Source organism: Vibrio sp. 10N.286.51.B11 (assembly GCF_041469245.1).
Taxonomy (GTDB): domain Bacteria; phylum Pseudomonadota; class Gammaproteobacteria; order Enterobacterales; family Vibrionaceae; genus Vibrio; species Vibrio crassostreae_C.
In genome coordinates, this window is the sequence record NZ_JBFRKI010000026.1 from 57,672 (window position 1) to 115,342 (window position 57,671).

Here is a 57,671-nt window from a genome sequence, read left to right on the forward strand (position 1 = left end):
CTTGGAGGTCTTCATTGACTATAGCTTTTCTGCGATTCGTAATACTGAGCTACGTGAACGAGTGTTCTCATCCACTTCGCCTTTCGATGGTTTTATCGCTTTGCCTACCGGCTTAAGATCAGCACTGCCTAGTGCTTTGATCTGCTCTTCAGTTAAAGGGAGACCGTGAGGCACTTGTGGGCCTTGGCTCTCTTTACGAATAAAGCGCTTCACCATGCGGTCTTCAAGTGAGTGGAAGCTGATAACAGACAGGCGACCTTCTGGAGCAAGAATGCTTGCTGCGCCTTTTAGTGCCGTATCGATCTCTTCCAGTTCACTGTTAATGTAGATACGGAAGGCTTGGAAAGCACGTGTTGCTGGGTGCTTTTTCTCTTTGAAACTTTTTGGTGCGACATCAGAGATAAGCTTAGCCAACTGACCAGTACGAGTTAATGGCTCATTCTCTTCGTTTTCTTGATAAGCAATGATGCCTTTTGCGATACGACGGGCGTGCTTGTCTTCACCAAACTCACGAATCACCCAAGTGATGTCATCAAGATCCGCTTCTAGTAGCCACTGAGATACAGGGATACCCGAAGTTGGGTCCATACGCATATCTAGTGGGCCATCTTTCATGAAACTGAAGCCACGTTCAGCGTCATCAAGTTGTGGTGAAGAAACACCTAAATCCAGAAGAACGCCGTCTACTTTACCCACTAAATCATAACGCTCTGCGTATTCAGCCATGCCTGAGAAAGGACCGTGGATGATAGTAAAGCGAGGGTCATCAATTTTTTGCGCTTCTGCAATCGCTTGTGGATCGCGGTCGATACTAAATAGTCGTCCATTCTCGCCCAGTTTAGACAGGATTGTACGGCTGTGACCACCACGGCCAAAAGTACCATCGATGTAGGTACCGTCAGGTTTGATCGCAAGTCCGTCAATAGATTCGTTAAGCAATACTGAAATATGTTTGAATGCTTCTGTCATAGTCTTCTCAGTGAGTGGATTGAGCCATTAGTTCGGCAATAATTTGTTCTGTTAACGTTTTAGTGTACTGATTTCACGCTGTATCTCCACCATATTGTGTACAGGCTTTGGGAATTTTTGACCCAAGCTCATACCAAGGTGACGGATTTTAAGGAAATCTAAATAATTTACGTCAATATAAAGCAAAAAACCCATCACTACCGTTAAGTAATGATGGGTTCTTTATATAGGTGGAGTTGACACATACGCCGGGTTCTGTTCCGCTTGCGCGGCGGTAACCATTCGTCTAGGCCTGCAATCGCTCACAGGCTCAAGCAATCTACCCGCCCCCATACGCGAGCAACGCAATGTGAGGGCCTATTTGATCTTGCTCCGGGTGGAGTTTACCTTGCTACGAACTGTTACCAGTCGCACGGTGCGCTCTTACCGCACCCTTTCAGCCTTACCTGTGCCCCTTCCGAAGAAATGAGGCCATCGGCGGTCTTCTCTCTGCTGCACTTGTCGTGGGCTCGCGCCCCCCAGACGTTATCTGGCACCCTGCTCTATGGAGCCCGGACGTTCCTCCCCTCTGCCAGTCTCCCGAAGGACTTCAACGTCAGTTTCCCGAAGGACCTCAACGTCAGTCTCCCGAAGGACATCAGCAAAGCAGCGATTACCCGTTCAACTCCGAGGGCGGATTGTATAGAGATTAGAGTGCAGTGTCTAGCGAGATCACAAATATGCTGCAAACCGCTAAGTAAACGCATGAATTTCACACAATCCAGACAAAAAAAGAGGAATGAAGGGACGACCTTCATTCCTCACAAGCTTTAAAATAGCACTCTAGCGACTTATACACTGAGCAGCTATTTATCTATTCAGCGTTAACCATCTAGGTGCTCAAGGCCCCACTTGTACAGCGCGTTCTTTTTCAGATTGTAGATTTCAGCTGTCATTGCCGCCGCTTTTTTAAGAGGTAACTCTTTAGTTAGGATACCCAGAGTACGAGTCGCTTCGTCTGGCAGTTCTGTGCTCGCTTCTTCACGATGACCATGAATCAGTAACACCATCTCACCGCGCTTACGGTTCGCGTCTTCTTCAATCCACTCAATAAGTTCACCAAGTGGCAGCCCTTGGATGGTTTCGAAGGTTTTGGTTAGCTCACGCGCCAATACAACCTCACGGTCAGGGCCAAGAATCTCGAGCATATCTTGTAGAGAATCTGAAATACGGTGTGGTGATTCATAGAAGATGCATGTGCGCTCTGCCTTTGCGATCTCTAAGAACTTGTCTTTACGACCTTTGCTCTTTGGTGGCAAGAAGCCCTCAAAACTGAAACGATCTGACGGTAAACCAGACGCACTCAACGCGGTAATCACAGCACAAGCACCAGGAAGTGGCACAACTCTCACACCCGCTTGACGACATTGTGAGACAAGATGGTAACCTGGGTCACTAATTAAAGGAGTACCCGCATCAGAGACTAATGCGATAGACTGACCTTCTAATAACCTTTCGACTAGAACTTGCGCTTTAGTTTGTTCATTATGATCATGTAAAGCGAACGTTCTGGTTGATATATTGAAGTGAGCAAGCAGCTTACCCGTGTGGCGTGTGTCTTCGGCTGCAATAACATCGACACTTGATAAAATTTCAATTGCTCTTTGAGTGATATCTCCCAAATTTCCGATTGGGGTTGGCACAATGTAGAGAGTTGGGCTCTCTGTGAGCAAGGTTTTGTTATCTGTCATTTGTTTACCATCACTTCAACGATTAATATAGATACAAATTTATACGGAATTTAAAGAACTCATGGCAACGATGAACCATAAGAGACTCAGTGTACCACGCTTACTAACTCCAATTGCATTAGCAATTACATTGGCGGCTTGTTCTTCAGGTCCTCAAGCACCAACGAGCGTTGATATTACACTAGATCCAGCGCAATCAACTGAAAGTTACATGATGCAAGCGGATAGTAGCAAAGGAAGTCTACAAAACGACTGGTTAATCATGGCGCTTAAGGCTTCTGTGCAAGCTGGAAAAACCGATCAAGCAACTCTGCTTATTAAACGCTTAGCAAAACAAGAGCTGAGCGAAACGCAACAAGCGGAATGGCAATTAGCTCGCGCTCAACTGTTGGTGAATAACTCGCAGCCTGAACAAGCTTATAGCCAACTGAACTTCCAGCCTTGGTGGAAACTTCCGAACGAGCAGTGGAAAGATTATCACGAGCTACGCGCGAACATTTCTGAAATGCAAAGCGAGTATTTTGAAGCAAGCCGTGAGTTAGTTCTTTATTCAGAATATCTAGACGCTGACGACGAGCTCCAACAACAAGCTGCTGACCGTATTTGGCAGAACCTAAATAGCTACTCTCAATATGAGATTCTAGAGCTTAAGACGTCGCCTACAGAAGACGTTCTTGCAGGTTGGTTACAGCTGGCGATTTACATGAAGACGCTGAATTCAAACCTTCCAAACCTGCAGGAAACCCTGTCTGATTGGCTAGCAGAGAATTCTCAGCACCCAGCAGCGACATACACACCTCAGGCGATCACTGACGTCTTGGCACTAGAGATCAGCAAGCCAACCAGCACTGCACTATTACTGCCTCTAACCGGTAAGTACGGCAAGCAAGCACAACTTGTGCGTGACGGTTTCATCTTTGCGATGATGAACGACAAAGAACGCGAAGAAGATGCAACGCTGACAGTAATGGATACCAACGTGCAAAGTGCTGCTGAGATTAAAGCGACACTGGAAGAGAACAACGTTGATTTCATTGTGGGTCCGCTGATCAAGAGCAACATTACTAAGCTTCAGCAAGCGCAGAAAAACCACGAGAATTCGATTCCAGCTTTAGCTCTGAACATTCCAACGCAACTAGAACCTGATACCAATATTTGCTATCTCGCTCTATCGCCTGAACAAGAAGTTGCTCAGGCAGCGAAACACCTATTTGCTCAAGGCTACAAGTATCCGCTTATCCTTGCGCCAAGAGGACGTTTAGGTGAGCGTGTTGAGCAAGCGTTTAAAGAAGAGTGGAAAAAATACAGCAGCAACGATGTGGCTATCAGCTTGTTCTCTGACAAACGCCAACTGCAACGTAATGTGAATCAGGTATTTGGCTTGCAAGAGAGCCAACAACGTATCGCTCAAATGGATGGGTTACTGAACCTAGACCTAGAAACAGAGCCACGCAGCCGTCGTGATATCGATTCTGTCTACATTGTGGCTAAGAACTCAGAGCTAACGCTAATCAAACCCTTCATTGAAGTTGCAATTAACCCTGATGCTAGCCAGCCCGCTCTTTTCTCAAACTCACGCAGCAACAGCGGTGATAAGCAGTATGAAGACCTAACCGGCGTGTTCTACAGCGACATCCCACTATTGGTTGAGAACAAAAACGAGCTTAATAAAGAGCTAAACGACCTATGGCCTGCACACTCAAACGGCCAAAAGCGTCTGCAAGCACTGGGAATGGATGCATACTACCTAATGGATGCACTGCCACAGATGAAAGCCGTACAGGGTTACAGCATTCCAGGTGAAACGGGTGTGCTAACCATCGATAACAACTGTGTGGTTCAACGTGAAATCAGCTGGGCAGAGCATGGGGCTTTTTAGCCGAAAGTTCCTATCCAAACCAACCATCACCCACAAACAAGTGGGTGATAAATACGAGGCCGTGGCAAAATCTTATCTGATTAACCACGGTTTATCGTTAATAGAAGAAAACTTCATAGCAAAATGTGGCGAGATTGATCTTATAATGCGCCATAACAATACGGTTGTGTTTGCTGAGGTAAAATACCGCAAGCAAACCCGCTACGGACATGCCGCTGAAATGGTGACTGCCAAGAAGTCACAGAAACTGCTCAAAACAGCCAATGTTTGGCTTATGCAGCAAGGCTTGTCGGTGCACTCTACAGATTTCAGGTTTGATATTGTTGCCATTGAAGGGCCGAATGACACTATCGACTGGATTCAAAACGCGATTACCCAAGGATAAACATGCTAGACAGCATTAAAGAAAGTTTCACAGAAAGTATTCAAATCCAAATTGCGGCTGCAGAAGCTCTGCCTGACGCAATCACGCATGCCGCTCAAGCAATGGTTGCGACCTTGCTTAACGGAAACAAAATTCTTTGTTGTGGTAATGGTGGTTCGGCGTCGAATGCTCAGCAATTTGTATCGTGCCTACTCAACCGGTTTGAAACAGAGCGCCCTAGCCTTCCAGCAATGGCACTCACAGCAGACAACACCACGCTAACGGCTGTGGCTAACGACTACCACTATGAAGAGATCTTCTCTAAGCAGGTGCGTGCATTCGGTCAAACTGGCGATATTCTGTTGGCTATCTCGACTAGCGGTAACAGCAAGAACATCATCAAGGCAATGGAAGCGGCGGTAACTCGCGACATGACCATCATCGCCTTTACCGGTAAAGATGGTGGTGAGATGGCAGGTTTGCTTGGTGAACACGATGTAGAGATTCGTATCCCGTCACACCGTACAGCGCGCATTCATGAAGTACACATGGTGACACTGCACTGCCTATGTGACCTAATCGATCAAGTACTCTTCCCTGCCCACGAAGAGTGATATACGGAGCATCACAATGAAATCATTAACCTCTATGAGGCTGTTTAAGCTGATTAATGTTTCGCTACTTACACTGTCTCTGTCTGGTTGTGCTGGCATTTTCATTGCTGGTGCTGCAACTACTGCAAACCTAGTCACAGATACGCGAACAACCAAAGAGATTTGGAACGACAACAACATCGAATTTGAAGTTGCAGCGATTACCAATAAACAACCATTCCGTGGCAATGTACGTGTCACCGCAAGCTCATACCGAGGTTCAGTGGTGTTGATGGGGCAAGCAACCACAGATTCAGAACGTCGCGCTTTTGAAAACCAAGCCAAAGAAGTGGCTGGCGTTGAGAGCATCCACAATCAAGTTCGAGTGAAAGAACCTTTGTCTGTAAGTGCTATCAGTAAAGACAGCTGGATTACCACTAAGGTGAAATCAGCTCTGCTTGCGAATGCTGAGCTTAACGGCATCAAAGTAAAAGTGATTACTGAGGATTCAGAAGTATTCCTACTTGGACTCGTGACTCGAGAGCATGCCGATATCGCGACAGAAGTTGCGCGTAACATATCTGGCGTAAAACAGGTTATTCGAGCGTTTGAATACGGTGAAGAAGAGACGGCTGTTAACTAGCCGTAAGCCAGTCAACTAAATGCGATATAGCAGAAAAGAAAAAGCAGCGACGAGTCGCTGCTTTTTTATTTGGTTCGTTATCTAATACCAATCGTAGTAAATAATCTATCATTCTAGCTTGTTAAAAATTTCGATAACTGCGTTAGAATTTTTGATTGTAGAATAACTACTTATCAAAAAATTCCGCCTTGCTCTCAAGCTTTTTTCCTGCGCTATTTCTGATCACTTACTTACTGTGATTGGTATAACTAACGTTATTTGATAACACGAAGGCTTGGGCGACCTTTCGCTGGACGAGGTGGCTCAGGATCTGAGTCAGGCTCTTCAGCATCTACGTCTGCCGTTGCAACGCTCAAAGATGGGCCTTTTTCTGGTTCTTCAAAAGGACTTTCTTCAATCCCTTCTTCAAACGCTTCCATGTAAGCCTCTTCAGGTTCAAACATGGTACCAGCACCATTTTCACGAGCATAAATCGCTTGTACTGCGTAAAGCGGAACGATCACAGAGTGTGGACGACCACTAAAGCGAGCACTAAACGTCACAGCTTCGTTACCCAGTTCAAGTTGTCCAACCGCACGAGGCGCGATGTTCAGAATGATCTGACCATCTTGAACAAACTCTTCTGGAACTCGCACACCCGATAATGTTGCTTCAACAACAAGGTGTGGAGTTAGTTCGTTATCAACCAGCCACTCATAAAATGCACGAAGCATGTATGGTCGGCGTGGAGTCATATTAGAAATATCCATAAACGCTTAGCGAACGAGTCGCATCTCACGCTCAGCTTCAGTTAGAGAAGCTAGGAATGAATCACGTTCGAATACGCGGTTCATGTAAATCTTAAGCTCTTTAGAACCAGGACCAATTAGTTCGATACCAAGCTCAGGTAAACGCCATAATAGCGGAGCTAGGTAACAATCAATTAGGCTAAACTCTTCGCTCATGAAGTATTCATACTCAGCGAAGATAGGAGCAAGAGTCAGTAGGTCGTTGCGCAGTTTAACGCGAGCTGCTTCAGATTCTTCAGCGTTGCCTTTAACGATCTTCTCTGCAACTGAATACCAGTTACGCTCAATGCGGTACATCATTAGACGGCTGTTACCACGAGCAACCGGGTATACAGGCATCAACGGTGGGTGAGGGAAACGCTCATCTAGGTATTCCATGATGATCTTCGAGTCATATAGAGCAAGCTCACGATCAACAAGAGTAGGTACTGATTTGTACGGGTTCAGTTCAACAAGCTCTGCTGGTAGATTTTTTTCATCAACCAACTCAACTTCAACACTTACGCCTTTTTCAGCAAGAACGATGCGCACCTGATGGCTATACATATCAGAAGCACTTGAGAAAAGAGTCATTACAGAACGTTTATTGGCAGCTACAGCCATGGAGCCCTCCAGTACACTTTAAATAAAAACAATGGAGGCCTAAAGCCTCCATTGAACATTAACATAATTTGGGAATTAGCACGGTATTATAGCACAATTAGTGCACATCACGCCAATACTCTTTCTTCAGCAAAATCACGATGATAGTGAAGATTACTAAGAAGGCCATTACCCACCAACCCATAGCGTGACGCTCAAGTTGAACTGGGTCGCCCGAGTAAACCAAAAAGTTAACAAGGTCACGAACTGCTTCGTCGTATTCACCAGCACTTAATTCGCCAGAGCCGTCAGTCTCAGTGCCAACAACAACCGTCACTTCCTCGCCATCTACCATATGAGTATCGTAGATTGGTGTTGGGATACCTTGCAGTTCTTCAAGAACGTGCGGCATACCAACGCTTGGGAAAACAATGTTGTTCACGCCAAATGGACGAGACGGATCTTCATAGAAAGTACGAAGGTAAGTGTACAGCCAGTCTGCGCCACGAACACGAGCAACCAATGTTAGGTCTGGTGGCGGAGCACCAAACCAACTTGCCGCTTGATCAGAAGGCATAGCATTAACCATCAAGTCACCGATTTTCGCTTCAGGGTCGAAAATCAGATTTTCCTTCATAAGATCAACGGGGATCTCTAAATCATTCGCAACACGTTCATAGCGCTGGTACTGCGTTGAGTGACAAGCGAAACAGTAGTTCATGAACATCTTAGCGCCATTTTGCAATGAAGCTTTGTCTGTTAAATCATTGTTCGCTTTGTCTAATGGTACGTTTGCACCCGCTGCCATCACCAGTGACGGCAACATAGCAAATAAAATTACAATCCACTTTTTCATTTGAATGTCACCCTTTCTGGTAATGGTTTCGTCGCTTCATTTTTACTGTAGAACCACAGTAGAACGAAGAACATGAAGTAACCTAAGCTAAAGATTTGAGCCAGTAGCGTGTATGTTGGCGTTGCTGGAAGCGCACCAAGTACACCAAGCGCAATAAAGCTTATTGTGAATTGGATGATGTTAATCAAATGCAGTTTGCTACGGTAACGGTAAGAACGCACTTTACAACGGTCGAACCATGGTAGTAGGAATAGCACAACAATAGATGCGCCCATTGCTACAACACCTAGCAACTTATCAGGAACAGCACGCAGAATTGCGTAAAACGGCGTGAAGTACCATACCGGAGCGATGTGCTCTGGTGTTTTCAGTGGGTTAGCAGCTTCAAAGTTTGGCGGCTCAAGGAAGAATCCACCCATCTCTGGGTTAAAGAACAGCACATAACAGAAGAAGAATAGGAAACCGGCCACACCAACCATATCTTTCACGGTCCCGTATGGGTGGAAAGGAATAGAGTCAATGATGTCGTATTTCTTAGTGTAATCCTTGTGGAATGGGAACTGCGTTTTGTAGTCGTCGCCCATTGTGCCTTTAGGAAGTTTCGTCTCAATACCGTCTGGGTTGTTCGAACCCACTTCGTGCAGTGCTAGTACGTGAAGTACGATAAGCAGCAGAAGTACAATTGGTAGAGCGATAACGTGCAGTGCGAAGAAACGGTTCAGCGTTGCACCAGAGATGATGTAGTCACCACGGATCCAAAGCGTTAGGTCATCACCGATAACAGGGATCGCACCAAACAGAGAAATGATTACCTGAGCACCCCAGTAAGACATTTGACCCCATGGTAGTAGGTAACCCATGAAAGCCTCAGCCATAAGCACTAAGAAGATCAACATACCGAAGATCCAAAGTAGCTCACGAGGCTTTTGGTAAGAACCATAGATTAGGCCACGGAACATGTGCAGGTAGATAACAACGAAGAATGCCGAAGCACCTGTTGAGTGCATGTAACGTAGTAGCCAACCGTATTCCACATCACGCATGATGTATTCAACAGAAGCAAATGCACCCTCACCTGACGGTACGTAGTTCATTGTTAGCCAAATACCCGTAAGGATTTGGTTAACCAATACCAACATTGCCAAAGAACCGAAAAGGTACCAAAAGTTAAAGTTCTTAGGCATTGGGTATTCAGATAAATGCTTTTTATACGCATTCATCGCGGGTAGACGTTTCTCTACCCAATCAAGCAATCCTTGCATTACGCGTCTCCCTCGTCCACACCGATCATGATCTTAGTGTCACTCAAATACATATGCTTTGGTACAACAAGATTCAATGGAGCTGGTACGCCTTGGAATACTCGACCTGCCATATCAAACTTTGAACCATGACAAGGACAGAAGAAACCAGACTTAACACCCTGAACTTGTTCTGCAAAAGAATCCGGCAGGTAAGTTGGAGAACAACCTAAGTGCGTACAGAAACCAACAGCAACGAAGAATTCCGGCTTAATTGAACGGAACTCGTTCTGTGCGTATTCTGGTTGTTGTTCAGCTTCAGATTGAGGGTCACGAAGTTGACCACCGATCGATTTTAGGTTTTCTAGTACCGACTCAGCACGGCGTACAACCCATACAGGTTTACCTTGCCACTCGACACGAACCATTTGTCCCGGTTCTAACTTACTGACTTCCACTTCCACCGGCGCGCCCGCAGCTTTCGCCTTGGCACTCGGATTCCATGATTTAATAAAAGGCACGGCTACAGCAGCTGCTCCTAAACCACCAACAACGGCTGTTGTTGCGGTTAAGAAACGCCTGCGACCGTTATTTAAAGGCGCGTTGCTCATCCAAACATTCTCCCATTTGCTCCTTGTGGATTGAAATAATTCCGATTAAAGAGCATGGCTAACAAAATATGTATTTAGTTCTATTTATTGACGGCAAATGATAAATAAAACCCTACTTTTTGACAAGATAAAGCTACCTTTTTGTAACAATCATGAGGCAAAGCGCACATTGGGTTACAAAAGCTTTCAAAATATAAGAATTTGGAAATAAAACGAGGAAGGGAAAGCGTTTAGAGGGGGTATAAAAACAAAAAGCCCGGCATATAGCCGAGCTTTGAACCACAATTCCAGTCGTAAAACTGGGGGCGTGTACTTTTTCGTAAAGAAAAATTAACGCTTAGAGAATTGAGGTTTACGACGTGCTTTACGTAGACCAACTTTCTTACGTTCAACGCAACGAGCGTCACGAGTAACGTAGCCAGCTGCACGTAGAGCAGGACGTAGAGTTTCATCGTACTCCATAAGAGCGCGAGTGATACCGTGGCGGATTGCGCCAGCTTGACCAGAAATACCACCACCAGAAACAGTGATGTAAAGGTCAAGTTTCTCAGTTAGTTCAACTAGCTCAAGAGGTTGCTTAACAACCATACGAGAAGTTGGACGACCGAAGTAAACATCAAGGCTACGCTTGTTGATTACGATCTCACCAGAGCCTGGTTTGATGAAAACACGAGCTGCTGAGCTTTTGCGACGACCAGTGCCGTAGTATTGATTCTCTGCCATTTTCATAATCCCCTTAGATGTCTAGTACTTGTGGCTGTTGAGCAACATGGTTGTGCTCAGTACCAGCGTACACTTTAAGCTTACGGTACATCGCGCGGCCTAGAGGACCACGTGGAAGCATACCTTTAACTGCTAGTTCTAGAACCATTTCTGGTTTCTTAGCAATTAGCTTTTCAAAAGTGATAGTTTTAAGACCACCTGGGAACTCTGAGTGACGGTAGTAAACCTTACCCTTAGCTTTGTTACCAGTTACAGCAACTTTCTCAGCGTTAACAACGATGATGTAATCACCAGTGTCTACGTGAGGAGTGTATTCTGCTTTGTGCTTGCCGCGTAGGCGAGAAGCGATTTCACTTGCTAGACGGCCAAGAGTTTTGCCTTCAGCGTCTACAACATACCAGTCGCGTTTTACAGTTTCTGGTTTAGCAACGAAAGTTTTCATGCTAATAATTACCTATTTAAAAAATTTACACTTAAGGAATACTCGCGTATTCCCACTGTCTAAGAGTTACCATTCATCACCCCTTCGAGTGTTGGAAAACTCTTGGCATAACGTGATTTTACTCATCGCTAGAGGCCCGCAGTAACGGTAGGTCGCAGGATTATAGAGAAGAGCGAAGAAAAAATCACCTCTTTTTGAACAAAATCACGATTTTTTTAATTCTATTTCTTATTCGAGATAATCAAAGCTAACTTAAGTGTTCTTTTGCCAAATATTCATGGCTCTGCATTTCAATTAAACGCGACTGACAACGTTTAAATTCAAACTCTAGCTGACCATGGGTGTATAGCTTTTCTAGCTCCACTTCCGCTGAAATAATCAGCTTCACATTGCGCTCGTAGAACTCATCAACTAATGCAATGAAGCGCCTCGCAGCGTCATCTGAAGTCGCGCCCATTTGCAATACATCCGCCAATAGAACTGTGTGATAAACCCGAGACAACTCAATATAGTCGTTCTGGCTACGAGCCGACTGACAAAGCTGAGCAAAGGTACCATGCAGTACGCCATCACTCGCTTCGACTACATCTAATTGACGGTGGTTAACCTCTATCTGCTTAAGCTTCTCTTTATCTTCACCAACGAGCTGAGCGTAATACTTTTCGAGATTAATATTCGCTTGGCTATCTAGCGGGTAATGGTAAATCTCAGCCTGTTCTAAGGTACGTAGACGATAGTCAATACCACTATCGACATTAAGGATATGACAGTTGTCTTGAATGAGCTTGATGGCAGGTAAGAAACGCGCTCGCTGTAACCCGTTGCGATACAGATCCGCAGGTGGAATATTAGAGGTCGCAACCAAGATAGCGTTTCGAGCGAATAACTCTTGGAACAAGGTTCCTAGGATCATCGCATCGGTGATGTCTGAAACAAAGAATTCGTCGAAACAGATAATGTCCGCTTCTTCCTTCAACTTGTCTGCGACTAAAGGCAATGGATCACTCACATTACCTAGCGCCTTTAGCTCATCATGAACTCGATACATAAAGCGGTGAAAGTGAACACGCATTTTTTTAGTGGTCGGTAAGGCATCATAGAACGTATCCATTAGGTACGTTTTTCCTCGCCCTACGCCACCCCAAAAATAGAGACCTTTCGGTGGTTGTGGCAGTTCTGGCTTTTTGCCTAGTAATTTCTGGAAGCGAGTCAGTTGAGGAATGGGCGTATTCATGTAATCTTGAAATTGATGAAAGAGTTCATCTAAAGATTTTACGGCTTGCTCTTGTGCTGGATCTCTTTGAAATCCATGTTCTTTTATATCTTGTTCGTATTTTTTAATGGGATTCATGACGACATTTCCACAATGAAAGCAATATCAGACAACAACTAAAAATGAGCCCAAACAGTACGAGGAATAACGTGATGTGGTGAATAATGCAGCATCAAACTGCTAACTAGCGCACACGCATTTCTCTTTATACTGCGGCTTTCTCATAGTACCATGGAGCCGTATCACGTGTAACTAAGTAGTAACAAACATGTTAAAAAACAATAATAAGGAGCTGTTATGCCTTGGATGTATGCCGTTGCCGGTTTACTAGTCGGAGTTATTTTAGGGGTCGCTATTTCTCGTCTCATGACACCTGAATACAAAAAACAAAAGAACGTACAGAAAGAATTGGATAGCGCAAAGTTTGCCCTTGAGCAGCAGCGACAAGAGCTGGCTGATCACTTTGCGAAATCAGCAGAAATGTTGGACACATTAGGTAAAGACTACACAAAACTGTACCAACACATGGAAAAAACAAGCTCAGAGCTGATTCCTAACCTGCCAGAGCAAGATAACCCGTTTGTGAAAACAGCCGCTGCCCATTCGGACAAGCCACAAGAGAAGCCTTCAGTAAAAGAGGCGACACTTGAGGAACAACCGAAAGATTACGCTAATGGCGCAACCGGTTTATTTACAGAGCAGAAGAAAGAAATCATGAATGCTCCCGATGTTGTTACAGCAAAAGCATCGTAAACATTTAACACTTCTGTGAACTTTACAAAGGTTTTTGAGTCATAACTTTCACTCAGGTCATTTGAAACTTATCATACTTATTAAACGTATAAGAGGGTTAAGACCTTAACTAGAGAGGAGTTTATGATGAAAAAACCTTTGCTTGCTTTATCAGTGCTAACTTTAAGCTTAAGTTCAATCATCACCCCCATTAAAGCAACAGCCGCACTGCCATTAAGTGTGGGTAATGAACAATTACCGAGCCTTGCTCCTATGCTTGAACAAGTGACCCCCGCTGTGGTTAGTATTGCCGTAGAAGGCAAACAGGTACAACGTCAGCAAATCCCTGAACAATTTCAATTCTTTTTTGGTCCAGAACAAACACGAGAGCGTCCCTTCCGCGGATTAGGCTCTGGTGTCATCATTGACGCCGAGAAAGGTCATATCGTGACCAATTACCATGTCATTAATGGTGCGGACGATATCAAAGTAAAACTGCATGATGGTCGAGAGTACGATGCTGAGCTAATCGGCGGCGACCAGATGTCTGATATCGCACTGCTAAAATTAGAAGAAGCCAAAAACCTGACCCAGATAAAAGTCGCAGACTCAGACAAACTAAGAGTTGGTGATTTTAGTGTCGCGATCGGTAACCCATTCGGACTTGGGCAAACCGTGACATCCGGTATTGTTTCTGCACTCGGCCGTAGCGGCCTGAATCTAGAAAACTTTGAAAACTTCATTCAAACCGATGCAGCAATCAACAGCGGCAACTCTGGTGGTGCGCTAGTGAACCTTAACGGTGAGCTAATTGGTATCAACACCGCCATTCTTGGCCCTAACGGAGGTAATGTCGGTATCGGCTTTGCAATCCCTTCTAATATGATGACAAACCTGACAGAACAAATTCTCGACTTCGGTGAAGTAAAACGCGGCATGCTTGGCGTTCAAGGCGGAGAAGTGACCTCTGAATTGGCAGAAGCACTCGGTTATGAATCAAGCAAGGGCGCCTTTGTTAGCCAAATCGTCCCTGACAGCGCAGCCGATAAAGCAGGACTGAAAGCGGGCGATATTATTGTCTCTATTAATGGCAAACGCATTGATACCTTCAGCGAGTTAAGAGCTAAGGTCGCAACACTCGGCGCTGGTAAGCAGATTGAACTGGGTGTGGTTCGTGACGGTAAGAGCAAAACCTTTGATGTGACGCTTGGTGAATCCACCAATAATAAAACACAAGCTGAGAAGCTCCATGAAGGACTAGCTGGTGCTGAGTTAACCAACACAACAGAGAGTGACTCTGCAACGGGCGTCAAGGTATCGAATGTTGCTCAAGGTTCACCAGCCGAAGCCTATCAACTCCTGAAAGATGACATCATCATCGGAGTAAACCGCCAGCCCGTTAAGAACCTTGCTGAGTTTAGAGAGATTCTTGAAAAACAACCTGGTGTACTGGCGCTTAATATCCAGCGAGGCGACCGAACTATCTATCTTGTGATTCGATAGTCTTACGTCAGCGCAATTACAGGGAGGCTCAGTAAGTTTGCTTTAAACTTACTCAGTCTCCCTTTTCTTTAGATCAATCAAAATGCTATGCTTCACTTGTAATCAAATCAGTCATCCATTGATGGAGGCTTCACACCTTACTTGTTGAAGAGGGAAACATGCTGTCCTTTCTATTTCGTTCTATTTCCCTTGGACTCGTTTCAGCGGCGCTTATTCTTCTCGCCTTCCCGAGCTTAAGACCAGCGATTGTCGCTGACGTCACTAGCCCTAAAGTCGATAATATTGGCTCTCTTCAGATTTCATTTAACCAAGCAGTTCGCCGCGCGGCGCCTGCAGTGGTTAACATTTATAGCCGTAAATACGCTGAAAGCGATCGAAACAAACTGCTCACACAAGGTTTGGGCTCTGGGGTGATTGTTAGCGAGAAAGGCTACATCATTACCAACTTCCATGTGGTGGCTCAAGCAGACCAAATAGTTGTGGCACTTCAAGATGGCCGAGTAGCAGCTGCGCAACTTGTCGGTTCAGACAAACGCACCGATATCGCGATACTTAGAGTCAGCGGTGATAATCTACCGGTGATCCCACTCAATCCTAATTACAAAGCCAATGTCGGTGATGTTGTACTGGCTATCGGTAACCCATACAACCTAGGTCAAACAACAACCTTTGGTATCATCTCTGCAACCGGCCGTTCTTCGATCAGTGCCGATGGCCATCAAGCCTTTATCCAGACCGATGCGGCAATCAATGAAGGTAACTCAGGTGGCGCACTGGTGAACTCACAAGGTGAGCTAGTCGGTATCAATACCGCCTCTTTCCAGCAAGCTACCGACATGGAAACCTATGGGATCTCATTCGCTATCCCCTATCCGCTTGCTAATAAAATCATGGAAAAGATCATCGCCGATGGTCGTGTGATTCGTGGCTATATTGGTATCGATGGACAAGACATCAACTCAGTCACCTCACGCATGTTGGGTACTAAGAATATCGGCGGGATCGTTGTGTTGGGGATAGACCCTAATGGTCCGGCTGCCGATGCGGGTTTTGAAGCTCAAGACATTATTGTCAGTATCAACGATAACCAAGTAAATGGTCGCCAGAGTGTAATGGACATCGTTACCGACCTGCGACCTGGTACAGTTATCGATGTGGGTATATTGCGCCAAGGTGAAAGCAAAACCTTAAAGGTGACCATCGCCGAAGATACTCGCCTGTAGAGCAAACTCTGTAAGCAATGATTCAAGCTGCTAATACACAAGTACAAAAAACCCAGCTCATAGGCTGGGTTTTCTTTTATCTAAAGATTGTTTCAAGTATCTCTACGATTCACTTTGCTCTTCGATATCGATGCGAGTCACTCGCTGTAGTCCTCTAGGCAGTAGACCACCACGACGACCACGTTCACCACGGAAGTTTTCAAGATCCGCAGGTTTCAAACCAAGCTTACGTTTACCGGCGTAGATAGTCAGCGTCGCATTCTCTGGGATAGCCATAAGATGTGAGACAAACTCTTCACGCTCTTTTGCTTTCGCAGAAGGGATGTTGATGATCTTGTTGCCTTTACCTTTGCTCAGCTGAGGGAGATCTTTAATCGGGAACAACAACATACGACCTTGGTTAGTAATCGCCAAAATCTGATTACTGTCCAAGTCAGCAATAGGGCTTGGCATCATCACTTCAGAAGCTTGTGGCAAGTTAACCAAGGCTTTACCGCTCTTGTTCTTGGACAGCAGATCGCTACCCTTACAAACAAAACCATAACCTGCATCAGAACCGACTAACCATAATTGTTCATTCTCTCCCATCACCACTTGGCGAATAGAAGTACCTGGGCTGACGTTCAAGCGGCCTGTAATTGGCTCACCTTGGCTTCGCGCCGACGGTAATGAATGTGACTCAAGGGAGTAGCTTCGACCATCACTGCCGAGGAACACCGCTTGCTGGTTACTCTTACCCTTAGCACTCGCTAAGAATTTATCACCCGATTTGTAGTTCAAACCTTCAGCGTCAACTTCATGCCCCTTGGCATGACGAATCCAACCTTTCTCAGACAACACAACCGTGATTGGTTCGCTTGGTACTAAGTCGCGCTCTGTTAGCGCTTTCGCTTCAGCGCGCTCAATCAGAGGTGAACGACGATCATCGCCGTATTTATCCGCATCTGCTTGGATTTCTTTCTTGATCAGCGTATTCAAGCGACGCTCTGAACCGAGTAGCTTTTCAAGCTTCTCACGTTCAGCTTCAAGCTCTTCTTGTTCCGCTCGGATTTTAAACTCTTCTAACTTAGCTAAGTTACGAAGTTTAATATCAAGAATCGCATTGGCTTGAATTTCAGAAATGTTGAAACGGCTCATTAGGACAGGACATGGTTCGTCTTCTGTACGAATGATCTCAATCACTTCATCGATATTAAGATAAGCAGCAAGCAAACCTTCTAAGATGTGCAAGCGTGCCAGTACTTTATCTAAACGGTACTGCAAACGACGGCGAACCGTTGTGCGACGGAACTCGATCCACTCTTTCAGGATTTGAACTAAGCCTTTAACTTGAGGACGATTATCTAAACCAATCATGTTCAAGTTAACGCGGAAGTTTTTCTCTAGATCCGTCGACGCGAACAGGTGACTCATCAATTGGTCACAGTCGATACGATTCGAACGAGGAACGACAACGATACGCGTTGGGTTCTCGTGATCCGATTCATCTCGCAAGTCGTCAACCATTGGCAGCTTCTTAGCGCGCATCTGGTTAGCGATTTGCTCAAGTAACTTCGCACCTGACACTTGATGAGGTAAAGCCGTGATAACAATATCAGAGCCTTCCTTGTGCCAAACCGCGCGCATCTTGATGCTGCCACGTCCAGTACGGTAGATCTTTTCGATGTCCGATTTCGGGGAGATAATCTCAGCTTCAGTCGGGTAATCTGGACCTTGAATGAAACCCATCACGTCTGAAAGCTCAGACTTAGGCGTATCAATTAGGTGAATGGCTGCATTAGCGACTTCACGCACGTTGTGTGGTGGAATATCGGTCGCCATACCTACCGCGATACCTGTAATACCGTTAAGTAGGATATGAGGCAAACGAGCTGGCAACATTTGAGGCTCTTTCATCGTGCCATCAAAGTTTGGTTGCCAGTCAACAGTGCCTTGACCTAGTTCACCTAGAAGAACCTCAGCAAACTTAGATAATTTGGCTTCGGTATAACGCATCGCAGCGAACGATTTCGGATCATCAGGAGCACCCCAGTTACCTTGACCATCTACCAATGGGTAGCGGTAAGAGAAAGGCTGCGCCATCAATACCATCGCTTCGTAACAAGCAGAGTCACCATGTGGGTGATACTTACCTAATACGTCACCAACGGTACGTGCTGATTTTTTGTATTTCGATGCAGCCGATAAGCCTAGCTCAGACATCGCGTAGATAATACGACGCTGTACTGGCTTCAAGCCATCACCGATATACGGCAATGCACGATCCATGATCACGTACATTGAGTAATTTAAGTAGGCATCTTCGGTGAACTTGCGCATTGGCAGCTGTTCAACGCCATCATATGTAATTTCGTTAGACATCCATTATACCTCGGCCATATCACCGTTAGTCTGTAGCCATGTACGGCGATCATCTGCACGTTTCTTACCAAGCAGCATGTCCATCATCTCGTTGGTTGCTTCGCTGTCATCAATCGTTAACTGCACAAGGCGACGAGTGTTTGGATCCATGGTGGTTTCACGCAACTGAAGTGGGTTCATTTCACCCAGACCTTTGAATCGTTGCACGTTGATCTTGGCTTTCTTCTGCGATAGTCGCTCAAGCACACCGTCTTTCTCTGCGTCATCAAGTGCGTAGAACACTTCTTTACCGCAATCGATACGATACAGAGGAGGCATTGCCACATAGATATGACCCGCTTCAACTAATGCATGGAAATGGCGAGTAAACAAAGCACACAGCAGTGTCGCGATATGAAGACCATCCGAGTCCGCATCGGCAAGGATACAGATCTTACCGTAACGCAGGCCGGATAAATCATCGTTGTCCGGGTCGATGCCTAGAGCCACCGAGATGTCGTGCACTTCTTGCGAAGCCAATACTTGGTCTGCTGACACTTCCCATGTATTTAGGATCTTACCGCGAAGTGGCATAACCGCTTGGAACTCACGATCACGTGCTTGTTTAGCAGAACCACCCGCCGAGTCCCCTTCCACGAAGAAGATTTCGGTACGGCTTAAGTCTTGAACTGAACAGTCAGTTAGCTTACCCGGCAGTGCTGGGCCTGAAGCGATTTTCTTACGCACAACCTTTTTGCTTGCGCGCATACGGCGGTGGGCATTCGCAATACAAGCTTCTGCTAGCTGTTCTGCCAGTTGTGGCTTTTCGTTCAACCACAGGCTAAACGCATCTTTTACCACACCAGACACAAACGCAGCAGTTTGACGTGAAGACAAGCGCTCTTTTGTTTGACCAGCAAACTGCGGATCTTGCATCTTCACCGACAGTACGTACGAACAGCGATCGAAGATATCGTCGCCCGTTAGCTTAACGCCACGCGGCAGCAAATTACGGAATTCACAGAACTCACGCATTGCATCAAGAAGACCTTGGCGAAGACCGTTTACGTGTGTACCACCTTGTTTAGTCGGTACTAAGTTCACGTAACTTTCGGTGATCATGTCGCCGCCTTCTGGCTGCCAGATGATCGCCCAGTTTGCCATTTCTGTTTCAGCAACGAATTCGCCAACATACGGTTCTTCAGGCAGCAAGGTGTAACCTTTCACGCCTTCGGCAAGGTAGTCTTTTAGACCATCTTCATAGAACCATTTATGCTCTTCACCACCGACTTTGTCGATAAAGGTAATTTCTAAACCTGGGCAAAGCACTGCTTTTGCACGTAGGTTGTTAATCAGACGAAGTGTCGAGAATTTAGGGCTATCGAAGTACTTAGGATCAGGCCAGAAATGTACTGATGTACCACTGTTACGATGACCACAAGTGCCCGTCACAGTAAGCTCTGTTACTGCATGACCGCCTTCAAGTGCGATCTCGTGAACCTGACCTTCTCGGCGTACGGTCACCTCAACACGTTTTGACAGCGCGTTTACAACCGAGATACCTACACCGTGCAGACCACCAGAGAACTTATAGTTGTTATTCGAGAATTTACCGCCAGAGTGGAGCTTAGTTAAAATCAGCTCAACACCTGAGATCCCTTTTTCAGGGTGGATATCGACAGGCATACCACGGCCGTCATCGGTAACTTCTAACGATTGGTCTGCATGAAGTACCACTTTGATCTTCTTAGCGTGTCCCGCTAGTGCTTCATCGACCGAGTTATCAATGACTTCTTGGGCAAGGTGGTTAGGTCTTTCTGTCTCGGTATACATTCCCGGGCGGTGTCGCACAGGGTCGAGACCTTCAAGTACCTCGAGGTCTTTTGCATTATATTGTTCAGTCATAATACGGAGTTTACTCAAAAAGTTTGCGTCAGTTCGCTGGCTCCAGTTTCACTAAAGCAGAATCATTACTATGAACCGTCATAGTAGAGCGAACGAGCGAAGTATTGGGGAATATAGTCTGGAAGCTGAGTAATGATGTCAAGCTAGTTCAAAAACTAAGACATCAAACTATGATATTTCACCATTGATAGATGAAATAACAGGCAAACAAGAGAAAATCACTTGGTTGGTGGAACAGATTAAAGATTTAGAAAGGTGATGATTTGTTGTGGGTAGCGTTCAAAATCAACAAAGCTATGATCCCCGCCCTCTTCTACTGTCTGTGTTGCACCTTGGTACTTCTCTACCGCTTGTCGGTAATCCAGAACTTCGTCTTCCGTTTGCTGAAGTAACCAGAAGTCGCTCGGCTTAGCGATAGCCGAAACCTCTAACGCCTTCAGTTCATCAATATGTTTTGTTTCCAGTACATATCGTTCATCTGTGTATGGGTTTACTTGTTCACCTAAATAGTCAGCAAGAAGCTCATACGGCTTCACTGCTGGGTTTACAACCACCGCTTTAAAACCATAGTGGCTATTCAGCCATGTTGAAAGATAGCCACCCAGCGAGCTACCGACCAACGCTATTTGATATTGCTCTTTGTATTGCTCCACCAGCTGCTGTAAATGAAGTGCCGCTTGTTGAGGGAAACTCGGCAGTTGAGGGGTTACGACTTTAATATCAGCGCGATGCTCCGCACAGTAATCTGCCATCACATTCGCTTTATGAGAACGTGATGAGCTGTTAAACCCGTGAATATAGAGAAGCAGCGATGGCTTATTAGCTTGTTGATTAGAGCCTGGCATCAATAACCGCCTTCATTAGTAACCAGCAGCCTTAAAATCAGGCAAGAACTGCCCATGAGGCAGACGACGAACTTGCGTGCTAACGGTACCGTCTTGATGTAATTCAATCTCTCTCCAGCCCGGAGACAAAGTATCAACCGCGAAGTCATCTGAGTTAGGTTTGAATTGCACACAAGTCGACGGTGTTGCCATGACTTGTACACCATGATGATCTCGGTTCATGTCTTGATGAACGTGACCACACAGTACGGCTTTAACATTGGTGTGCTGTTGAACCACATCCCAAAATTGATCGGCGTCTTTTAGGTTATGTTGATCTAACCATGCGCTGCCAACCAACAATGGATGGTGGTGCAATAGAACCAAGGTATTACGTTCAGGGAACTCCGTCAGCTTCTGTTCTAATAGGTCAAGCTGTTGATCGCTGAGGCGACCATGAGGCACACCAACCACCTGCGAGTCTAGCATCACCATCTGCCAGTTATCGCCTAGCAAGACATGCTCAACACACTGTATTTGTGGTGATGGTAAAACACTGCCCATATTAGGCTTAAAGTCATGGTTCCCTGGCAGCCAATAGCATGGCTTTTCCAAAGGCTGAATCCCTGACTCAAATTTCTGGTACGACTCAGCACTGTGATCTTGAGATATATCACCGGTTACTAAAATCGCTTGATAGTCAAAGCCCTGACTAACAATGCCATCGACTACAGCACGAAAGCTATCTTGAGTGTTGATGCTTAATAAGCTGCCATTGCTCGGCGCAAATAAATGCGTGTCCGTTAGCTGCACAAGCTTAATAGTGCTCTCATCAAATTTTGAAGTGTGTGATAATTCCAAAATAACAAATCCAGATACGTTACTGTTTAGACTTTAAAAGTGTTGATAAATAGGCTCAATTAAAAGGCAATTGGGGTTCGGCTGATACCCGTTTTTAAACAAAACGTTAACCATTCCCCAAGAAATTTATTCAATTGAAATTTCTCGTCCTTTTGCAGAAGCTTAGTGTTGGGGTAGTCATATTTCGCTTTGACTCGCGAAAAATCCCCGCTAGCGCACACTTCTGCAACTCGAGCGTCGTGATATAGCCTGACAGACATTTTTGGCAAAGGAAACACTGGCATCGCATCACTCTGACATATATCTATTAATGTGGTGTATTTTGTGACCTCATTCACTGTCAATTGATACACCATATTAACGGCTTGGTAACAGCGAACGTCACCAACCTCATGCCCAACCGGTAACAAAGCGTTCAGTTTGGCATAGTTAGTCTCGTAAACTCGCATCAATTCAGCAAGATCAACATGATACGGTTTTTTGACCGCGATATTTGGCATGACGTTAATCTATCCACTCTGACTGTAATTCTTGGTAGTTCAATTGTAGCCACTGTAGCGCAATGATCGTGGCTCCATTTTCAAATACACCATCTTTTACCAACTGATAAGCAGCTTCGCGACTCATCACTTGTACACGAATGTCTTCACCTTCGTAGTCCAATCCGTGTACCCCTTTGGCTGTCGTTGCATCAACACAGCCAACAAAGACGTCGAGCTTTTCAGAGCAACCACCAGATGAAGGATAATACGAAGTAATAGGCAATACAGATCCGACTTCGACTCCGGCTTCTTCCATTGCTTCACGACGAGCGACGTCTTGTGGCGATTCGTCCGTATCAATGATCCCAGCAACAATTTCGTATTGCCATGGGTTCTCATGCTCTAGGGCTCCGACACGGATCTGTTCGACGATCACCACTTCATCACGCACAGGATCATAAGGTAGCAAAGCGGCAGCATGTCCACGCTCAAACATCTCACGCTCTATTGGTTGGCTCCAGCCTCCCTCAAATAGTCTATGTTTAAATGTGTACTTGACCATTTTGAAAAAACCACGAAACAGCGTCTCTTTTGAGACTATTTCCACATCTTGCGGAGTAAACTCATGTCGTTGATTGTCATACTGTTGCATTTGGTACCTCACTAAGTGATCTTTATAGTTTACTCATTGTCCGAGTTAACTACCAAGGATAAGGTTCAACTTTTTATATAAAATTTATAATTAAAGTTAAGCTTTAAAAAATAAATATTGCACAAGTGGACAGTTAACTGTAAAAAAGTGCAAAGTTTCGAGTAAATTACCACCAAACTGGGTTAAACTCTTCTAAAGAAAATTCCATAAAAGGCAGGAATAGGAAAATGAAAAAACTGCTTCCACTATTTATCAGTGCAGCAATTGGCAGCCTGAGTTCGTCAGCTTTTGCTGATACGCTAGCTGAAGTTTACGACCAAGCAAAACAGAACGACCCACAACTTCTTCGTTCAGCAGCGCAGCGCGATGCCGCTTTTGAAGCAGTAACGTCAAGTCGTAGCTCTTTGTTACCGCAAATCAACCTAACAGCAAACTACGACATTAATCGTGGTGACTATAAAGACGCAAGTAATGACAACAACCAATGGGGTGTTGGAATTGGTTTCAGTCAAGAGCTTTACCAGCGTTCTTCTTGGATCACTCTAGATACGGCAGAGAAAACTGCTCGTCAATCTGATTCAGCTTACGCGGCAGAACAACAAGCTTTGATCCTGCGTGTTGCAACAGCATACTTCGAAGTACTTAGAGCTCAAGATAACCTAGAGTTTGTTCGTGCAGAAAAAGCAGCGGTTGCTCGTCAACTAGAACAAACTAAGCAACGTTTTGAAGTTGGTCTTTCAGCAATCACCGATGTACACGATGCACAAGCTCAGTACGATGGCGTTTTGGCTGATGAAGTTCTTGCAGAGAACGACCTAACGAATAGCTACGAAGGTCTACGTGAGATTACAGGTCAGGAACACTCTAACCTAAGCATCCTAGATACTGATCGTTTCTCAGCAAGCAAATCTTCTGAGTCTGCTGTTGCACTTGTTGAACAAGCAGAACAAAAGAACCTTAGCTTATTGGCTGCACGTATCTCTCAAGACGTAGCAAAAGATAACATCTCTCTAGCAAGCTCTGGCCACCTACCAAGCTTAACGTTAGATGGTAGCTACGGTCTTGCAGAACAGACCGACAGTTCTAACAGCACAAATGATTACGACTCTGACAACCTAAACATCGGTTTGAACTTAGTTGTACCTCTATACACAGGTGGTAACACAACTTCATTGACTAAACAGGCTGAATACAACTACGTTGCAGCAAGTGAAGATCTAGAAGCAACTTACCGTAGCGTTGTAAAAGACGTACGTGCATTCAACAACAACATCAGCGCTTCGATCGGTGCTCTACGCGCTTACGAACAGTCTGTAGTTTCTGCTCAGTCTGCTCTAGAAGCAACAGAAGCTGGTTTTGATGTAGGTACTCGTACTATCGTTGACGTACTAGATTCGACTCGTCGTCTATATGATGCGAACAAAAACCTTTCAGATGCTCGTTACAACTACATCCTAAGTGTACTTCAGCTTCGTCAAGCAGTTGGTACGCTAAGCGAACAAGACATTGTTGATGTAAACGCAGGTCTAAAAGTAGCAAGTAAGTAACTCTTAATTACTCAAGTTACCGTTACAAAAATGCCGCTCATTGAGCGGCATTTTTATTATCGATTAAAGCGAGATTTACTGCCTAACTAAAAGCTTAACGCCAAAAACTAAAAACTAGCCTCGACCACCTTTAATCGCTTTAATGATTTCAGTGGTAGAGCAACCATCTTCAAAGTTAAGTACTTTCACTTCACCACCAGCAGCAATCACTTCCGCACCACCAGCAATCTCTTCAGGCTTGTAATCACCACCTTTCACAAGAATGCTTGGCAGTACCTCAGAGATTAAACGTTGAGGGGTATCTTCAGAGAATGGCACAACCCAATCAACTGCACCTAAGCCAGCCAATACCGCCATACGACGATCAGTTGGGTTCACAGGGCGACCAGGGCCTTTCAAGCGTTTCACTGATTCATCGGTATTTACCGCAACGATCAAACGATCGCCCAGCTCAGCCGCGTGATTCATGTAAGAAACATGACCAGCATGTAGAATATCAAAGCAGCCATTGGTCATAACTACCTTCTCGCCTTTCGCACGAGCACGCTTCACCGCTTCAACCAGTGCCGCTTCTGAGATCACACCGTAGTCTGTGTCTTGACTGCCGTGAATCGCTTCAGCTAGCTCTATCGTGGATAACGTTGACGTACCTAGCTTACCAACAACGACACCAGCTGCAGCGTTCGCTAATGCACACGCCTCATCCAATGGCTTACCAGCTGCAACAGACGCAGCCAGTACTGAGATAACCGTATCACCAGCACCAGTTACGTCGTACACTTCTTTCGCTTGGGTTGGCAAGTGGAATGGTGCCTGACCTTTACGTAATAAAGTCATACCATTTTCACTGCGAGTCACCAATAGAGCTTCAAAGTCATACTTCTCGATCAAGGCAATACCCTTCTCGATAAGATCTTCTTCTGATTTCACTTTACCTGCAACCAGCTCAAACTCTGCCATGTTTGGTGTAAGTAATGTCGCACCACGGTAGCGCTCTAAATCCGCGCCTTTGGGATCGATGAATACAGGAACATTGGCTGCGCGTGCTTTTTGAATGAAGCTCTGTACATGCTCTAATGCACCTTTCGCGTAATCTGACAAGATAACCGAACGTACATTTGGTAGGGCTTGCTCCATGCGAGACAGAATAAGCTCTGGGTTGGTGTTTTCGAATTTGTCTTCAAAATCCAAGCGAATCAACTGCTGACCACGGCTCATCACTCGTAGTTTGGTGATGGTTGGATAGTCTTCTAACTCAACGAAATCACACTTAACCTTCAGAGCACCTAAAGTGCTTTTCAACACCTCAGCAGGCTCATCTTTACCAGTCAAACCAACAACATGAGCATGCCCACCAAGAGAGGCAATGTTCATTGCTACGTTGGCAGCACCACCAGGACGCTCTTCGTTATTTTCTACTTTCACAACGGGGACTGGTGCTTCTGGTGAAATACGGCCAGTTGGGCCATACCAGTAACGGTCAAGCATTACGTCACCGACAATAAGAACACCTGATTGGCTGTAGTCAGGTAGAATTGGTTTCATTGTTGAGCTCCAAAAATCGAATCTGGCTAGAGTCTAGCACACTGATTACAGTGGCTAAACTACAGATAAATGAGTAAAAGCCTATCAAGATAAACATAGCACTCGCTACGCTATGACTGAATTATGCTTCCATCCACTGCTTCCATGCCTGAACAACATGTTCTCTTTCCATTTCGAACTTTTCAATCGCCACATCCGCATCAAGGTTAAGTAGATTACGGTGGTGGATTTCATCCCTTAATGTGGTGTACGCATTGGTCAATGCCATACCTTGTTGCTCGTCCATTATCCCTTGCGACAACAAGCTTTCAAAGATTCTCACATTGTCACACCAACGAGTAAGCTTAGGTTTCTCGTTGCTGTATCTCAGCACTAAGTATTGCGCCAAGAACTCAATATCAGTAATACCGCCCGCATCTTGTTTAAGCATGAATCGATCGGCTTTTTTACCGCCTAAATGGCCACGCATTTTTTCACGCATATCCACAACTGACTTTTTGAGTGTTGCCTCATCTCGTGGCAAGCACAAAACCTCATGCCTAGTTTTGTTAAACGCAGATACCAATAAGTCATCACCGTAAATCATACGAGCACGAGTGAGGGCCTGGTGCTCCCATGTCCACGCGTCATTGTGCTGATACTCGTCAAAGGCATCGGTTGGACTCACCAATAGACCAGATGCACCAGAAGGGCGTAGGCGAGTATCGACTTCGTACAAAATGCCAGAAGCAGTTCTGGTCGAGAAAATATGAATAATACGCTGCGCTAATCTTAAATAGAATTGGCGTCCATCGATCTCTTTCTTTCCATCAGTATAGATGTGTACCGGGCAGTCGTGCATGAACACGATATCAAGATCGGAGTTATAACCAAGCTCCCAACCACCGACTTTGCCATAACCAACGACAGCAAAACCGCGACCTTCGCGATCTTTAACATGGGTCGGTTCACCAAACTTGGCGGATACTTGTAACCAAGCTTGATTGACCCCCGCCTCCACAATGGCTTCTGCTAAGTAGGTCAGGTGATCACTGACCTTCATGACAGGTAGAGCACCCGCAATATCCGCGGCTGCAATTCTCAATATACAGGTCTGCTTAAACTGACGCAGACCTTCCATCTGTTGCTCCATATCATCTTCAGGGATACGGGCTAGATAATCACGCAACTCGGTCTTGTAAGACTCTAAAGGCACGGGATTGTAGAGTTGCTGAGGGTCGATAAGTTCATCTAACAGAATTGGATAACGACCCAACTGCTCCGAAATCATCGGGCTTGCCGTACACAGGCGAACTAGCTGAGTCAACGCGGCAGGGTGTTCATCTAGTAGTTCAAGGTAAGTGGTACGCGTAACGATTTTATGCAGCAGATGCAGTACTCGCGACAAACCAAACTCGGCATCCTTAGCGGTGTACAGCGCTTGAAACACTTTCGGCATCAGTCGATTGAGGACTTCCCGCCCACGAGGGCCAAGAGTCTTTTTAGCCAAATCGGCTTTAAACTGAATGATCGTTTTCGCCGCATCAGGCGGGCTCGCGACCGCAATGTCGTGTTCCAACACGTGCTCAATTACATCGGGTTTATGGGCCATATCCCACAACTCGCTAAAGTGGCTCGCGATCGGATTAGCGTCATCTTCATCAACGCCAATTAGGTCTTCGAACACGGTATGTACATTCGCCATATGGGCGCGAGTTGCCACAATCAAGCTATCCCAATCGGAAAATTGCATGGCAACCGCAAGCTGCAGTTGTTCGAATTCACCGTCAGGTAAGGTTTGAGTTTGCTTATCAGCCATGGCTTGTAACAGGTTCTCAAGGCGACGCAAAAACAGATAAGCTTCACGTAGGTGCCCCACCTCTTCAGACTCTAGCAGATGAAGGGATTCAATCGCACTTAAGGTTTCGAGTAACCCTCGACCGCGTAAGCTAGGCTCGCGTCCACCACGAATCAATTGGAAGACTTGTGCGATAAACTCAACTTCACGAATACCACCAGAGCCAAGCTTGATGTTGTTCGAGAGACCACGACGACGCACTTCGCTGCTGATCATAGACTTCATTCGGCGCAGAGATTGAATCGCACTAAAATCAATATAACGGCGGAACACAAACGGGCGTAGCATTTGGCGAAGCTCTTGATACTCAGGGTACATCTCACTGCCCATCACACGCGCTTTGACCATAGCGTAGCGTTCCCAATCGCGACCTTGTTCTTGATAGTAATCTTCTAGCGCAGCGTAACTCATGACCAGTGGACCACTCTCACCGAATGGACGCAGGCGCATGTCTACTCGATAACAGAATCCATCGAAGGTTTGCTGATCAAGCGCCTTAATAATACGTTGCCCGAGACGTGTAAAGAACTGCGCATTGGCAATGCTGCGTCTTGCACCTTGGGTTTCACCATTCTCTGGGTAGGTGAAGATCAGATCGATATCGGAAGAGAAGTTAAGCTCACCGCCCCCTAGCTTGCCCATACCAATGATCAACATCGGCTGTGCTTCGCCTTGTTCATTACAAGGTGTGCCCCACTCTTTACAACAAATATCGTACTGCCATTGGTAGGTTTCGAAGATCATCGCCTCAGCCAACATCGATAGATGATTTAGGCTCTGCTCTAGCTCCCACGAACCCATAAAATCACGCCAAGCAATGTAGGTCATTTCTCGATTTCGGAATTGACGCAGCACGCGCTGACCGCTCATTTCATCGGTGCAACTAGAAAGTAATTCAGCCAAGCGTTCTCGGTATCCTTCAGCGCGTTCTTCGCATGCCAACATATTAGGTAAGTCACCACATAAAACCGTATCACGCTGCAGGCAATCACCAATAAAACAGCTTAAACCGAGTACACGTTTAAGATCTTCAGTCAGTGGCTCAGACCAAGTATTGATGGCTTCACTTTGATGCTCTAATAATTGCTCAAAAGCAGACTGGGAGTGAGTGATGAGTTGAGAAGGCAATGGCATGTTTCTTCCTTGTATAAGCTGCGCGCCGAACAATCGGTTTATCGATTCAGTTCTTCAATAACGAGTTTTCATAACTAAAGATAAGTTATACCAAAGTTACGCCAATAAAAAACGCCCACATTAGCAATGTGGGCGTTTTATCGATTAACTTATCTGGTTGAGCTTACAACCGAGAAACAGTCTCTGGGAATTAGCCTTTGACGGATGAAGATTGGGTGCTGAGGACTAAACCTTAAATTGCTTAATCTTACCGTCGAGTTCTTGCGCGTTACTTTCCATAAGCTGAGAGGTCTCGAGCAGTTCACCAACCACCACAACTGAAGCTTCAACAAGCTCGCGTACATTGGTCAGGTTGACGCTCATCTCTTCAGCAACACTGCTCTGTTGGCCTGCAGCGGTCGCGATCTGGAAGTTCATATCATTGATTTGATTGACTTGGCTTACAATGCCGTCAAGCTCACTTCCCGCGTTAGTCACCAGATCAACACCTTCAGCCGCTTCAACAACACTCTTCTCCATCAGTTCTACCGCAGAGTTAGCGCTGCTTTGTAGATGACTGATCATGTCTTGAATCTCTACCGTCGCTTGCTGAGTGCGCTGTGCAAGGTTACGAACCTCATCAGCAACAACCGCAAAACCACGACCCGCTTCACCGGCACGTGCCGCTTCAATTGCAGCGTTCAATGCTAGTAGGTTTGTCTGTTCTGAAATGCCTTGGATAGTACCAACCACACTGCCAATTGAGTCAACGCGTTCTTCTACTTGGTTTACCGCTGCTGCAGATGCTGCGATATCTGAAGATAGCTCACTCATCTTAGACACTGATCCTTGAACGAACTTCTGACCAGTAAGAGCTTGGCCTGATGCCTGTTCAGTCAATGACGAAGCGCTTTGTGCATGCTCAGCGACAGTTTGCACCGTCGACGTCATCTCACTCATTGCTGTTGCCAGTTGATCGATCTCGTTGAACTCTTCTTGAGCTGACTCTTTGGTTTCAGACATGCTGATGGTCATCACTTCCGTCAGAGCAAACAGCTCATCAGAAGAGGCCACCTGAGTTTTGATCATGTCGTTCAGTTGGACGCGAGTTTTTTCAAGTTCGCGTGCCACATCGCCGTATTCATCTTTACAGTCCATTTGAATCGGCACTGATAAGTTCTTATCTGCCATGGTTTTAATGGCGTCATTAAGGTATTGAGTCTGGCGCAGCATAACGCGCGCCGCTGCTAACAGAAGAACCACAAACACAATGATCATCAAGGCTGTTTGCCAAGCCACTTGAACTAGGTAAGTCTCGTAATGCTGTTGTGCGACTTGCGCATTGTTCGTTACAGCAAGCAATGAATCGTAAAACGTACTTGCGTCCCATAGCTGCTTCGAAATGATCAAGATAGTGCTGAATATCATCAACATGACCATTTTTGGAACGAGACGAACGTCAGAGATTACCCTTTCCCACGGCTTGAATGACAGTTTAGTCATTGTCAGTTCTCCATTAATTCTTATATATTGATGGCTTCTATATCCGCGAGGTGGCTATGTCAGTCAAAGTTCGCGATTTATTTTGAGCCTCGTATGAATGTTGAATAATACCAAAGACGCCACCAAGCCGATGAGCTTATTGTCACTGATTCTCTCTTTCTTAGCGTTATTTGTGATCTCAGGCTTATTGTTCGTACCGATCGATAAAGAATCGAAACAAGTCCTTATCGGCCTCGATTTTATAATCTGTAGTGTTTTTCTTTTTCAGCTCACAATTGATCTATTTAGATCACAAAACAAAAAAGAATTTCTAAAAGTACACTGGATCGATTTCTTAGCAAGTATCCCAATGATCGAGCCTCTTCGTTTCGCCCGTATTTTTCAAATTCTGCGAGTCATCTTAGTTCTGCGTTCAAGTAAACGTATTTTCAGAGAGTTATTTCGTAATAGGAAAGAGACCACTTTCGCTTCCATCATTCTGCTTTTGGTGATCTTACTGACTATCGGTGCTGGCACGATCCTGCTATTGGAACACAAAGATCCGAACGCCAACATCACTACAGGTCATGATGCTTTATGGTGGGCGTTTGTGACCATCAGTACTGTGGGTTATGGCGACCATTACCCAGTGACAACTTCCGGTCAGTTAGTGGCTTCAATGGTGATCATCTGTGGTGTCGGTGTGTTTGGTATGATTTCAGGCTTGATTACTTCTTTGATCACCTCCCCAACTCATCATGAGAATCAACGAGCGGAAAACAAAGAGAAACACCTTGAGAAGATCATCGAGCAGCAACAGAAAATCTTAGAGCGACTCGAAAAACTTGAGCAACAAACAAAAAAATAGGGCCGGAGCCCTATTTTCAAATTCATACTTCTATTGATACAGGTATCGAGTTTAGTCTTGCCAGTATGGCTCAACCTCAACACTGATTTGGCGTGTCTGTTCCATCGCATGCAGAATGGACACTTCTTGACGAGCTAACCAACGCTCTAGCTGAAGCTTCTCATCGCCTTCCAGCTTCTCAGTCAAAGGCTCTAATGTTTTAAGTGCCAGCAAGTCATCAATGCCTTGCACCATATCGGCCCAAGGTAAACGGAAACTGTTTCGTTCATCGTCATCATACAAACTCGCGAAACCAACGCCAGAATACAGATTACGCATCAAACGGTATTGCTGATCAATATACGCTTGGCTGGTCATCACTCGCTCTGGCGGGAAAGCTTCCATCAAATCGGCCCATGTGCGATCGAGTTGCTGCACGGAAAACCATTCGATACCACGAGCCATTTGCTCACGTGCTTTTTCATCTAAGAAAGGTTGCCAGCCACGAGACAAGATCCAACGGCTCAGATCTAATAATAACCCAGTGTATCGAGCAGAACTCAGCAAGGTAAGCAGATCTTCACGATCTGGCAGTTGCTCTTGCATCTCTTTAAGCTCAGCGACTAAGAACTTACGCGCATCGAGTTTACGTAGTACATGGCCTTTATCTTCCAGCAAGTCTTCGAAGTGATCATAGCTTTTCAGCCAGTCGAGCTCTTGCTCAAGCCACTTCAACTCTTGACGTAAAATCGCACTTGCTCGTCTAGGGACAATGCCGCCATAAATGGTGAAAGTCTGGCGGATAAAGCTCAGTGAATGACTGATCTCATGTAGCGCTTCAATCGATTGACGCTCAGTGAAAATCTGCTCGTGATAGTGCCAATGAGCGAGAGCATGCTCTAAAGATTGAATAAAACACGATTCAACGGTATCACTTTTGTCAGTATCAACTAAGGTCAAAGGAGTAACTTCATCTCCTTGATAACCTTGAGCAAGACGGTAACCCTTAGCTGCTTTACTTAGGTTACCCAAACGCATGCCACCTTGTTCGCAGAATTGGCGAGACAATGTAAATAGCGCATCCGTTTGACCGGATTTAAGTTCCAATTCGACTTCGCAAATCGGTTCTTGCAGGTCGCCTGATTCAACAAAGCCTTGATCGAATGCGACCTCGACTTGGCTACCATCAGGCATACCAATCAACCACTGCTCACGCGTGAAGTTGGTAGAGAACAGAGGAGTCAGCTCAGCTTGCAACGTTTCGATGTCTTTACCTGTTGGCCAGATATCCTCTGGGTGCAGGGCTAGCTTAGGTTCGTTGCTGTCGTGTTCTGCATTGTATTCAGGCCTTTGATGCAGGCCAGCAACCACACGACCAGCAGTCTTTACGGTTTGTACAAATACGTCATCAAAGCGTCGAATGCGTAAGCCTGTATCGTGCTTACGTAGCCAGTTGTCAGCGGTGTCAAAGTAGATGTTACCTAGCTCACGACAACTGTGCTGAAGTACTTTAGTTTCAGCAATTTTATTGCGTAAAGTCTCTGAAAATTCAGGAGAAACAAAAAACTTCAGTTCTATCTCGGTTTCCATAGTTATACCTTTCTGTGAAGATAGGGACAGGATATTGCCAATTTGAAAAGTCGGCAAGTCAGAAATATCGCCCTTATGATGATCTAAAACAGTTTTAATGAGAGATTGATTAGGTTAACATGCGCGACTTTGTAGCCATCGCTTAACATTTCACCATGAATATGGTGTATGTTGTTTTAAGGTTATTATTTATTAGGTTGGATGACCATGCCAGTAAATACAATTATGGGGTTATTTGCAAAGTCCCCAATTAAACCTTTGCAGCGTCACGTAGTATGCGTGAACGAATGTTGTTCTCACCTAGTTAATTTTTTTGAAGTTTCTTCAAAAGGTAACTGGGAAAAAGCATCAGAAATTCGAGCTCAAATTTCTCACCTTGAGAAAGAAGCTGACGTACTAAAACGTGAAATTCGCCTTAAACTTCCTCGTGGTTTGTTTATGCCAGTTGATCGCACCGATATGTTGGAGCTATTAACGCAACAAGACAAACTCGCAAACCTAGCGAAAGACATTGCTGGCCGTGTATATGGTCGTCAACTTGTCATTCCTGCTCCTATGCAAGAAAACTTCATCGCTTACGTTAAACGTTGTCTAGATGCAGCGAACCAAGCACAAAACGTAATCAATGAATTAGACGAATTACTTGAGACTGGCTTTAAAGGCCGTGAAGTAACACTCGTTGCCGAAATGATTCATCAATTAGATGTAATTGAAGATGACACGGATGCGATGCAGATCGAACTACGCCAACAACTAATGGCAATTGAAGGCGATCTGAATCCAGTTGATATCATGTTCTTATACAAAATTCTTGAATGGGTTGGTGGTATTGCAGATCAAGCACAGCGTGTAGGCGCTCGTCTTGAAGTAATGCTTTCTCGATCTTAAATCATACGTTAACCATATAACGAAGAGCATTTTTTGAACAAACCACTTATGCGCTGAGTATTCCTCTCGCTGAGCGGTTTTTTGCGTCTAAATTTGTTCCGCTTGTTATCAAACAACTAGGTATTACGATGGATATCCTTGCTAACTACGGCACTGTCCTGATTATTGTTGCAGCAGCTTTCGGTTTCTTGATGGCTATTGGTATTGGTGCAAATGACGTTGCGAACGCAATGGGCACCTCAGTAGGCTCTAAAGCTTTAACCGTTAAACAAGCGATCATTATCGCAATGATCTTTGAATTCGCAGGTGCTTACCTTGCGGGCGGCGAAGTAACAGACACGATCCGTAAAGGTGTTATCGAAACGTCTCTATTCGCTCATCAACCAGATGTACTTGTGTACGGCATGATGTCAGCACTTCTTGCTGCTGGTACATGGCTACTTCTCGCTTCTTACATGGGCTGGCCGGTTTCTACGACTCACTCAATCATCGGTGCAATCATCGGTTTTGCGTGTATTTCTGTAGGTACTGAAGCTGTAGACTGGAACAGTGTTCAAGGTATTGTGGGTAGTTGGATTATCACACCCGTTATTTCCGGCTTCTTCGCTTACGTCATATTTGTAAGTGCTCAACGACTGATTTTTGATACAGAGAACCCGCTATTTAACGCGAAACGCTTTGTACCGGTATACATGTTCATTACAACAATGGTAATTGCACTTGTAACCATCAAGAAAGGCCTTAAGCACGTTGGTCTTCACCTAAGCAACACTGAAGCATGGGTTTGGGCTGCTGGCGTTTCTGCGCTTGTAATGATCGGCGGTTACCTATACATCCAGAAGAAATTCGCTAACCGCGAAGAAGACCACGGCTTTGCAGGTGTTGAAGGCATCTTCTCTGTACTCATGGTTATCACAGCTTGTGCGATGGCATTTGCACACGGTTCAAACGACGTTGCGAACGCGATTGGTCCACTGTCTGCTGTTGTATCAACCGTTGAGCACATGGGTGAAATCACAGGTAAGAGTACTATCGCATGGTGGATTCTTCCTCTAGGTGGATTCGGTATCGTTGTTGGTCTTGCAACAATGGGTCATAAAGTAATGGCAACCGTTGGTACTGGTATTACAGAACTAACACCAAGCCGTGGCTTTGCTGCACAACTTGCAACTGCATGTACGGTTGTACTAGCTTCAGGTACTGGCCTTCCAATCTCTACTACACAAACACTCGTTGGTGCTGTTTTAGGTGTTGGTTTTGCTCGTGGTATCGCAGCACTAAACTTAGGCGTTGTACGTAATATCGTGGCTTCTTGGATTGTGACACTACCTGCAGGTGCTCTACTTGCTGTTGTGTTCTTCTACGGAATTCAAGCTGCGTTTACTATGTAATCGCGACTGCGTTAGTGAATACTAGCGTCAGAACAGTGTGAGCTTCAGTAACGATATGTAAATGCCATGTCATTATTGACTCAAACGCACAGAAAGGGAGGCTTTGCCTCCCTTCTTTGTTGCACCGCATAAAGAAACTAAATATTATTTGCTGATTGAGGCTGACTCATACGCCTACCCAATTTGAATCGTTAAGGGATTTACTGTGAAAAAACTGATTAGCTTAGTTTTGTTCGCAATGCTTGCGGCTCCAGCTGCCTTTGCACAAGACCGTTATATTGCTGACAAACTATTTACTTATATGCATTCTGGCCCAAACAACACATTCCGTATCATCGGTAGTGTTGATGCTGGTGAAAAGATTACATTCCTACAAACTAACAAGAGTACGGGTTACACCCAAATTCAAGACAACCGTGGCCGTAAAGGTTGGGTTGAAAGCAAGTTTGTAAGCACTCAAGAAAGCATGGCACTGCGTATGCCTAAGCTAGAGAAAGAGCTGACGGAAGTTAAAGGCAAGCTAGCGAATGCTCGTCAGAGTGCTGACAGCGAAAAAGCTGGCCTAGCAAGCTCTCTAGATTCTCGTAACAAGCAGATTGCTGAACTAGAACAGAACTACAGTGAAATTAGCCAACAGCTAACGAGTTCTCAAACAGAGAACCGTGAACTGCGCGCTAAGCTAGACACTCAAAAAGACGACCTACTATTGAAGTACTTCATGTACGGTGGTGGTGTTGCGGGTATTGGTCTAGTTCTAGGCCTTGTTCTGCCACACATCATGCCTCGTCGCAGAAAATCACCAAACGGTTGGGCGTAGACGTAACGCTTGTATTAGGTACAGTAAATTCAGTATCGAAGATCAAAAAGGAGCACCGAGGTGCTCCTTTTTATTTGTCTGTTATCTAGATACCTTTAGAGCTCGCTAGCCTTTCCACTCGTACAGAGCTGGGATTTCTATCTTCTGCTGATTGAACTCTATGATCACCGATTGTGGCTTAATCTCCAGCAATTGAATGTCTTGTCCAATCCAATCTCCTTGCGCCACTTCTTGACCGTTCACTTTTACCCAACGCTTGGTTTCGCTGCTCGAGTACATATGGGTTTGTAGGTCTAACTTAGGAAGGACGCCTGATAAGCTATTGGTGTGCGTTTCCAACTCAATGACCTGAGAACCCCTTTGCCCTGAGGGTCTAGAATCCATCGGCTCAGGAGCGCTTTGTTGCTCCCCCATAATGGATTCAAGCTTCAATGCCAAATCAGGTGGCAACTCACTGAGGTCTAGCCCTTGCAGCAGATCACTGTCCGATTGTAAGTCACTATTTGATTGCTGATCAGTGCTTGATTGCAGAGCAGTCGTTTCATCACTCGCGCCTGGCTGAACGGATGACGATTCAGAACTGGCTGTCATTTGAGTGTTGTTATCAGCATTAGCGAAGATCACTGCTGAGCCACCAGCGGTGTTTGCACGATTAGCGCCAGAATCAATCTGTGCATACATCTCTTGGCGTGGCAATGCTTTCAACGGTTGGCTCGCCGGTGCAGGGCGAACGGTGAACAAGGCATCTTCTTCCTCAGACACGGCATCCATGCTTGCTATATCAGCATCCGCAATTTCAGGCTCAATGTCTGATTCAGTTTTAAATTCTGGCAGAGCGACATTGGCAGCTTGGTTCACGGCTTCTTGTTGTTGGATATACGATTGATAAGCCAAGACGCCACCCACCAACAAAGAAGGAACCAAGATTAAGAGTAGCCCCATCGCTAACGATGAACCTCGCTTGTTGCTCATCCCTTTTGCAGAATTAGGAACATGATGATTCTGGTAGCCTTTGAAGCTTGGTTTGCTAAGAGAGTGCTGATTAATAGAAGATGGCTTGTGAGACGGCTGTTTAAGTTCGTGCATAATACGTGACATTAGCTTTCGCCCCCTTCTAGTGACATCAGCTTAGGCGAATCGAGTTGAGCTAATCTCTGCAATCTTGCTAAGGTGCGCTTACCTGCAATGCCATCAACAGACATACCTTGCCACGTTTGAAATGCTTCGATTTTCATTTTTAACTCATAATCAAATACATCACTACCGGAAACAACCTCTCCTAATACTTCAGAAAGCAGTAGATCAAGCAAAGCAACCGCTTCACCTTGATAGCCCTCTTTAAGGGTCTCTCGCAGCGGCTGCTTCCAAATAGCGACGTAATCGCCTTGCCAGATTTGCTCTAAGGATTGCTTCGGCATCACCAACAGCTTTTCATTAACCAGCAACTCGACAGAATCCTTAGACACGCCATACAGCACAGCAAACACTGGTTTTTGGTCTATGTCGAGATTAAGTACCACAGGAACACCAAGTTCTAACAAGGTATCCAAACTGGCCTGCTGCTGCTCACACACAAAAACACTTTGTGACTCACTTAAGCACAATCCATCACGCAGTGAAGATTGATATCCCCACAGCGTATACAAGTCTTTGATAGCGAGAGAACGATTGGTCCCCTGCATCAAATGTTGTTGAATGTGTTGTGGCAATTCAAACTTGGCAGGTTTTGGCTCAGCAACCAACTTAGGAACATCTGATACCAAAGAACGCTGAGTACGTGCTAACACTTCCGTCTTTGCTTCATTTGATGCATCCGTAGGCAACCAAGCATTGATATAGCTTGGAGCGAAGTTAAAGGTCGCTATTGCAAGACCAACGCTTAACGTCGCAATCCCTGCGTATTGGAATAACTTAGGCGCGACACGAGAAGTTAGAGCTTTCTCGACGTGATACACATCGGCCTGAAAGGACATAACCTGCTGACACGCTCGGTTAACCGTTTCATTGCTCGGTAGCTGCTCACCGTCATGAAAAGCCAACTGCAGTGCTTTATCACACACCAAGTTAATGAGCCTTGGAATACCATGCGTATATTGAGCAATCAGCTTGATAGAACGGTTCGAAAACAACATCTGCTCGCCACCCGCCGTCTCCAAACGAAACGCGATGTACTTGCCCGTTTCTTCGGTATTAAGAGGCAGTAAGTGATAACGACCAGTAATGCGCTGTGCTAGCTGACGTAGCTGCGTGGTTTGTAAGTGCTGTTGTAATTCCGGCTGGCCGACCAACAGTACTTTTAACAGCTTACGATTGTCGGTTTCCAAGTTTGTTAGAAGGCGTAACTGCTCCAACACATCGGCAGCGAGGTGTTGGGCTTCATCGATCACCAATAGGGTTTGAATGCCTTCGGCATGGCTATCAAGTAGAAAATAATGAATAGCCTGACTGAGCTGTTTCAACGATGCTTGTTCTGGGTACTCGACCTCAAACTCATCGCAGATAGCTTCTAGTAAATCCGTATTTGAAAACGTAGGGTTAAGTATAAGGCCAGCCTGAGTATGACTATCCAATGAAGACAACATCGCCTTAGCGACCGTTGTTTTCCCTGTACCAACCTCACCAGTAAGCATCGCAAAGCCCCCACCCTCGCCTAAACCGGCTTGTAGGTTCTGCATCGCTTCTTGATGGCGCTGACTCAAAAACAAGTAGCGAGAATTTGGTACAATCGAAAATGGCATCTCAACGAAGCCAAAATATTCCTTATACATGTGCTGCCCTATAATTACGATTAATGGAAAGTACCATTGCTTGCAGTAAAGTCCAGCAGTGATAAAACATTTCGAGGTGATAAGTTGCAAATTTACGATAGCCTACCAAAAGACAACGGGCTACAACGCTATCTAGTCGGTGGAGCAGTGCGCGATAAGCTGCTCAATATTGATAGTTATGATAGAGATTGGGTCGTGGTAGGGAGTACCCCTCAAGAGATGGAAAACCTTGGCTTTACTGCTGTGGGAAAAGATTTCCCGGTATTCTTGCACCCAAAAACCAAAGAAGAGCACGCACTGGCTCGCACTGAGAGAAAATCAGGCTCTGGTTACACAGGCTTCGAATGTTACTTCGCGCCAGACGTGAGTTTGGAAGAAGACCTGATGCGTCGAGATCTGACCATCAACGCTATAGCTCAAGATGATAAAGGCCAACTTCACGATCCTTATCATGGCCAGAAAGATCTCTCGGATCGTATCTTAAGACACGTTTCAGACGCTTTTGTTGAAGACCCTCTTCGTGTACTGCGTGTGGCTCGCTTCGCCGCCAAGCTTCACCATCTTAACTTCACGGCTGCACCTGAAACCATGGATATGATGAGTGAGATCGTCCAATCTGGTGAACTGGCACACCTTACTGCAGAGCGAGTTTGGCAAGAGTGGCATAAGTCTCTTAGTACACCGCACCCTGAAGTGTTCCTCTCTGTATTGAAAGAGTGTGGTGCATTGGCAGTCGTATTACCTGAGATTGACGCTCTATTTGGCGTCCCTCAACCTGAAAAATGGCACCCTGAAATCGACACGGGTATTCACACTCTGATGGTTGCTCAGCAAGCCGCACTATTAAGCCCATCGCTACCGGTACGCTTTGCAGCTCAAGTGCATGACTTAGGTAAAGGCGTCACACCACAAGCTGAATGGCCAAGCCATAAAATGCACTGCCACACAGGTGTTAAGATAATCAAGAAACTGTGTGAGCGAGTGAGAGTGCCCAATGAGTTCAGAGACCTTGCGTTGTTAGTGTGCGAGCAACATTCTAATATCCACCGCGCAGGCGAGCTCAAACCAACCACCTTTCTCAAGGTTCTCAACAAGTTCGATGTTTGGCGTAAGCCAGATAGGTTCGACGATATACTACTTTGCTGCCAGGCCGACCACGCAGGCCGAAAAGGATTAGAAGATCAGCCTTATCCTCAAAAAGCGCGCTTTGAAGTCGCCTACCAAGCGGCGCTTCAAGTCGAAGTAAAAGCGATCATTATCGATGGTTTTAAAGGCAAAGATATTCGAGAAGAACAAGAGAAACGCAGAGCCATCGCAATTGAAAACGCCCTATCAGAACTCGCTAGCAGTTAATCGTCGCCGCTCTACCTAAAACGTATAAAAAGCCCGCAGTTAAGCGGGCCTTTTGTTTCAATTCTTACAGCGAGACCGTTGCCTGTGTCTGTTACTGCATCATTAAGAAAGCAAACAGACCACAACCTAGAATCAGTCGGTAGATAACGAACGGTGTCATGCCCATACGAGAGATAAGCTTCAAGAAGAAGTGAATACAGATGTAAGCACTGATGAAAGACACCGCAACACCCGTTAGCAAAGTGCCAACATGGATTGGGTCACCGCTTGTCACCAACTTAAGACCTAAATAACCACCAGCCAGAGTGATGATTGGGATAGACATCAAGAAAGAGAATCGAGCCGCCGCTTCACGTGTGAAACCAAGGTAAAGCGCCGCGGTAATGGTTGCGCCAGAACGAGACGTGCCCGGAATGATCGCCATTGCTTGAGCAAGACCAATAAACAGCGCCTTTTTCCAACCCGCTTGGTATTCGTCATCGCGCAGGCTTGAGTTCTTGTCCACCCACCATAACAATAGACCAAAGATAATCGTTGTCGTCGCGATCACCCACGCACTGCGTAAGTAAAGCTCAACAATATCTTTCATCAACAAGCCAAAGATACACGCAGGAATCGTCGCGAGAATGATCATCCACGCTAACTTCGCTTCTTTACTACGATCGCCTTTAAACACTGAACCAAAGAATGCGCTCAACAGAGAGACCACTTCTTTACGGAAATAGATAACAACAGCTGCCAAAGTACCAACGTGGACAGCGACATCAAAAGCCAAACCTTGATCTTCCCAGCCTAAAACAGCTGAAGGAAGGATTAGGTGTGCAGAACTGGAAATAGGTAAAAACTCTGTAAAGCCTTGCACCAACGCCAATATAAACGCTTCAAAATAACTCATTACTTACCTTAAAAATTATAGTTTTATATCTACGACAGAGAGCGAGTCTAATTGCTGCATCTTCTGCCATATTTCACTGACGGTTCTTCCGTCTTGCGGGATCACTCGCGCAGGACAAAGATCATAAAGCGGCTGTGTTACAAAAGGATATTTGTAGATATCACTGCGTGGTAATTCTGGTTCACACTCAGAAACCTCCTCTCCAAACAGCACAATATCAAGATCGAGTTTTCGATCTTGTAGTTTGTGCGCATCTTGAGAGCGACCCCATTTAAACTCAATTTTACGCAGCTGCTGTGAAAATTCAGTCAATGAGAGTGACGTGTCGAGCTCTATCACAAAGTTATAAAACGGATGGCTATTAAAACCGACGGGCTCACAGTGATAGATTTTAGAGCATTTAAGGTTAGTCCCTAACGATTGAAGCTCTGTCCATGCCACCCTTGCATGCTTGTCGCGGTCTATGTTCGTGCCAACACCAACATAGGCTACTGTCATGCTTGACCTCGTTCGATGATCACACCAACGGCTTTTGCTTGTGGCACTGCGCCAGGTTTAGCCAATCGGATTTTAATCCACGGCACAGAGAATTGAGTCATGATCAATTCAGCAACTTCTTCAGCCACACGTTCAACCAATAGGAATCGGCCATTCGCAATGTGGTCAAGCACGGCTGTACTCACTGTCGAGTAATCCAAAGCATCAACCACATCATCACTCTTACCCGCTGGGCGGTTGTCATGAGCCATTTCAATATCAAGCACAAGTTTTTGTTTAATCTCTTGTTCCCAATCGTAAACACCGATCGTTGTAATTACTTCTAGCTGTTCAATGAAAACTTTATCCAGTGCCATGACTTGTCCTTTTAGAGGTCGGATACCCATATAGGGGAAAAAAACGTATTATTTGCGTAATTCGAGATATGATATCAATTACTCTTGGATTGAGCATTATTTTCCCATCGTTAGGCGTATAACCGTTAAAGGACAGACATGACCCCATTGGCACTTATCATGATCATTGCTGCCTACTTACTAGGTTCAATCTCTAGTGCGGTCTTGATATGCCGAGTTTTGAGGCTCCCAGATCCTCGAACAGTAGGTTCTAACAACCCAGGAGCAACCAATGTCCTGCGTGTTGGCGGTAAAGGCGCAGCAGCTGCCGTCCTTTTGTGTGACATGCTGAAAGGCACTATCCCTGTCTGGCTTGGCTACTACCTCAAGATCGACCCAATCATTCTTGGGGTTGTGGCAATTGCGGCGTGTCTTGGACATATGTATCCGATCTTCTTCCACTTCAAAGGTGGTAAAGGCGTGGCAACCGCACTTGGCGCTATCGCCCCAATAGGATTCGATCTAACCGGAATGATCATGGCGACTTGGTTAGTGGTCGCGTTTTTGTTTCGTTACTCTTCTTTAGCGGCACTGGTTACTGTGCTACTTGCCCCTTTCTACGCTTGGTTAGTCAAACCTCAATACACATTGCCAGTAGCCATGCTGTGCTGTTTGATCGTGTTACGTCACCACCAGAATATCCGCCGCCTACTCGATGGCAGCGAACCAAAACTCGGACAAAAAAAATCGGCTTAAACTGTCACGTCTAAGCCGAACCATAATATTCAGTATTTAAAGCTTATAGCAGATGTTTATCTAAAAACGTCTTCAGCATTGTGTTCACAAACTCTGGTTGCTCTAACGAGCTAATATGACCTGCGCCAGGAATCACCACTAATTCACTGCCCGTAATGCAATCGTGCATTAGGTATGACTCAAGTACCGGACGTGGTTTATCTTCTTGTCCTACAGCAATCAAAACAGGCAGAGCAAAGTTCTCTACCGATTCAATCATATCGCGACGTCCAAACACCATTCGACCAATTCGTGCCACTTCTTCAGCGTTGTCGCCCTCAAGAGCTGATAACTGCTGAGTAAAACCTTCAACTAAAGCTGGCGTGTTGGTTTGCGTATCATTAGCGAAGAACAGTGGAACAACCGCTTCAACAATTGGCTGAGGAACCGTCTTGGTTTGAGTGATGGTATCTAACATGCTGAAGTACTTTGCGTGAGCAACTTCTGGTTCTAAACCCACAAAAGTATCCATTAGAACCAAAGACTTAATACGTGCAGGTGCAAGTTCCGCTAACTCAGTCCCCCACATACCGCCAACCGATAAGCCAACCACTGAGAATTCTTCGATCTCTAAATGATCAAGCAGAGCCAAAACGTGCTGAGCGTAATCTTTCAAGTTACGCATCGAAGTGGGTGCTGCTTGAGATTCACCATGAGACCAAAGCTCTGGAACAATACAGCGATACTGAGTTTTTAACGCTTCGATCTGCGGCTTCCACATTGCACTATCCCAAAGGTAGCTGTGGCCGAGTACAACAACAGGGCCTTGACCTTCATCTAGGTACGCCATCGATTGATTGTCTACTGTGAACTTGTTCATTTTCTTCCCTAATCTCTATCAGCAATTATTTATCGACATACAGTCGGTAAGCTAGGATATAAAAACGGCCGCACAAGGCGACCGTTTATCGAAACACTATAGTCAATTACGCAATTGGCTCTAGCTGGTCAATAGGCCAACGCGGTGTGGCATGAACAGACAAATCAGCCGTTTCGCCATTCTTTAGGCGCTGCATGCCCGCATAAGCGATCATCGCACCGTTATCTGTACAGAACTCAGTGCGTGGGTAGTACACCTCACCACCGACTTTCTTAGCAAGCGCCTCAAGCTCAACGCGCAGTTGTTTGTTGGCACTTACACCGCCAGCAATAACTATACGTTTCATGCCCGTTTCAACCAAGGCACGCTTGCACTTGATTACTAAGGTTGCACAAACGGCTTCTTGAAACGCGTAAGCAATATCAGCACGAGTTTGGTCATCATTATCGTTATCACGAATGGTATTCGCTGCGAACGTCTTCAGACCAGAAAAGCTCATATCTAAACCCGGACGATCGGTCATTGGACGCGGGAACTTAAAACGACCCGGAGTGCCTTTTTCCGCCAAACGAGATAACAGTGGACCACCAGGGTAATCTAAGCCCATCAGTTTCGCGGTTTTATCAAACGCTTCACCCGCTGCATCATCAATCGATTCACCAAGGATTCGGTATTCACCAATACCTTTCACTTCTACCATCATGGTATGGCCGCCAGAAACCAGCAGAGCCACAAATGGGAATGGTGGTGGGTTATCTTCTAGCATTGGCGCAAGAAGGTGACCTTCCATATGGTGAACAGGCACTGCAGGCACTCCCCACGCATAAGCAATACTGCGACCAATCGTTGCACCAACCAGCAGTGCACCCACTAAACCAGGGCCAGCCGTGTAAGCCACACCATCAATGTCTTTCGACTTTAGGTTCGCTTCAGCTAATGCCGCTTTAATAAGAGGAATTGTTTTTTTCACGTGGTCACGTGAAGCTAGCTCAGGTACCACACCACCGTAATCGGCGTGCAGCTTTACTTGGCTATATAATTGATGAGAAAGCAGCCCTTGCTCATCATCATAAATCGCGATTCCTGTTTCATCACAAGAGGTTTCAATACCAATAATGCGCATAATTTTCTCGGCACGCTTTCGTCTAAAATGGGAAATTAGCGCAATATTACCCTGCCTAAGCTCTTCAAACAAATATTGTACAGACTATAATCGACAAAGTGCTTTACAAAGCCACTGTGATCGGATTAAAATTCCGCACCATTTTTGATCAAGCTGGTTAATGGCCAAACGCGAATAGAGAGTTAGCTCGATGGGTAACTTCTCTGATTTGGTACTGAGTAGCCAGCGATAATGAATAACCCCTGAGGTGAAAGGCATATGCCAATAGTTAAAGTACGTGAAAACGAACCGTTCGACGTTGCACTACGTCGTTTCAAGCGCTCTTGTGAAAAAGCAGGTATCCTTTCTGAAGTTCGCCGTCGCGAGCACTACGAAAAGCCAACTACAGTTCGCAAACGCGCTAAAGCAGCAGCTCAAAAGCGTCACGCTAAGAAGCTAGCTCGCGAAAACGCACGTCGCGTTCGCCTGTACTAATAACTTAATCCATAAGGACTGAGTTATGGCTCTTATTGAACAACTCAAAGAAGAGCAAAAATTAGCGATGAAAGCCAAGGACAAACCGCGCCTTGGCACTATCCGCTTAGCTCTTTCAGCAATTAAGCAACGTGAAGTTGACGAACGGATCACTCTGAACGACGACGACATTCTTGCTGTATTAGTTAAAATGGTTAAGCAACGTCGCGATTCTGTTGCTCAATATGAATCAGCAAATCGTCAAGATCTTGCTGACGTGGAAAAAGCAGAAATTACGGTACTTGAAGGCTTTATGCCTCAACCGCTAAGTGATGAAGAAGTTATTGCACTACTTGATAGCGCAATCGCCGAAGCTCAACCAGCGGGCATGCAAGACATGGGTAAAGTAATGGCTATCTTGAAACCACAAATTCAAGGGCGTGCAGATATGGGGAAAGTTAGTGGTTTAGTTCGTTCTAAACTCGCTTAATCCCAAATCAAATTGCAACAAGCCGTGCAATCCTTCGGAACGCACGGCTTGTTTGTATCTGTAACCTATTCAAACTATTATTATCCACACTCTCAGTTAGTGCATTTTTCTAAGGTTTTATGGCAGGACACATCCCGCGTAGTTTCATCGATGATCTCCTAGCGCGTCTCGACATTGTCGACATTGTGGACGCACGCGTGAAACTTAAGAAAAAAGGCAAAAACTATGGTGCTTGTTGCCCATTCCACAACGAAAAGACCCCTTCTTTTAGCGTAAGCCAAGAAAAACAGTTTTATCACTGCTTTGGTTGTGGCGTACACGGTAATGCTATCGACTTCATTATGGAGTTCGAACGCCTCGATTTTGTTGAAGCTATTGAAGAGCTAGCCTCTTTCTTAGGCCTCGACGTTCCTAGAGAACAGCGCAGCGGCGAGATATCAACAGCACCAAGAGCCAACAGCGAACAAAAACGTAACCTCTACGATTTGATGGGCGGCATCAGTAATTTTTACCGCTCTCAACTGAAAATATCAGCCAACAAACCTGCGATTGATTACCTAAAGAATCGTGGCCTGTCTGGCGAAATCGTCCAGAAGTTTGGCATTGGTTATGTGGCCGATGAGTGGGACTTGGTTCGTAAGAACTTTGGCCAACAGAAAGAAGCCCAAGACATGCTCGTGACCGGCGGCATGTTAATAGAGAACGATAAAGGTAACCGATACGACCGATTCCGTGGACGCGTAATGTTCCCAATTCGTGATCGTCGTGGCCGTGTGATTGGTTTTGGTGGTCGTGTATTAGAAGACGGCACACCAAAATACCTCAACTCACCAGAAACGCCTATCTTCCATAAAGGTAAAGAGCTTTACGGCCTTTATGAAGTGCTGCAAGCCTACCGTGAACCGCCGCAAATACTTGTGGTTGAAGGTTACATGGATGTCGTGGCACTCGCGCAATATGGTGTCGATTACTCAGTAGCATCACTGGGCACCTCGACAACCGGCGACCATGTTCAAATGTTGTTCCGTCAAACCAGCACTGTGGTTTGTTGTTACGATGGTGACCGAGCAGGTAAAGAGGCCGCATGGCGCGCACTAGAAAACGCGCTTGAATACCTGAAAACCGGTAACACGCTTAAGTTTCTATTCTTGCCCGACGGTGAAGATCCAGACAGCTATATTAGAGAGCATGGCAAAGCCGCTTTTGAACAGCTGGTCCACAATGCGACGCCGCTTTCGACCTATTTGTTCGATAACCTGATTGAAATACACAAGTTAAACTTGGGAACAACCGAAGGGAAATCAGCACTGCGTGCACACGCCAGCGCCTTGATTAATAAAATCCCTGACAGTTACTTCCAAGAATTGCTCGAAAAACTGCTCGATGAGCGAACTGGATTTGATAACCAATTGAGACGTGCGCGTGTTCATACACAGAACCCGACACCTCAACCACATAAAGAGCTGAAGCGCACTCCAATGCGTGAAGTTATCGCTTTGCTTATCCAAAATCCGAGCTATGCTGATATGGTACCGGATTTATCAAGTGTCAAAGGCTTACAGTTGCCCGGACTAAGTTTATTCGTCGAAGTACTTGATAAATGCCACGAGCATCCCCATATCAACACAGGCCAATTATTAGAGCATTGGCGACACAATAAACATGAGGCTCTTCTGTCTCGTCTCGCGAGCTGGGAAATCCCCCTCGACGAAGACAATCAAGAAGACATATTTTTAGACTCATTGGACAACATACTTGCCCAGTGCGTTGAAAAACAAATTGAAAACCTGCAGGCCAAAGCAAGAAGCGTCGGTTTATCAGCCGAAGAAAAAAGGGAGCTACTAGCTTTAATGCTAGATCTAAAAGCGTAACCCTGTTTGATTAGTCAGCATTTAATAAATTTGTTAACATAATTGGTTTGCATTTGAGAATGCAACGTCCTTCACCAGACCTGAAGTTGGATATCATCTATGGATCAAAATCCGCAGTCACAGCTAAAATTACTTGTTATTAAAGGCAAGGAACAAGGCTATCTGACCTACGCCGAAGTAAACGACCACCTACCTGCAGAAATCGTGGATTCTGAACAGGTAGAAGACATCATTCAAATGATCAACGACATGGGTATCAAGGTAGTTGAAACTGCACCTGATGCTGATGATCTAGCACTTAATGATGACGATGCCAATATAGATGAAGATGCAGCCGAAGCTGCAGCTGCTGCGCTTTCAAGCGTAGAAAGCGAGATTGGCCGTACTACTGACCCAGTTCGTATGTACATGCGTGAAATGGGTACAGTTGAACTACTGACTCGTGAAGGCGAAATCGACATTGCGAAGCGTATTGAAGATGGTATCAATACAGTTCAACTATCGGTTGCTGAGTACCCAGGCACTATTCCATACATCTTGGAACAGTTTGACCGCGTACAAGCAGAAGAGATTCGCTTAACAGACCTAATCAATGGCTTTGTTGACCCAGACGACGATGGCACAGCTGCGCCAACGGCGACTCACATCGGTTCAGAACTTGCTGAAACTGATCTGGAAGACGAAGACAAAGAAGACGCAGAAGACGACGAGGAAGAGGAAGAAGAAGATACAGGTATCGATCCTGAACTTGCTCTTGAGAAGTTCACAGCACTTCGTACTAGCTACCAGAATCGTCAACTAGCGATCAACGAGTACGGCCATGAAAGCCCGAAAGCAATGCTTGCAACAACAATGATGCAAGACGTATTCAAAGAGTTCCGTCTAACACCAAAACAGTTTGATTACCTAGTAAACGAACTGCGTAACTCTATGGATCGCGTACGTACTCAAGAACGCCTAATCATGCGTCAAACGGTTGAGTACGGCAAAATGCCGAAGAAATCTTTCATTGCTCTATTTACTGGCAACGAATCTAGCGAAGCATGGTTGGATGAAGTTCTTGCTTCAGACAAGCCATACGCAGAAAAGATTAAACGTAACGAGCACGACATCCGTCGCTCTATCCAAAAACTGGATATGATCGAACGTGAAACGTCTCTTACTGTTCAAAGCATCAAAGATATCAGCCGTCGCATGTCTATCGGTGAAGCGAAAGCTCGTCGTGCGAAGAAAGAGATGGTTGAAGCGAACTTACGTCTAGTAATCTCGATTGCTAAGAAGTACACAAACCGTGGTCTACAATTCCTGGATCTAATCCAAGAAGGTAACATCGGTCTGATGAAAGCGGTAGATAAGTTTGAATACCGTCGTGGTTACAAGTTCTCTACTTACGCTACTTGGTGGATCCGTCAAGCAATCACTCGTTCGATTGCCGACCAAGCTCGTACTATCCGTATTCCGGTTCACATGATCGAAACGATCAACAAACTAAACCGTATCTCTCGTCAAATGCTACAAGAGATGGGTCGTGAACCACTTCCGGAAGAACTGGCTGAACGCATGCAAATGCCTGAAGACAAGATCCGTAAAGTACTGAAAATCGCTAAAGAGCCAATCTCAATGGAGACACCAATCGGTGACGACGAAGATTCGCACCTAGGTGATTTCATCGAAGATACAACGCTAGAACTACCTCTAGACTCTGCAACGGCAACCAGCCTACGCGGTGCAACTAAAGACGTTCTTGCAGGCCTAACACCTCGTGAAGCTAAAGTACTGCGTATGCGTTTCGGTATCGACATGAACACTGACCACACTCTTGAAGAGGTTGGTAAACAGTTCGACGTAACTCGTGAACGTATCCGTCAGATCGAAGCAAAAGCACTGCGTAAACTTCGTCACCCAAGCCGCTCAGAAACTCTGCGTAGCTTCCTAGACGAGTAATCGCACACTCAAGTGTGGTTAGCTTTTAAGCATAAATAAGAAAAGGTGAGCGTTGGCTCACCTTTTTTTTATCTGTGTGATTTAAGTGGCTAAGATGTAAGCGGAATTGCCCCTTATAGTGTCTAGACACCATTGAACGCTTCCCCTATAATCTATGCCCTACGGCCCCTTAGCTCAGTGGTTAGAGCGCACGACTCATAATCGTTCGGTCCCCAGTTCAAATCTGGGAGGGGCCACCAAATTAGAAAAGCCAGAACAGTTCATGCTGCTCTGGCTTTTTGCTTTTCTAAATCTGTACAACTTACGCCCTGCATTTCCTAACCAATAACGAATCATCCCGCACACAATTCCAATTGCCTCTCTGTGACTAAACATACTTTTCTTTTATAAAAAAATCGGCAATATGAGTGTACACAAATCATTCAATAGTTCAGGGAAGAAACATGAAAGACGAAACACTCTCGATTCACTTCGGTTACGACACTGATCCAACAACCAAATCGGTTGCCACTCCTATTTACCAAACCGTCGCGTACGAATTCGATGACGCACAACACGGCGCCGACCTCTTCAACCTTGCGGTGCCAGGCAATATCTACACTCGCATAATGAACCCAACCAATGATGTGTTAGAAAAACGCATGGCCGCCTTAGAAGGAGGTATCGCAGGCTTAGTGGTAAGTGCGGGCAGTGCTGCGATCAACTATGCGATTCAGACGTTGGCGCAAATCGGTGACAACATTGTTTCAACACCTCAGCTTTACGGTGGTACTTACACCCTATTTGCTCACATGTTGCCAAACCAAGGAATTGAAGTTCGTTTTGCTAAAGACGACAAACCAGAAAGCTTAGCGGCACTGATCGATGAAAAAACCAAGGCGGTTTACTGTGAAAGTATCGGTAACCCAGCAGGTAATATTATCGACTTAGAGCGTGTTGCTGAACTTGCTCACGCACAAGGTGTACCTGTGATTGTTGATAACACGGTGGCGACGCCTGTACTGTGTAAACCTATCGATTTTGGTGCTGACATCGTGGTGCACTCACTAACTAAATACGTGGGTGGTCACGGTACAACGTTAGGTGGCGTGATTGTCGACTCAGGTAAATTCCCATGGGCACAGCACAAGGACCGCTTCCCTGTGTTTAATCAGCCAGAGCCTTCTTATCATGGCGTGGTTTATACCGAGGCCTTTGGTGAGGCTGCGTTTATTGGTCGTGCTAGAACGGTTCCCCTACGTAATACAGGTGCAGCACTGTCACCAATGAATGCTTTCATGTTGATGCAAGGTTTGGAGACGTTGTCGCTACGCATGGAGCGACACACAGAGAATGCCTTGAAAGTAGCGGAATACCTCAAGCAACACGAGAAAGTCAGTTGGGTAAGTTACGCTGGCCTGCCTGATTCAGAATTCTATCCACTCGCTGAAAAGTACATGCAAGGTAAGCCATCGGCCATTCTATCTTTTGGTTTAAAAGACGGTTATGAAGCCGGTGTTCGCTTCTATGATGCACTGCAAATCTTCAAGCGCTTAGTTAACATTGGCGATGCGAAATCTCTCGCTTGTCACCCAGCTTCGACGACACACCGTCAACTAAGCGAAGCTGAACAGAAACAAGCCGGTGTATCACCGGAGATGATTCGCCTATCAGTAGGTATCGAGCACATTGACGATATCTTGGCTGACCTAGAGCAAGCACTGAGCGCTTAATGACGCTACAGCTAGCTCTAACACTGATCGTTAACTAACAGACATAAAAAAGCCCATCACAGGATGGGCTTCTTATTATCTATATCTTAGGTAAGCTGTCGATTACTCAACTGTTACCGCTTTCGCTAGGTTACGAGGTTGGTCAACGTCGGTACCTTTTATTAGTGCGACATGGTAAGACAGCAGCTGCATCGGTACTGTGTAGTAGATAGGCGCTGTTACTTCACTTACGTGAGGCATCTTGATGATCTTCATGTTCTCATCGCTTTCAAAGCCCGCATCTTCATCAGCGAATACGTAAAGTAGACCGCCACGAGCACGCACTTCTTCAACGTTCGATTTCAGCTTCTCTAGCAAGTCGTTGCTTGGTGCAATAACGACTACAGGCATATCTGCATCGATAAGAGCCAAAGGACCGTGCTTAAGCTCACCAGCTGCGTATGCTTCTGCGTGGATGTAAGAGATCTCTTTCAGTTTAAGAGACGCTTCCATCGCGATTGGGTAGAACTCACCACGACCCAAGAACAGTGTGTGATGCTTATCAGCAAAATCAGGTGCCAGTGCTTCAATTTCTTTATCGAACGCTAATGCTTTCTCGATATCAGCAGGCAGTTGGTGAAGTGCTTGAACGATTTCCGCTTCTTTTTCTTCATTGATACGACCTTGTAGACGACCAATTGACGTTACCATCATCAGCATCGCTGCTAGTTGAGTTGTGAAAGCTTTAGTAGAAGCAACACCGATCTCTGTTCCTGCGCGAGTCATGAAGGCAAAATCAGATTCACGAACCAGTGAAGAACCCGCAACGTTACAGATAGTCATTGCAGACATATAACCCTTCTCTTTTGCAAGACGAAGTGCAGCAAGCGTATCCGCCGTTTCACCAGATTGAGACAGAGTCACCAATAGGCTGTTCGGACGAACAACGAAATCACGGTAACGGAATTCAGAAGCAATCTCTACGTCACAGCTTACGCCAGCTAGAGATTCAAACCAGTAACGCGCTGCCATGCCTGAGTTGTAAGACGTACCACATGCGATGATCTGCACGTGTTCAACCTTGCTTAGGATCTCTTCAGCTTTAACGCCGATCGCGTTAGTGATAACCGAAGTGTCAGAGATACGGCCTTCCATTGTATTGATCAGCGCTGTTGGCTGCTCGAAGATCTCTTTCTGCATGAAGTGGCGGTATTGACCTTTGTCACCTGCGTCGTGTTCAGCGTTTGACTCAACGATTTCACGCTCAACACGCTCACCCGCTACATCAAATACCGTAACATCACGACGAGTTACCTCAGCAACATCACCTTCTTCTAGGTACATGAAGCGACGAGTTACGCTCAGTAGCGCCAGTTGATCAGAAGCAAGGAAGTTCTCGCCGACACCAAAACCGATAACGATCGGGCTACCAGAACGAGCTACAACGATACGGCTAGGATCTTTACGATCAACCGCAACCGTGCCGTACGCACCGTCTAATTGTTTTGCTGTTTTCTGTAGCGCTTCAACCAAAGAAGCTGAAGTGCGAAGTTCCCACTCAACTAAGTGAGCAATAACTTCTGTATCCGTTTGTGAAGTAAATACGTAACCACGCTCTTGCAGCATAGCGCGCAGTGCTTCGTGGTTTTCGATAATGCCATTGTGTACAACGGCAATATCACCAGACATGTGTGGGTGTGCGTTCGCTTCAGACGGCTCACCGTGTGTCGCCCAACGTGTATGAGCGATACCTGTACCACCAATCACTTGTTGCTCTTCTACTGCGTCAGCTAGCTCTTGTACTTTACCTAGGCGGCGTACACGAGTTAGGTTAGATTCAGTATCGACTACAGCGACACCAGCTGAATCGTAGCCACGGTATTCTAGACGACGAAGGCCTTCTACTAAAATTTCAGCTACATCACGCTGTGCTACTGCACCAACAATTCCACACATAGTTTCACTCCATCAATTTTGTTTTATTCCTATTGGCAGCAAGCAAAGGCCAAGTCTTCATTAAGATCAATTATAGGAAGGTAAATGCATAATACTTAAATTTGTTTTTACGCTGGATCGGTCAGGATCACTCGAACATCATGTGATTCGATACTTGCTTTGGATTCTTCGCCTAAGTCTGTATCGGTAATTAAGATGTCAATGTGTTCCCATGCCAGCTCTAAGTTCGGGATCTTTCGTCCCACCTTTTCCGACTCAACCATCACGATCACTTCTCGTGACACTTCAGCCATTACTTTGCTCAGGCCAACCAGTTCGTTAAACGTGGTTGTGCCTCTATCGAGGTCGATACCATCAGCCCCAATAAATAGTTGGTCAAAATCGTAAGCACGAAGTACCGACTCTGCAACTTTGCCTTGGAAAGAGTCCGAATGGGTATCCCAAGTGCCGCCAGTCATTAATAACGTCGGCTCGCTTTCAAGCTCATTAAGCGCATTAGCAACGTGCAATGAGTTGGTCATAACAACCAAGCCACGCTTAGCATTAAGCTGCTGAATTAGAGCACCGGTCGTACTGCCACTATCGATCACGATGCGGTTATGGTCGCGAATTAAATCTGCAGCGGCTTTTGCCAATGAAATCTTTCGAGTCGAAACTTGTTGACCCAGCTCTTCGTTGACAACCTCTTTCGGTAACGAAATCGCACCACCATAACGGCGTAAAAGCTGACCGTTTTTCTCTAAAGACGCCAAGTCCTTTCTAATAGTGACTTCTGAGGTTTCGAACTTAGCGGATAATTCATCAACACTAACCTCCCCTTTTTCATTCACTAGGTTAGAAATTGCATGTCTTCTGAGCTGGGTGTTTCGTTTCGACATTTAAAAAAGGCCATTAAGTTTCGATATGAAACATATTATAGTTACAACGAAACTATTTAGTCCATTTATTTTGATCCAAAAAATTAATAAATAGCGATAAAACCTTGTCCTAAGACAATTGTTAAGCAGTGATATTGAACTCATTAGGTGGTAGAATCCGCACCCGAAAAGAAAAAAAATTACAAAACTGACTGTTATTTTTTTGCAACCTACCCCCTATATAGTGGGGTAAGTCACAGAAAACCGATATTGAATCAAAATCTTTTAGTCATAAAATGACTAAAATTGATGAAAGACTTACAACTCTGAAGAACATATTGGAAGTCCCGCGCTTTTACACAACAGGCACAAAATGTTGATGTAGCGGACCAATCTTCAGAACTTAAATAAATTTCAAATTGTAACAATACTTACCGGAGAGTACCTTCCATGAAAAAGACCAAAATCGTATGTACGATTGGCCCTAAAACTGAATCTGTAGAGAAGCTAACTGAACTAGTAGATGCTGGCATGAACGTTATGCGTCTTAACTTCTCTCACGGTGATTTCGCAGAGCACGGCACTCGTATCGCGAACTTCCGTAAAGTAATGGAAAACAAAGGTGAGCAACTTGCTATCCTTCTAGATACTAAAGGTCCAGAAATCCGTACTATCAAACTTGAAGATGGTAACGACGTAGATCTAGTAGCTGGTCAAGAGTTCACTTTCACAACTGACGCAACAGTTGTTGGTAACAAAGACGTAGTAGCAGTAACTTACCTAGGTTTCGCTAAAGACCTAACAGCAGGTAACACTATCCTTGTTGATGACGGCCTAATCGAAATGGAAGTTATCGCAACAACAGAAACTGAAGTTAAGTGTAAAGTTCTTAACAACGGTGCTCTAGGCGAAAACAAAGGTGTTAACCTTCCTGGCGTTTCTGTTCAACTTCCTGCTCTTTCTGAGAAAGACAAAGCTGACCTTAAGTTTGGTTGTGAGCAAGGCGTAGATTTCGTTGCTGCTTCTTTCATCCGTAAAGAAGAAGACGTTAAAGAAATCCGTGAGCTTCTAAACGCTAACGGCGGCGAGAACATCCACATCATTTCTAAGATTGAAAACCAAGAAGGTGTAGATAACTTCGATTCAATCCTTGAAGCTTCTGACGGCATCATGGTTGCTCGTGGTGACCTAGGTGTTGAAATCCCAGCTGAAGAAGTAATCTTCGCTCAGAAGATGATGATCGAGAAGTGTAACCGTGCACGTAAGATGGTTATCACTGCAACTCAAATGCTTGACTCTATGATCAGCAACCCACGTCCAACTCGTGCTGAAGCGGGTGACGTTGCGAACGCAATCATGGATGGTACTGATGCAGTAATGCTTTCTGGTGAAACTGCTAAAGGTAAGTACCCAGTTGAAGCTGTTACTATCATGGCTCAAATCGCGAACCGTACTGATTCAGCTCTTAAAGCTGAGCTAGGTTCTCGTCTAGACAGCCCACGTCTACGCATCACTGAAGCAGTATGTAAAGGCGCCGTAGACACAGCAGAGAAGCTAGCTGCTCCTCTAATCGTTGTTGCAACTGAAGGCGGTAAATCTGCACGTTCAGTACGTAAGTACTTCCCAACTGCAAACATCCTAGCTCTAACAACTAACGAAAAGACAGCTGCACAGCTAGTTCTTACTAAAGGTGTTAAGCCAGTTCTTGTTGACTCTATCGAGAACACAGACGCGTTCTACATCAACGGTAAAGAAATCGCTCTACAATCTGGCCTAGGTAACAAAGGCGACATCGTAGTTATGGTTTCTGGTGCTCTAGTAGCTTCTGGTACTACAAACACGGCATCTGTTCACGTTCTATAAGAATGAACCGATTCGCATAAAATATAAAAGAGGGCTTCGGCCCTCTTTTTTTATGAAACAAAATCTTGCCTAACTTTTCAGTACGCTGTATTATCAATCACAATAGAACTACGTACTGTTAACCTCCAACTGACTCTTTCTAAGAGACGGATTAGCAGACTAGAAATCATATATAGATGAGGTTTGTAATGTCTAGTCCTACGCTCACTGACAAAGTATCAAAGATGATTCGCCAAGATATTCTTAATGGTGAGTTAACCCCAGGCCAAAAGCTTGTTGTTGCTGATCTAAAAGCACGCTACAACGTTGGCGCATCCCCTATTCGCGAAGCCTTGGTACAGTTATCTTGGAGCAAATACGTAAAGCTAGAGCCACAAAAAGGCTGCTGGGTATCTCCTGTATCAAAGAAAGAACTGAATGACCTATACGAAAGCCTTCGTGTTGTATCATCGGTTCTGCTTAAAAAAGCGATTGCAGCAGGTGATGAGAGCTGGGAACTGGATGTACTAACGTCTTACCATAAACTATCGCGAGTACAGTACGTATCTGAAGAGTTTGACTGTGTAGAATGGGAAGAGCGCCACCAGCAATTCCATGTCGCACTGCTTGAAGGTGCAGATTCAGAGAACATGTTTAAGTTCTTTGATGACCTAATTAACCAAGTGAAACGTTACCGCTTCCTCGCTATGTCTGCAGAAAGCGCATCAGATGATCTGTTCAATATTGATGAACACGAAATGATCATGAAACTAGTACTCTCTAAGAATGTAGAACAAGCGACTGAACTGCTTGATCAACACCTGCTAGGTTCAATGAAACGAATTGAAGAAGTTATCGAAGCGGCATAACGCTAAAGTAGCTTCTAACCAAATAAAAACGGAGCCCAATGGCTCCGTTTTTTGTTTCCAGTATTACGACTGAACTACCACCCAAAAAACTCTTTGTGATGAGTATTGAGTAGCACAACCATAGGTAAAAAATACAAAGCACTCAATTGAAAGCCAAGAATGGCTAATGTGCCTATGGTTAACCTCACTAAAAAATCGACAAACATACCACGCCTCTTTTAACCAGACTGTATGATCCCCAAACTCTTGCTCCAGCTAACCTAATTCTACTGCTGCCTTTCAAACCATTGAAAAGGCTAGCTAATCAGTTGAATTAAGTTAACGGTGTCATCCTTTTACATCTGGTAAACACTCTATTTATTACACCGTTAAGCACGATGTAATCTGAAGCAAGGTAGTTTACTTATTGTTCATTTTAGCTCAAATTTCCACCAGCATTAGACTTTAGTCTAACTGTATAGATTTTGTGACATAGGTCGCTCAAAAGTGAGATTCCTATAAAAAGGGGGAGAGATAAAGTGAGTCGGGGCCAGCTTGAAGAGGTGAAGCAAAGAGAAGACAGGACTAGATAGAAGCGAACCTAAGCGACATCATCGTAGCTAGGACACATAGAGACCGTATTACGACCAGACGATTTAGATTCGTAAAGCGCAACATCGGCACACTTGTATGAGCGAGTACTGTTACTTGTTAAATCAGTAAAGCCAACACTCACCGTTACCTTAGTTCCGGCTGCCAGTTCAATCTCTATTCGCAAGCGATCCAATACGCGCTTTGCTTCTGGCAGAGACGTGTGTGGCATCAAGAGTGCAAACTCTTCTCCTCCGACACGTGCAAC

The 57,671-nt window shown here is 45.3% G+C and carries 52 protein-coding genes, 1 tRNA gene and 1 other RNA gene (2 of these 54 cut by a window edge); 22 read left to right on the forward strand and 32 right to left on the reverse strand.

The window, feature by feature from the left end; all coding sequences use genetic code 11:
* The 4 genes from ftsL to rsmI form a co-directional block, all read right to left on the reverse strand.
* Positions 1-15: the 5' portion of a cell division protein FtsL gene (ftsL, locus tag AB4154_RS13550; protein WP_017062901.1), read on the reverse strand. It extends 303 nt beyond the left edge of the window; 15 of the gene's 318 nt are visible here — the first part of the coding sequence; the start codon lies at positions 13-15; its stop codon lies off the left edge, out of view.
* Positions 16-18: 3 nt separating this feature from the next.
* Complete coding sequence (rsmH, locus tag AB4154_RS13555) at positions 19-969, reverse strand: 16S rRNA (cytosine(1402)-N(4))-methyltransferase RsmH (protein WP_008223680.1); 951 nt, start codon at positions 967-969, stop codon at positions 19-21.
* Between the two features lie 228 nt (positions 970-1,197).
* Positions 1,198-1,637: RNase P RNA component class A (gene rnpB, locus AB4154_RS13560), an RNA gene on the reverse strand.
* A gap of 195 nt (positions 1,638-1,832) precedes the next feature.
* Positions 1,833-2,699, reverse strand: a complete 867-nt coding sequence (gene rsmI, locus AB4154_RS13565; protein WP_086714228.1) for a 16S rRNA (cytidine(1402)-2'-O)-methyltransferase — start codon at positions 2,697-2,699, stop codon at positions 1,833-1,835.
* Positions 2,700-2,760: 61 nt separating this feature from the next.
* Between rsmI and AB4154_RS13570 the strand changes: the two genes are divergently transcribed.
* The 4 genes from AB4154_RS13570 to AB4154_RS13585 are packed head-to-tail and all read left to right on the forward strand — an operon-like array spanning position 2,761 to position 6,178.
* Positions 2,761-4,578 (forward strand): penicillin-binding protein activator, encoded by a 1,818-nt coding sequence (locus tag AB4154_RS13570; protein ID WP_372123306.1) that lies wholly within the window; start codon positions 2,761-2,763, stop codon positions 4,576-4,578.
* Entirely contained in the window at positions 4,565-4,963 is a 399-nt protein-coding gene (locus tag AB4154_RS13575) for a YraN family protein (protein ID WP_017059277.1), read from the forward strand. Before AB4154_RS13570 ends, AB4154_RS13575 begins: the two co-directional genes overlap by 14 nt.
* Positions 4,964-4,965: 2 nt before the next feature.
* Positions 4,966-5,556 carry a phosphoheptose isomerase gene (locus AB4154_RS13580; RefSeq protein WP_004729817.1) on the forward strand — a complete coding sequence of 197 codons (591 nt, stop codon included), beginning with the start codon at positions 4,966-4,968 and terminating at the stop codon, positions 5,554-5,556.
* A 16-nt stretch (positions 5,557-5,572) separates the two neighbouring features.
* Positions 5,573-6,178, forward strand: a complete 606-nt coding sequence (locus AB4154_RS13585) for a BON domain-containing protein (RefSeq protein ID WP_017062905.1) — start codon at positions 5,573-5,575, stop codon at positions 6,176-6,178.
* Between the two features lie 254 nt (positions 6,179-6,432).
* Here AB4154_RS13585 and sspB read toward each other — a convergent pair whose 3' ends face one another.
* The 8 genes from sspB to zapE form a co-directional block, all read right to left on the reverse strand.
* Entirely contained in the window at positions 6,433-6,927 is a 495-nt protein-coding gene (sspB, locus tag AB4154_RS13590) for a ClpXP protease specificity-enhancing factor (RefSeq protein ID WP_372123308.1), read from the reverse strand.
* Positions 6,928-6,933: 6 nt separating this feature from the next.
* Complete coding sequence (gene sspA / locus AB4154_RS13595) at positions 6,934-7,569, reverse strand: stringent starvation protein SspA (RefSeq protein WP_009848943.1); 636 nt, start codon at positions 7,567-7,569, stop codon at positions 6,934-6,936.
* A gap of 97 nt (positions 7,570-7,666) precedes the next feature.
* The gene (locus tag AB4154_RS13600) at positions 7,667-8,404 is read right to left on the reverse strand and encodes a cytochrome c1 (protein ID WP_017061436.1); all 738 of its coding nucleotides are present in this window, start codon (positions 8,402-8,404) and stop codon (positions 7,667-7,669) included.
* Positions 8,401-9,666, reverse strand: coding sequence for a cytochrome bc complex cytochrome b subunit (locus AB4154_RS13605; protein ID WP_017061435.1), 1,266 nt, complete (start codon positions 9,664-9,666; stop codon positions 8,401-8,403). The genes AB4154_RS13600 and AB4154_RS13605 overlap by 4 nt, the downstream gene beginning before the upstream one ends.
* Entirely contained in the window at positions 9,666-10,256 is a 591-nt protein-coding gene (petA, locus tag AB4154_RS13610) for a ubiquinol-cytochrome c reductase iron-sulfur subunit (protein WP_017061434.1), read from the reverse strand. The genes AB4154_RS13605 and petA overlap by 1 nt, the downstream gene beginning before the upstream one ends.
* A 330-nt stretch (positions 10,257-10,586) precedes the next feature.
* Positions 10,587-10,979 carry a 30S ribosomal protein S9 gene (gene rpsI / locus AB4154_RS13615; RefSeq protein WP_004740758.1) on the reverse strand — a complete coding sequence of 131 codons (393 nt, stop codon included), beginning with the start codon at positions 10,977-10,979 and terminating at the stop codon, positions 10,587-10,589.
* Between the two features lie 13 nt (positions 10,980-10,992).
* Entirely contained in the window at positions 10,993-11,421 is a 429-nt protein-coding gene (rplM, locus tag AB4154_RS13620; RefSeq protein WP_010434689.1) for a 50S ribosomal protein L13, read from the reverse strand.
* 247 nt (positions 11,422-11,668) lie between these two features.
* The gene (gene zapE / locus AB4154_RS13625) at positions 11,669-12,772 is read right to left on the reverse strand and encodes a cell division protein ZapE (protein ID WP_017061433.1); all 1,104 of its coding nucleotides are present in this window, start codon (positions 12,770-12,772) and stop codon (positions 11,669-11,671) included.
* A gap of 219 nt (positions 12,773-12,991) precedes the next feature.
* On the opposite strand from zapE, the gene zapG reads away from it, so the two are divergent.
* The 3 genes from zapG to degS all read left to right on the forward strand — a co-directional run bounded on the left by zapG (position 12,992) and on the right by degS (position 16,152).
* Complete coding sequence (gene zapG, locus AB4154_RS13630; RefSeq protein ID WP_017061432.1) at positions 12,992-13,447, forward strand: Z-ring associated protein ZapG; 456 nt, start codon at positions 12,992-12,994, stop codon at positions 13,445-13,447.
* Positions 13,448-13,573: 126 nt separating this feature from the next.
* A complete protein-coding gene (locus AB4154_RS13635) occupies positions 13,574-14,929 on the forward strand; it encodes a Do family serine endopeptidase (RefSeq protein ID WP_017061431.1) in 1,356 nt (451 codons plus the stop codon).
* A 158-nt stretch (positions 14,930-15,087) separates the two neighbouring features.
* Positions 15,088-16,152, forward strand: a complete 1,065-nt coding sequence (gene degS, locus AB4154_RS13640; protein ID WP_017061430.1) for an outer membrane-stress sensor serine endopeptidase DegS — start codon at positions 15,088-15,090, stop codon at positions 16,150-16,152.
* 102 nt (positions 16,153-16,254) lie between these two features.
* On the opposite strand, the gene parC is transcribed toward degS, so the two are convergent.
* The 6 genes from parC to nudF all read right to left on the reverse strand — a co-directional run bounded on the left by parC (position 16,255) and on the right by nudF (position 23,216).
* Positions 16,255-18,513, reverse strand: a complete 2,259-nt coding sequence (gene parC / locus AB4154_RS13645; RefSeq protein WP_017067236.1) for a DNA topoisomerase IV subunit A — start codon at positions 18,511-18,513, stop codon at positions 16,255-16,257.
* A gap of 3 nt (positions 18,514-18,516) precedes the next feature.
* Positions 18,517-20,397, reverse strand: a complete 1,881-nt coding sequence (parE, locus tag AB4154_RS13650) for a DNA topoisomerase IV subunit B (protein ID WP_017061428.1) — start codon at positions 20,395-20,397, stop codon at positions 18,517-18,519.
* 239 nt (positions 20,398-20,636) lie between these two features.
* Entirely contained in the window at positions 20,637-21,242 is a 606-nt protein-coding gene (gene yqiA, locus AB4154_RS13655) for an esterase YqiA (RefSeq protein ID WP_017061427.1), read from the reverse strand.
* A 15-nt stretch (positions 21,243-21,257) separates the two neighbouring features.
* Positions 21,258-22,082, reverse strand: a complete 825-nt coding sequence (gene cpdA, locus AB4154_RS13660; protein WP_372123309.1) for a 3',5'-cyclic-AMP phosphodiesterase — start codon at positions 22,080-22,082, stop codon at positions 21,258-21,260.
* Between the two features lie 59 nt (positions 22,083-22,141).
* Positions 22,142-22,582, reverse strand: coding sequence for a DUF1249 family protein (locus AB4154_RS13665; RefSeq protein WP_008222561.1), 441 nt, complete (start codon positions 22,580-22,582; stop codon positions 22,142-22,144).
* Positions 22,583-22,586: 4 nt separating this feature from the next.
* On the reverse strand, positions 22,587-23,216 hold the full coding sequence (nudF, locus tag AB4154_RS13670; protein ID WP_017061425.1) for an ADP-ribose diphosphatase: 630 nt from the start codon (positions 23,214-23,216) through the stop codon (positions 22,587-22,589).
* A gap of 227 nt (positions 23,217-23,443) precedes the next feature.
* Between nudF and tolC the strand changes: the two genes are divergently transcribed.
* Positions 23,444-24,763: an outer membrane channel protein TolC gene (tolC, locus tag AB4154_RS13675; RefSeq protein WP_132762217.1), complete on the forward strand. Its 1,320-nt coding sequence runs from the start codon at positions 23,444-23,446 to the stop codon at positions 24,761-24,763.
* A gap of 114 nt (positions 24,764-24,877) precedes the next feature.
* On the opposite strand, the gene hldE is transcribed toward tolC, so the two are convergent.
* The 3 genes from hldE to AB4154_RS13690 form a co-directional block, all read right to left on the reverse strand.
* Positions 24,878-26,308 (reverse strand): bifunctional D-glycero-beta-D-manno-heptose-7-phosphate kinase/D-glycero-beta-D-manno-heptose 1-phosphate adenylyltransferase HldE, encoded by a 1,431-nt coding sequence (hldE, locus tag AB4154_RS13680; protein WP_017069485.1) that lies wholly within the window; start codon positions 26,306-26,308, stop codon positions 24,878-24,880.
* Between the two features lie 121 nt (positions 26,309-26,429).
* Entirely contained in the window at positions 26,430-29,279 is a 2,850-nt protein-coding gene (glnE, locus tag AB4154_RS13685; protein ID WP_017062913.1) for a bifunctional [glutamate--ammonia ligase]-adenylyl-L-tyrosine phosphorylase/[glutamate--ammonia-ligase] adenylyltransferase, read from the reverse strand.
* A gap of 225 nt (positions 29,280-29,504) precedes the next feature.
* Positions 29,505-30,761, reverse strand: a complete 1,257-nt coding sequence (locus tag AB4154_RS13690) for a methyl-accepting chemotaxis protein (protein ID WP_017061421.1) — start codon at positions 30,759-30,761, stop codon at positions 29,505-29,507.
* A gap of 97 nt (positions 30,762-30,858) precedes the next feature.
* Between AB4154_RS13690 and AB4154_RS13695 the strand changes: the two genes are divergently transcribed.
* Positions 30,859-31,608, forward strand: a complete 750-nt coding sequence (locus AB4154_RS13695) for a potassium channel family protein (RefSeq protein ID WP_102321461.1) — start codon at positions 30,859-30,861, stop codon at positions 31,606-31,608.
* Positions 31,609-31,659: 51 nt separating this feature from the next.
* Here AB4154_RS13695 and AB4154_RS13700 read toward each other — a convergent pair whose 3' ends face one another.
* Entirely contained in the window at positions 31,660-33,177 is a 1,518-nt protein-coding gene (locus AB4154_RS13700; RefSeq protein WP_102321462.1) for an inorganic triphosphatase, read from the reverse strand.
* A 207-nt stretch (positions 33,178-33,384) separates the two neighbouring features.
* On the opposite strand from AB4154_RS13700, the gene AB4154_RS13705 reads away from it, so the two are divergent.
* From AB4154_RS13705 to AB4154_RS13715, 3 genes are all read left to right on the forward strand, one after another.
* Positions 33,385-34,065 (forward strand): TIGR00153 family protein, encoded by a 681-nt coding sequence (locus AB4154_RS13705; RefSeq protein ID WP_017069481.1) that lies wholly within the window; start codon positions 33,385-33,387, stop codon positions 34,063-34,065.
* 128 nt (positions 34,066-34,193) lie between these two features.
* Positions 34,194-35,456 (forward strand): inorganic phosphate transporter, encoded by a 1,263-nt coding sequence (locus AB4154_RS13710; RefSeq protein WP_017061418.1) that lies wholly within the window; start codon positions 34,194-34,196, stop codon positions 35,454-35,456.
* A 205-nt stretch (positions 35,457-35,661) separates the two neighbouring features.
* Positions 35,662-36,273 carry a TIGR04211 family SH3 domain-containing protein gene (locus AB4154_RS13715; protein ID WP_017061417.1) on the forward strand — a complete coding sequence of 204 codons (612 nt, stop codon included), beginning with the start codon at positions 35,662-35,664 and terminating at the stop codon, positions 36,271-36,273.
* 105 nt (positions 36,274-36,378) lie between these two features.
* Here AB4154_RS13715 and AB4154_RS13720 read toward each other — a convergent pair whose 3' ends face one another.
* Positions 36,379-37,371, reverse strand: coding sequence for a general secretion pathway protein GspB (locus AB4154_RS13720; protein ID WP_017061416.1), 993 nt, complete (start codon positions 37,369-37,371; stop codon positions 36,379-36,381).
* Positions 37,371-39,041: an AAA family ATPase gene (locus tag AB4154_RS13725; protein WP_372123311.1), complete on the reverse strand. Its 1,671-nt coding sequence runs from the start codon at positions 39,039-39,041 to the stop codon at positions 37,371-37,373. Before AB4154_RS13725 ends, AB4154_RS13720 begins: the two co-directional genes overlap by 1 nt.
* Positions 39,042-39,077: 36 nt before the next feature.
* Here AB4154_RS13725 and AB4154_RS13730 point away from each other — a divergent pair, with 36 nt between their 5' ends.
* Positions 39,078-40,394 carry a multifunctional CCA addition/repair protein gene (locus AB4154_RS13730; RefSeq protein WP_372123313.1) on the forward strand — a complete coding sequence of 439 codons (1,317 nt, stop codon included), beginning with the start codon at positions 39,078-39,080 and terminating at the stop codon, positions 40,392-40,394.
* 91 nt (positions 40,395-40,485) lie between these two features.
* Here AB4154_RS13730 and AB4154_RS13735 read toward each other — a convergent pair whose 3' ends face one another.
* Genes AB4154_RS13735 through folB form a run of 3 tightly spaced genes read right to left on the reverse strand, consistent with a single transcriptional unit; the run spans position 40,486 to position 42,143 of the window.
* Entirely contained in the window at positions 40,486-41,289 is an 804-nt protein-coding gene (locus AB4154_RS13735; RefSeq protein WP_010434624.1) for an undecaprenyl-diphosphate phosphatase, read from the reverse strand.
* A 15-nt stretch (positions 41,290-41,304) separates the two neighbouring features.
* Positions 41,305-41,787: a 2-amino-4-hydroxy-6-hydroxymethyldihydropteridine diphosphokinase gene (gene folK, locus AB4154_RS13740; protein WP_017062921.1), complete on the reverse strand. Its 483-nt coding sequence runs from the start codon at positions 41,785-41,787 to the stop codon at positions 41,305-41,307.
* Complete coding sequence (gene folB / locus AB4154_RS13745; protein WP_004735969.1) at positions 41,784-42,143, reverse strand: dihydroneopterin aldolase; 360 nt, start codon at positions 42,141-42,143, stop codon at positions 41,784-41,786. Before folB ends, folK begins: the two co-directional genes overlap by 4 nt.
* Before the next feature lie 138 nt (positions 42,144-42,281).
* Here folB and plsY point away from each other — a divergent pair, with 138 nt between their 5' ends.
* A complete protein-coding gene (gene plsY, locus AB4154_RS13750) occupies positions 42,282-42,878 on the forward strand; it encodes a glycerol-3-phosphate 1-O-acyltransferase PlsY (protein WP_009847793.1) in 597 nt (198 codons plus the stop codon).
* Positions 42,879-42,921: 43 nt separating this feature from the next.
* On the opposite strand, the gene AB4154_RS13755 is transcribed toward plsY, so the two are convergent.
* Both AB4154_RS13755 and tsaD read right to left on the reverse strand, forming a co-directional pair.
* A complete protein-coding gene (locus tag AB4154_RS13755) occupies positions 42,922-43,737 on the reverse strand; it encodes an alpha/beta fold hydrolase (protein ID WP_017061411.1) in 816 nt (271 codons plus the stop codon).
* Between the two features lie 106 nt (positions 43,738-43,843).
* On the reverse strand, positions 43,844-44,860 hold the full coding sequence (tsaD, locus tag AB4154_RS13760; protein ID WP_372123315.1) for a tRNA (adenosine(37)-N6)-threonylcarbamoyltransferase complex transferase subunit TsaD: 1,017 nt from the start codon (positions 44,858-44,860) through the stop codon (positions 43,844-43,846).
* 258 nt (positions 44,861-45,118) lie between these two features.
* Here tsaD and rpsU point away from each other — a divergent pair, with 258 nt between their 5' ends.
* From rpsU to AB4154_RS13790, 6 genes are all read left to right on the forward strand, one after another.
* Positions 45,119-45,334: a 30S ribosomal protein S21 gene (rpsU, locus tag AB4154_RS13765; RefSeq protein ID WP_004396009.1), complete on the forward strand. Its 216-nt coding sequence runs from the start codon at positions 45,119-45,121 to the stop codon at positions 45,332-45,334.
* A gap of 25 nt (positions 45,335-45,359) precedes the next feature.
* Complete coding sequence (locus AB4154_RS13770) at positions 45,360-45,803, forward strand: GatB/YqeY domain-containing protein (protein WP_017061409.1); 444 nt, start codon at positions 45,360-45,362, stop codon at positions 45,801-45,803.
* 119 nt (positions 45,804-45,922) lie between these two features.
* Entirely contained in the window at positions 45,923-47,674 is a 1,752-nt protein-coding gene (gene dnaG, locus AB4154_RS13775) for a DNA primase (RefSeq protein ID WP_017061408.1), read from the forward strand.
* Positions 47,675-47,773: 99 nt separating this feature from the next.
* Positions 47,774-49,618 (forward strand): RNA polymerase sigma factor RpoD, encoded by a 1,845-nt coding sequence (gene rpoD, locus AB4154_RS13780; RefSeq protein ID WP_048614894.1) that lies wholly within the window; start codon positions 47,774-47,776, stop codon positions 49,616-49,618.
* A gap of 163 nt (positions 49,619-49,781) precedes the next feature.
* Positions 49,782-49,857: transfer RNA gene (locus AB4154_RS13785), tRNA-Ile, on the forward strand.
* Positions 49,858-50,061: 204 nt separating this feature from the next.
* Positions 50,062-51,330: an O-acetylhomoserine aminocarboxypropyltransferase/cysteine synthase family protein gene (locus AB4154_RS13790; RefSeq protein WP_017061406.1), complete on the forward strand. Its 1,269-nt coding sequence runs from the start codon at positions 50,062-50,064 to the stop codon at positions 51,328-51,330.
* 102 nt (positions 51,331-51,432) lie between these two features.
* Here AB4154_RS13790 and glmS read toward each other — a convergent pair whose 3' ends face one another.
* The gene (glmS, locus tag AB4154_RS13795) at positions 51,433-53,265 is read right to left on the reverse strand and encodes a glutamine--fructose-6-phosphate transaminase (isomerizing) (protein WP_017061405.1); all 1,833 of its coding nucleotides are present in this window, start codon (positions 53,263-53,265) and stop codon (positions 51,433-51,435) included.
* A gap of 107 nt (positions 53,266-53,372) precedes the next feature.
* A complete protein-coding gene (locus AB4154_RS13800) occupies positions 53,373-54,143 on the reverse strand; it encodes a DeoR/GlpR family DNA-binding transcription regulator (RefSeq protein ID WP_017061404.1) in 771 nt (256 codons plus the stop codon).
* A gap of 429 nt (positions 54,144-54,572) precedes the next feature.
* Between AB4154_RS13800 and pykF the strand changes: the two genes are divergently transcribed.
* A complete protein-coding gene (pykF, locus tag AB4154_RS13805; protein ID WP_017061403.1) occupies positions 54,573-55,985 on the forward strand; it encodes a pyruvate kinase PykF in 1,413 nt (470 codons plus the stop codon).
* Between the two features lie 176 nt (positions 55,986-56,161).
* Positions 56,162-56,833 carry a GntR family transcriptional regulator gene (locus AB4154_RS13810; RefSeq protein WP_080582236.1) on the forward strand — a complete coding sequence of 224 codons (672 nt, stop codon included), beginning with the start codon at positions 56,162-56,164 and terminating at the stop codon, positions 56,831-56,833.
* A gap of 580 nt (positions 56,834-57,413) precedes the next feature.
* On the opposite strand, the gene AB4154_RS13815 is transcribed toward AB4154_RS13810, so the two are convergent.
* A protein-coding gene (locus tag AB4154_RS13815) for a diguanylate cyclase (protein WP_017068819.1) crosses the window boundary here: on the reverse strand, positions 57,414-57,671 show its 3' portion. The gene runs 1,626 nt beyond the window's last position; 258 of the gene's 1,884 nt are visible here — the last part of the coding sequence; the start codon falls outside the window, past its right edge; it ends in the stop codon at positions 57,414-57,416.

What these genes read in the sequence shown, in the direction of transcription:
- AB4154_RS13700 (WP_102321462.1), bottom strand. Translation starts at nt 33,177, where the DNA reads ATGGAAACCGAGATAGAACTGAAGTTTTTTGTTTCTCCTGAATTTTCA.
- AB4154_RS13800 (WP_017061404.1), bottom strand. Translation starts at nt 54,143, where the DNA reads ATGTCGAAACGAAACACCCAGCTCAGAAGACATGCAATTTCTAACCTA.
- AB4154_RS13690 (WP_017061421.1), bottom strand. Translation starts at nt 30,761, where the DNA reads ATGACTAAACTGTCATTCAAGCCGTGGGAAAGGGTAATCTCTGACGTT.
- AB4154_RS13605 (WP_017061435.1), bottom strand. Translation starts at nt 9,666, where the DNA reads ATGCAAGGATTGCTTGATTGGGTAGAGAAACGTCTACCCGCGATGAAT.
- degS (WP_017061430.1), top strand. Translation starts at nt 15,088, where the DNA reads ATGCTGTCCTTTCTATTTCGTTCTATTTCCCTTGGACTCGTTTCAGCG.
- yqiA (WP_017061427.1), bottom strand. Translation starts at nt 21,242, where the DNA reads ATGCCAGGCTCTAATCAACAAGCTAATAAGCCATCGCTGCTTCTCTAT.
- zapE (WP_017061433.1), bottom strand. Translation starts at nt 12,772, where the DNA reads ATGAATCCCATTAAAAAATACGAACAAGATATAAAAGAACATGGATTT.
- sspB (WP_372123308.1), bottom strand. Translation starts at nt 6,927, where the DNA reads ATGGATATTTCTAATATGACTCCACGCCGACCATACATGCTTCGTGCA.
- dnaG (WP_017061408.1), top strand. Translation starts at nt 45,923, where the DNA reads ATGGCAGGACACATCCCGCGTAGTTTCATCGATGATCTCCTAGCGCGT.
- AB4154_RS13810 (WP_080582236.1), top strand. Translation starts at nt 56,162, where the DNA reads ATGAGGTTTGTAATGTCTAGTCCTACGCTCACTGACAAAGTATCAAAG.
- nudF (WP_017061425.1), bottom strand. Translation starts at nt 23,216, where the DNA reads ATGCAACAGTATGACAATCAACGACATGAGTTTACTCCGCAAGATGTG.
- sspA (WP_009848943.1), bottom strand. Translation starts at nt 7,569, where the DNA reads ATGGCTGTAGCTGCCAATAAACGTTCTGTAATGACTCTTTTCTCAAGT.
- AB4154_RS13635 (WP_017061431.1), top strand. Translation starts at nt 13,574, where the DNA reads ATGAAAAAACCTTTGCTTGCTTTATCAGTGCTAACTTTAAGCTTAAGT.
- rplM (WP_010434689.1), bottom strand. Translation starts at nt 11,421, where the DNA reads ATGAAAACTTTCGTTGCTAAACCAGAAACTGTAAAACGCGACTGGTAT.
- petA (WP_017061434.1), bottom strand. Translation starts at nt 10,256, where the DNA reads ATGAGCAACGCGCCTTTAAATAACGGTCGCAGGCGTTTCTTAACCGCA.
- tsaD (WP_372123315.1), bottom strand. Translation starts at nt 44,860, where the DNA reads ATGCGCATTATTGGTATTGAAACCTCTTGTGATGAAACAGGAATCGCG.
- pykF (WP_017061403.1), top strand. Translation starts at nt 54,573, where the DNA reads ATGAAAAAGACCAAAATCGTATGTACGATTGGCCCTAAAACTGAATCT.
- AB4154_RS13695 (WP_102321461.1), top strand. Translation starts at nt 30,859, where the DNA reads ATGTTGAATAATACCAAAGACGCCACCAAGCCGATGAGCTTATTGTCA.
- folK (WP_017062921.1), bottom strand. Translation starts at nt 41,787, where the DNA reads ATGACAGTAGCCTATGTTGGTGTTGGCACGAACATAGACCGCGACAAG.
- AB4154_RS13575 (WP_017059277.1), top strand. Translation starts at nt 4,565, where the DNA reads ATGGGGCTTTTTAGCCGAAAGTTCCTATCCAAACCAACCATCACCCAC.
- AB4154_RS13735 (WP_010434624.1), bottom strand. Translation starts at nt 41,289, where the DNA reads ATGAGTTATTTTGAAGCGTTTATATTGGCGTTGGTGCAAGGCTTTACA.
- glmS (WP_017061405.1), bottom strand. Translation starts at nt 53,265, where the DNA reads ATGTGTGGAATTGTTGGTGCAGTAGCACAGCGTGATGTAGCTGAAATT.
- plsY (WP_009847793.1), top strand. Translation starts at nt 42,282, where the DNA reads ATGACCCCATTGGCACTTATCATGATCATTGCTGCCTACTTACTAGGT.
- AB4154_RS13755 (WP_017061411.1), bottom strand. Translation starts at nt 43,737, where the DNA reads ATGAACAAGTTCACAGTAGACAATCAATCGATGGCGTACCTAGATGAA.
- AB4154_RS13725 (WP_372123311.1), bottom strand. Translation starts at nt 39,041, where the DNA reads ATGTATAAGGAATATTTTGGCTTCGTTGAGATGCCATTTTCGATTGTA.
- AB4154_RS13770 (WP_017061409.1), top strand. Translation starts at nt 45,360, where the DNA reads ATGGCTCTTATTGAACAACTCAAAGAAGAGCAAAAATTAGCGATGAAA.
- AB4154_RS13600 (WP_017061436.1), bottom strand. Translation starts at nt 8,404, where the DNA reads ATGAAAAAGTGGATTGTAATTTTATTTGCTATGTTGCCGTCACTGGTG.
- rsmI (WP_086714228.1), bottom strand. Translation starts at nt 2,699, where the DNA reads ATGACAGATAACAAAACCTTGCTCACAGAGAGCCCAACTCTCTACATT.
- rpsU (WP_004396009.1), top strand. Translation starts at nt 45,119, where the DNA reads ATGCCAATAGTTAAAGTACGTGAAAACGAACCGTTCGACGTTGCACTA.
- parC (WP_017067236.1), bottom strand. Translation starts at nt 18,513, where the DNA reads ATGTCTAACGAAATTACATATGATGGCGTTGAACAGCTGCCAATGCGC.
- parE (WP_017061428.1), bottom strand. Translation starts at nt 20,397, where the DNA reads ATGACTGAACAATATAATGCAAAAGACCTCGAGGTACTTGAAGGTCTC.
- rpsI (WP_004740758.1), bottom strand. Translation starts at nt 10,979, where the DNA reads ATGGCAGAGAATCAATACTACGGCACTGGTCGTCGCAAAAGCTCAGCA.
- zapG (WP_017061432.1), top strand. Translation starts at nt 12,992, where the DNA reads ATGCCTTGGATGTATGCCGTTGCCGGTTTACTAGTCGGAGTTATTTTA.
- AB4154_RS13705 (WP_017069481.1), top strand. Translation starts at nt 33,385, where the DNA reads ATGCCAGTAAATACAATTATGGGGTTATTTGCAAAGTCCCCAATTAAA.
- AB4154_RS13570 (WP_372123306.1), top strand. Translation starts at nt 2,761, where the DNA reads ATGGCAACGATGAACCATAAGAGACTCAGTGTACCACGCTTACTAACT.
- rsmH (WP_008223680.1), bottom strand. Translation starts at nt 969, where the DNA reads ATGACAGAAGCATTCAAACATATTTCAGTATTGCTTAACGAATCTATT.
- rpoD (WP_048614894.1), top strand. Translation starts at nt 47,774, where the DNA reads ATGGATCAAAATCCGCAGTCACAGCTAAAATTACTTGTTATTAAAGGC.
- hldE (WP_017069485.1), bottom strand. Translation starts at nt 26,308, where the DNA reads ATGAAACCAATTCTACCTGACTACAGCCAATCAGGTGTTCTTATTGTC.
- glnE (WP_017062913.1), bottom strand. Translation starts at nt 29,279, where the DNA reads ATGCCATTGCCTTCTCAACTCATCACTCACTCCCAGTCTGCTTTTGAG.
- AB4154_RS13720 (WP_017061416.1), bottom strand. Translation starts at nt 37,371, where the DNA reads ATGTCACGTATTATGCACGAACTTAAACAGCCGTCTCACAAGCCATCT.
- AB4154_RS13790 (WP_017061406.1), top strand. Translation starts at nt 50,062, where the DNA reads ATGAAAGACGAAACACTCTCGATTCACTTCGGTTACGACACTGATCCA.
- tolC (WP_132762217.1), top strand. Translation starts at nt 23,444, where the DNA reads ATGAAAAAACTGCTTCCACTATTTATCAGTGCAGCAATTGGCAGCCTG.
- folB (WP_004735969.1), bottom strand. Translation starts at nt 42,143, where the DNA reads ATGGCACTGGATAAAGTTTTCATTGAACAGCTAGAAGTAATTACAACG.
- AB4154_RS13665 (WP_008222561.1), bottom strand. Translation starts at nt 22,582, where the DNA reads ATGCCAAATATCGCGGTCAAAAAACCGTATCATGTTGATCTTGCTGAA.
- AB4154_RS13710 (WP_017061418.1), top strand. Translation starts at nt 34,194, where the DNA reads ATGGATATCCTTGCTAACTACGGCACTGTCCTGATTATTGTTGCAGCA.
- AB4154_RS13585 (WP_017062905.1), top strand. Translation starts at nt 5,573, where the DNA reads ATGAAATCATTAACCTCTATGAGGCTGTTTAAGCTGATTAATGTTTCG.
- AB4154_RS13580 (WP_004729817.1), top strand. Translation starts at nt 4,966, where the DNA reads ATGCTAGACAGCATTAAAGAAAGTTTCACAGAAAGTATTCAAATCCAA.